At 73.3% G+C, this 56,378-nt stretch carries 49 protein-coding genes (2 of these 49 running past the window's edge); 29 read left to right on the plus strand and 20 right to left on the minus strand.

Annotated elements, in window-relative coordinates; genetic code table 11:
* The 9 genes from ACH4SI_RS14910 to ACH4SI_RS14950 form a co-directional block, all read left to right on the plus strand.
* Window positions 1-469: the final stretch of an FAD/NAD(P)-binding protein gene (locus ACH4SI_RS14910; RefSeq protein WP_398296109.1), read on the plus strand. The gene continues 1,433 nt to the left of window position 1, outside the view; only the last 469 of its 1,902 coding nucleotides appear in the window; its start codon lies off the left edge, out of view; it ends in the stop codon at window positions 467-469.
* Window positions 470-509: 40 nt separating this feature from the next.
* Window positions 510-1,400 carry an amino acid ABC transporter permease gene (locus ACH4SI_RS14915; RefSeq protein ID WP_398296110.1) on the plus strand — a complete coding sequence of 297 codons (891 nt, stop codon included), beginning with the start codon at window positions 510-512 and terminating at the stop codon, window positions 1,398-1,400.
* A 5-nt stretch (window positions 1,401-1,405) separates the two neighbouring features.
* Window positions 1,406-2,158 carry an amino acid ABC transporter ATP-binding protein gene (locus ACH4SI_RS14920; protein ID WP_398296543.1) on the plus strand — a complete coding sequence of 251 codons (753 nt, stop codon included), beginning with the start codon at window positions 1,406-1,408 and terminating at the stop codon, window positions 2,156-2,158.
* Between the two features lie 29 nt (window positions 2,159-2,187).
* Entirely contained in the window at window positions 2,188-3,150 is a 963-nt protein-coding gene (locus ACH4SI_RS14925; protein ID WP_398296111.1) for an ABC transporter substrate-binding protein, read from the plus strand.
* A 29-nt stretch (window positions 3,151-3,179) separates the two neighbouring features.
* Window positions 3,180-4,268 carry an LLM class flavin-dependent oxidoreductase gene (locus tag ACH4SI_RS14930; protein ID WP_398296112.1) on the plus strand — a complete coding sequence of 363 codons (1,089 nt, stop codon included), beginning with the start codon at window positions 3,180-3,182 and terminating at the stop codon, window positions 4,266-4,268.
* Window positions 4,265-5,581 carry an NtaA/DmoA family FMN-dependent monooxygenase gene (locus tag ACH4SI_RS14935; protein WP_398296113.1) on the plus strand — a complete coding sequence of 439 codons (1,317 nt, stop codon included), beginning with the start codon at window positions 4,265-4,267 and terminating at the stop codon, window positions 5,579-5,581. The genes ACH4SI_RS14930 and ACH4SI_RS14935 overlap by 4 nt, the downstream gene beginning before the upstream one ends.
* A gap of 190 nt (window positions 5,582-5,771) precedes the next feature.
* Window positions 5,772-6,677, plus strand: coding sequence for a S1 family peptidase (locus ACH4SI_RS14940; RefSeq protein WP_398296114.1), 906 nt, complete (start codon window positions 5,772-5,774; stop codon window positions 6,675-6,677).
* Window positions 6,678-6,870: 193 nt separating this feature from the next.
* Window positions 6,871-7,806: a slipin family protein gene (locus ACH4SI_RS14945; RefSeq protein WP_398296115.1), complete on the plus strand. Its 936-nt coding sequence runs from the start codon at window positions 6,871-6,873 to the stop codon at window positions 7,804-7,806.
* A 263-nt stretch (window positions 7,807-8,069) separates the two neighbouring features.
* Window positions 8,070-9,146, plus strand: a complete 1,077-nt coding sequence (locus ACH4SI_RS14950; RefSeq protein ID WP_398296116.1) for a S1 family peptidase — start codon at window positions 8,070-8,072, stop codon at window positions 9,144-9,146.
* Window positions 9,147-9,261: 115 nt separating this feature from the next.
* Here ACH4SI_RS14950 and ACH4SI_RS14955 read toward each other — a convergent pair whose 3' ends face one another.
* On the minus strand, window positions 9,262-9,708 hold the full coding sequence (locus tag ACH4SI_RS14955) for a subtilase-type protease inhibitor (RefSeq protein ID WP_398296118.1): 447 nt from the start codon (window positions 9,706-9,708) through the stop codon (window positions 9,262-9,264).
* Between the two features lie 418 nt (window positions 9,709-10,126).
* Window positions 10,127-10,588 carry a PPOX class F420-dependent oxidoreductase gene (locus tag ACH4SI_RS14960; RefSeq protein ID WP_398296119.1) on the minus strand — a complete coding sequence of 154 codons (462 nt, stop codon included), beginning with the start codon at window positions 10,586-10,588 and terminating at the stop codon, window positions 10,127-10,129.
* Between the two features lie 219 nt (window positions 10,589-10,807).
* Here ACH4SI_RS14960 and ACH4SI_RS14965 point away from each other — a divergent pair, with 219 nt between their 5' ends.
* From ACH4SI_RS14965 to ACH4SI_RS14975, 3 genes are all read left to right on the plus strand, one after another.
* Window positions 10,808-14,314: a DNA polymerase III subunit alpha gene (locus ACH4SI_RS14965; protein ID WP_398296120.1), complete on the plus strand. Its 3,507-nt coding sequence runs from the start codon at window positions 10,808-10,810 to the stop codon at window positions 14,312-14,314.
* Window positions 14,315-14,643: 329 nt separating this feature from the next.
* Window positions 14,644-15,630 carry a helix-hairpin-helix domain-containing protein gene (locus ACH4SI_RS14970; RefSeq protein ID WP_398296544.1) on the plus strand — a complete coding sequence of 329 codons (987 nt, stop codon included), beginning with the start codon at window positions 14,644-14,646 and terminating at the stop codon, window positions 15,628-15,630.
* A gap of 147 nt (window positions 15,631-15,777) precedes the next feature.
* Window positions 15,778-16,650 carry an esterase/lipase family protein gene (locus ACH4SI_RS14975; protein WP_398296121.1) on the plus strand — a complete coding sequence of 291 codons (873 nt, stop codon included), beginning with the start codon at window positions 15,778-15,780 and terminating at the stop codon, window positions 16,648-16,650.
* 31 nt (window positions 16,651-16,681) lie between these two features.
* Here ACH4SI_RS14975 and ACH4SI_RS14980 read toward each other — a convergent pair whose 3' ends face one another.
* Window positions 16,682-17,098, minus strand: a complete 417-nt coding sequence (locus tag ACH4SI_RS14980) for an organic hydroperoxide resistance protein (protein WP_398296122.1) — start codon at window positions 17,096-17,098, stop codon at window positions 16,682-16,684.
* Between the two features lie 113 nt (window positions 17,099-17,211).
* Between ACH4SI_RS14980 and ACH4SI_RS14985 the strand changes: the two genes are divergently transcribed.
* From ACH4SI_RS14985 to ACH4SI_RS15010, 6 genes are all read left to right on the plus strand, one after another.
* Entirely contained in the window at window positions 17,212-17,709 is a 498-nt protein-coding gene (locus ACH4SI_RS14985) for a MarR family winged helix-turn-helix transcriptional regulator (RefSeq protein WP_398296123.1), read from the plus strand.
* 75 nt (window positions 17,710-17,784) lie between these two features.
* Window positions 17,785-19,809 (plus strand): carboxyl transferase domain-containing protein, encoded by a 2,025-nt coding sequence (locus ACH4SI_RS14990; protein WP_398296124.1) that lies wholly within the window; start codon window positions 17,785-17,787, stop codon window positions 19,807-19,809.
* Window positions 19,810-19,980: 171 nt separating this feature from the next.
* Complete coding sequence (locus ACH4SI_RS14995) at window positions 19,981-21,213, plus strand: acetyl-CoA carboxylase biotin carboxylase subunit family protein (protein WP_398296545.1); 1,233 nt, start codon at window positions 19,981-19,983, stop codon at window positions 21,211-21,213.
* Window positions 21,210-23,054, plus strand: a complete 1,845-nt coding sequence (locus ACH4SI_RS15000; protein WP_398296126.1) for an IucA/IucC family protein — start codon at window positions 21,210-21,212, stop codon at window positions 23,052-23,054. The genes ACH4SI_RS14995 and ACH4SI_RS15000 overlap by 4 nt, the downstream gene beginning before the upstream one ends.
* Before the next feature lie 59 nt (window positions 23,055-23,113).
* Window positions 23,114-24,820, plus strand: coding sequence for an IucA/IucC family protein (locus ACH4SI_RS15005; RefSeq protein WP_398296127.1), 1,707 nt, complete (start codon window positions 23,114-23,116; stop codon window positions 24,818-24,820).
* Entirely contained in the window at window positions 24,817-26,010 is a 1,194-nt protein-coding gene (locus ACH4SI_RS15010; protein ID WP_398296128.1) for a type III PLP-dependent enzyme, read from the plus strand. Before ACH4SI_RS15005 ends, ACH4SI_RS15010 begins: the two co-directional genes overlap by 4 nt.
* On the opposite strand, the gene ACH4SI_RS15015 is transcribed toward ACH4SI_RS15010, so the two are convergent.
* From ACH4SI_RS15015 to ACH4SI_RS15030, 4 genes are all read right to left on the minus strand, one after another.
* Window positions 25,995-27,056, minus strand: a complete 1,062-nt coding sequence (locus tag ACH4SI_RS15015) for a LacI family DNA-binding transcriptional regulator (protein ID WP_398296129.1) — start codon at window positions 27,054-27,056, stop codon at window positions 25,995-25,997. The two genes, ACH4SI_RS15010 and ACH4SI_RS15015, sit on opposite strands and share 16 nt — an antisense overlap.
* 76 nt (window positions 27,057-27,132) lie before the next feature.
* Window positions 27,133-28,896, minus strand: a complete 1,764-nt coding sequence (locus ACH4SI_RS15020; protein ID WP_398296130.1) for a glycoside hydrolase family 35 protein — start codon at window positions 28,894-28,896, stop codon at window positions 27,133-27,135.
* Window positions 28,871-30,157 (minus strand): MFS transporter, encoded by a 1,287-nt coding sequence (locus ACH4SI_RS15025; protein WP_398296131.1) that lies wholly within the window; start codon window positions 30,155-30,157, stop codon window positions 28,871-28,873. Before ACH4SI_RS15025 ends, ACH4SI_RS15020 begins: the two co-directional genes overlap by 26 nt.
* 64 nt (window positions 30,158-30,221) lie before the next feature.
* Window positions 30,222-30,992 carry a class I SAM-dependent methyltransferase gene (locus tag ACH4SI_RS15030; protein WP_398296132.1) on the minus strand — a complete coding sequence of 257 codons (771 nt, stop codon included), beginning with the start codon at window positions 30,990-30,992 and terminating at the stop codon, window positions 30,222-30,224.
* A gap of 107 nt (window positions 30,993-31,099) precedes the next feature.
* Here ACH4SI_RS15030 and ACH4SI_RS15035 point away from each other — a divergent pair, with 107 nt between their 5' ends.
* Window positions 31,100-32,245, plus strand: coding sequence for a methyltransferase domain-containing protein (locus ACH4SI_RS15035; protein ID WP_398296133.1), 1,146 nt, complete (start codon window positions 31,100-31,102; stop codon window positions 32,243-32,245).
* Between the two features lie 245 nt (window positions 32,246-32,490).
* On the opposite strand, the gene ACH4SI_RS15040 is transcribed toward ACH4SI_RS15035, so the two are convergent.
* Window positions 32,491-33,441: a GNAT family N-acetyltransferase gene (locus ACH4SI_RS15040; RefSeq protein WP_398296135.1), complete on the minus strand. Its 951-nt coding sequence runs from the start codon at window positions 33,439-33,441 to the stop codon at window positions 32,491-32,493.
* Window positions 33,442-33,565: 124 nt separating this feature from the next.
* On the opposite strand from ACH4SI_RS15040, the gene ACH4SI_RS15045 reads away from it, so the two are divergent.
* Window positions 33,566-33,940 carry a GntR family transcriptional regulator gene (locus ACH4SI_RS15045; protein ID WP_009719087.1) on the plus strand — a complete coding sequence of 125 codons (375 nt, stop codon included), beginning with the start codon at window positions 33,566-33,568 and terminating at the stop codon, window positions 33,938-33,940.
* Between the two features lie 36 nt (window positions 33,941-33,976).
* Window positions 33,977-34,756, plus strand: coding sequence for a dimethylargininase (gene ddaH, locus ACH4SI_RS15050; protein ID WP_398296136.1), 780 nt, complete (start codon window positions 33,977-33,979; stop codon window positions 34,754-34,756).
* A 24-nt stretch (window positions 34,757-34,780) separates the two neighbouring features.
* Here the strand turns inward: ddaH and ACH4SI_RS15055 are convergent, their stop codons facing one another.
* Window positions 34,781-35,932 (minus strand): DUF5925 domain-containing protein, encoded by a 1,152-nt coding sequence (locus tag ACH4SI_RS15055; RefSeq protein WP_398296137.1) that lies wholly within the window; start codon window positions 35,930-35,932, stop codon window positions 34,781-34,783.
* Window positions 35,933-36,299: 367 nt separating this feature from the next.
* Here ACH4SI_RS15055 and ACH4SI_RS15060 point away from each other — a divergent pair, with 367 nt between their 5' ends.
* A complete protein-coding gene (locus ACH4SI_RS15060) occupies window positions 36,300-37,106 on the plus strand; it encodes an SGNH/GDSL hydrolase family protein (protein ID WP_398296138.1) in 807 nt (268 codons plus the stop codon).
* Here the strand turns inward: ACH4SI_RS15060 and ACH4SI_RS15065 are convergent.
* The 4 genes from ACH4SI_RS15065 to ACH4SI_RS15080 form a co-directional block, all read right to left on the minus strand.
* Window positions 37,076-38,680 (minus strand): serine/threonine-protein kinase, encoded by a 1,605-nt coding sequence (locus ACH4SI_RS15065; RefSeq protein WP_398296140.1) that lies wholly within the window; start codon window positions 38,678-38,680, stop codon window positions 37,076-37,078. The genes ACH4SI_RS15060 and ACH4SI_RS15065 overlap by 31 nt on opposite strands.
* A 44-nt stretch (window positions 38,681-38,724) precedes the next feature.
* Window positions 38,725-40,242 carry a sulfite exporter TauE/SafE family protein gene (locus tag ACH4SI_RS15070; RefSeq protein WP_398296141.1) on the minus strand — a complete coding sequence of 506 codons (1,518 nt, stop codon included), beginning with the start codon at window positions 40,240-40,242 and terminating at the stop codon, window positions 38,725-38,727.
* Window positions 40,243-40,739: 497 nt separating this feature from the next.
* Window positions 40,740-42,104, minus strand: a complete 1,365-nt coding sequence (locus ACH4SI_RS15075) for a tetratricopeptide repeat protein (protein WP_398296142.1) — start codon at window positions 42,102-42,104, stop codon at window positions 40,740-40,742.
* 137 nt (window positions 42,105-42,241) lie between these two features.
* On the minus strand, window positions 42,242-43,756 hold the full coding sequence (locus ACH4SI_RS15080; RefSeq protein WP_398296143.1) for a DUF4331 domain-containing protein: 1,515 nt from the start codon (window positions 43,754-43,756) through the stop codon (window positions 42,242-42,244).
* Window positions 43,757-44,007: 251 nt separating this feature from the next.
* On the opposite strand from ACH4SI_RS15080, the gene ACH4SI_RS15085 reads away from it, so the two are divergent.
* On the plus strand, window positions 44,008-44,271 hold the full coding sequence (locus tag ACH4SI_RS15085; RefSeq protein WP_398296144.1) for a hypothetical protein: 264 nt from the start codon (window positions 44,008-44,010) through the stop codon (window positions 44,269-44,271).
* Window positions 44,272-44,457: 186 nt separating this feature from the next.
* Here ACH4SI_RS15085 and ACH4SI_RS15090 read toward each other — a convergent pair whose 3' ends face one another.
* From ACH4SI_RS15090 to hmgA, 3 genes are all read right to left on the minus strand, one after another.
* A complete protein-coding gene (locus ACH4SI_RS15090) occupies window positions 44,458-45,624 on the minus strand; it encodes a type ISP restriction/modification enzyme (RefSeq protein WP_398296546.1) in 1,167 nt (388 codons plus the stop codon).
* Window positions 45,625-45,730: 106 nt separating this feature from the next.
* Window positions 45,731-46,480, minus strand: a complete 750-nt coding sequence (locus ACH4SI_RS15095) for a GntR family transcriptional regulator (protein ID WP_398296145.1) — start codon at window positions 46,478-46,480, stop codon at window positions 45,731-45,733.
* A gap of 62 nt (window positions 46,481-46,542) precedes the next feature.
* Complete coding sequence (gene hmgA / locus ACH4SI_RS15100) at window positions 46,543-47,889, minus strand: homogentisate 1,2-dioxygenase (RefSeq protein WP_398296146.1); 1,347 nt, start codon at window positions 47,887-47,889, stop codon at window positions 46,543-46,545.
* Window positions 47,890-47,954: 65 nt separating this feature from the next.
* Here hmgA and ACH4SI_RS15105 point away from each other — a divergent pair, with 65 nt between their 5' ends.
* Window positions 47,955-48,599 carry a TetR family transcriptional regulator gene (locus ACH4SI_RS15105; RefSeq protein WP_398296147.1) on the plus strand — a complete coding sequence of 215 codons (645 nt, stop codon included), beginning with the start codon at window positions 47,955-47,957 and terminating at the stop codon, window positions 48,597-48,599.
* A gap of 30 nt (window positions 48,600-48,629) precedes the next feature.
* On the opposite strand, the gene ACH4SI_RS15110 is transcribed toward ACH4SI_RS15105, so the two are convergent.
* Entirely contained in the window at window positions 48,630-49,319 is a 690-nt protein-coding gene (locus tag ACH4SI_RS15110; protein WP_398296148.1) for a ribonuclease H, read from the minus strand.
* Between the two features lie 180 nt (window positions 49,320-49,499).
* Between ACH4SI_RS15110 and ACH4SI_RS15115 the strand changes: the two genes are divergently transcribed.
* From ACH4SI_RS15115 to ACH4SI_RS15125, 3 genes are all read left to right on the plus strand, one after another.
* Complete coding sequence (locus ACH4SI_RS15115; protein WP_398296149.1) at window positions 49,500-50,945, plus strand: CitMHS family transporter; 1,446 nt, start codon at window positions 49,500-49,502, stop codon at window positions 50,943-50,945.
* An 81-nt stretch (window positions 50,946-51,026) separates the two neighbouring features.
* The gene (locus ACH4SI_RS15120; protein WP_398296547.1) at window positions 51,027-52,277 is read left to right on the plus strand and encodes an MFS transporter; all 1,251 of its coding nucleotides are present in this window, start codon (window positions 51,027-51,029) and stop codon (window positions 52,275-52,277) included.
* The gene (locus ACH4SI_RS15125; RefSeq protein WP_398296150.1) at window positions 52,274-53,368 is read left to right on the plus strand and encodes a Zn-dependent alcohol dehydrogenase; all 1,095 of its coding nucleotides are present in this window, start codon (window positions 52,274-52,276) and stop codon (window positions 53,366-53,368) included. Before ACH4SI_RS15120 ends, ACH4SI_RS15125 begins: the two co-directional genes overlap by 4 nt.
* Window positions 53,369-53,431: 63 nt before the next feature.
* Here ACH4SI_RS15125 and ACH4SI_RS15130 read toward each other — a convergent pair whose 3' ends face one another.
* On the minus strand, window positions 53,432-53,950 hold the full coding sequence (locus ACH4SI_RS15130; RefSeq protein ID WP_398296151.1) for a DUF402 domain-containing protein: 519 nt from the start codon (window positions 53,948-53,950) through the stop codon (window positions 53,432-53,434).
* 72 nt (window positions 53,951-54,022) lie between these two features.
* On the opposite strand from ACH4SI_RS15130, the gene ACH4SI_RS15135 reads away from it, so the two are divergent.
* Window positions 54,023-54,652, plus strand: a complete 630-nt coding sequence (locus tag ACH4SI_RS15135; RefSeq protein WP_398296152.1) for a TetR/AcrR family transcriptional regulator — start codon at window positions 54,023-54,025, stop codon at window positions 54,650-54,652.
* Window positions 54,653-54,799: 147 nt separating this feature from the next.
* Here the strand turns inward: ACH4SI_RS15135 and ACH4SI_RS15140 are convergent, their stop codons facing one another.
* Together ACH4SI_RS15140 and ACH4SI_RS15145 are read right to left on the minus strand one after the other, a co-directional pair.
* Complete coding sequence (locus ACH4SI_RS15140) at window positions 54,800-55,261, minus strand: MaoC family dehydratase (RefSeq protein WP_398296153.1); 462 nt, start codon at window positions 55,259-55,261, stop codon at window positions 54,800-54,802.
* Window positions 55,262-55,461: 200 nt separating this feature from the next.
* A complete protein-coding gene (locus ACH4SI_RS15145) occupies window positions 55,462-56,073 on the minus strand; it encodes a hypothetical protein (protein ID WP_398296154.1) in 612 nt (203 codons plus the stop codon).
* A 187-nt stretch (window positions 56,074-56,260) separates the two neighbouring features.
* Here ACH4SI_RS15145 and ACH4SI_RS15150 point away from each other — a divergent pair, with 187 nt between their 5' ends.
* On the plus strand, window positions 56,261-56,378 hold the beginning of the coding sequence (locus ACH4SI_RS15150; protein WP_398296155.1) for a penicillin acylase family protein. 2,708 nt of this gene lie beyond the right edge of the window; the window shows 118 of its 2,826 coding nt (coding positions 1-118); its start codon is at window positions 56,261-56,263; its stop codon lies beyond the right edge, outside the window.

The raw sequence follows: 56,378 nt of genomic DNA on the forward strand, positions 1-56,378 counted from the left end.
CGGCCCGCGCCTTCAGCAGCTCCTCGCGCTCTCCCGCGCCGGGGTCGTCCGGTTCCTCGGCGCCGGGACGACCGTGAGCGCCGATCCGGAGCGCGGGGTGTTCCGGGCGGGCGGCGCGAGCGTCCCCGGGAGCCAGGTCGAGGCCCGCGCCCTGGTCGAGGCCCGGCTGCCGGAGCCGACCGTGCACCGCTCCCGCGGTCCGCTGCTGCGCGCCCTCCACCGGGACGGCGCGGCCGCCACCCCCGCGGGACTGCTCGACGTCAGCCCGGACGACGCCCGGATCCTGGACCGGGCCGGCCACCCCCATCCGCGCCGCTTCGCGCTCGGCCCGTACACCGGCGGCCGCTCCTCCGGCGCCTTCGCCCGGCCCCGTACCAACGCCCCCGCGTTCCGGCAGAACGACGCGACCGCGCGCGCCCTGCTGCTCTGTCTGCGCGACCTGTCCTGTCGCGCCGCGCTCACCGCCTGAGCCCGCTCCCCCTGAAGAACCGCTTCCCCAAGGACCGCCCATGTCTCTGACCTCCGATCCACCCCGCGACAAGGCGCCCGGACGCGCCGCGCCACCCGAGGACTACTCCTCGCTCAAGGTCGTGCCCGTACGCAACCCCTGGCGCTGGGTCGCCGTCGCCGTGACGGCCGTCCTGGTCGCCCAGTTCGCGCACGGCCTGACCACCAACCCCGGCTGGGAATGGGACGTCTTCGCCGACTTCTTCGCCACCGAGACGATCCTCAAGGCCGTCTGGATCACCCTCCAGCTGACGTTCTACGGCACCGCGATCGGCTTCGCCCTCGGCATCGTGCTCGCCTTCATGCGGCTGTCCCGGAGCCCGTTCCTGAAGTCGGTCGCCTTCACCTACATCTGGGCGTTCCGCTCCATCCCGCTCATCGTCCAGCTGCTCTTCTGGTTCAACCTCACCTATCTCTACAAGCGGCTCGACTTCGGCATCCCCTTCGGGCCCGGCTTCTTCTCCTTCGACACCGCCGGACTCGTCGGCGCGATGAGCGCGGCCGTCCTCGGACTCGCCCTGCACCAGGCGGCGTACGCGGCCGAGATCGTGCGCGGCGGCGTCCTCGCCGTCGACACCGGGCAGTTGGAGGCGGCCGCCGCCCTCGGCATCCCCCGGCTGCGGCAGTTGCGCCGCATCGTGCTGCCGCAGGCGATGCGCTCGATCCTGCCGAACGCCGCCAACGAGGTCATCTCCCTCTTCAAGGGCACCTCGATCGTCTCCGTCATGGCGATCGGCGAACTCTTCTACCAGGTGCAGGTCGTCTACGGGCGCAACGGCCGCGTCGTGCCGCTCCTGATGGTCGCGACCGTCTGGTACATCATCCTGACCACGCTGCTCTCGATCGCCCAGTACTACGTAGAGCGCCACTTCTCGCGGGGAGCCACCCGATGACCGCCATGGTCGACATCCGTTCCGTCCACAAGAGCTTCGGGCCGCTGGAGGTGCTGCGCGGCATCGATCTGACGGTGCGCACCGGAGAGGTGGCCGTCGTCCTCGGCCCGTCCGGCTCCGGCAAGTCCACGCTGCTGCGCGCCATCAACCACCTGGAGAAGGTCGACAGCGGCTGGATCAGCGTCGCCGGTTCGCTGGTCGGCTACCGCAGGCGCCACGACAAGCTGTACGAGCTGCGCGAGCGCGACATCCTCAAGCAGCGCACCCGGATCGGCTTCGTCTTCCAGAACTTCAACCTCTTCCCGCATCTGACCGTGCTGGAAAACATCATCGAGGCCCCGGTGTCGGCCCTGCGCCGCCCCAGGAAGCGGGCGGTGGAGAGCGCGGAGACGCTGCTCGCCCGGGTCGGGCTCGCGGACAAGGCGTCCGCGTACCCCCGGCAGCTCTCCGGCGGGCAGCAGCAGCGGGTGGCCATCGCCCGCGCGCTCGCCCTGGAGCCGGAGCTGCTGCTGTTCGACGAGCCGACCTCCGCCCTCGACCCCGAGCTGGTCGGCGAGGTCCTCGACGTCATCAAGGACCTGGCGGGCCAGGGCACCACGATGATCGTCGTCACCCATGAGATCGGCTTCGCCCGCGAGGTCGCCGACACCGTCGTCTTCATGGACGACGGCCGGATCGTCGAGCAGGGACCGCCCTCCGAGGTGCTCGACCACCCCGAACAGACACGCACCAAGGCGTTCCTCTCCAAGGTCCTGTGAACCGTCCCCTGCACACAAGGAGCACCCCCGTGACCACCCGCCGCACCCTCCTCGCCGCCCTGGCCGCCGTTCCCGCCACCGCCCTGCTCAGCGCCTGCGGCGACGGCGACGCCCAGCAGACGGTGGGCGCCAAGGGCAAGGGCACCGGGTTCAACGTCAGCCCGCAGCAGCACCGGATCAGAGGCAAGAAGGTCGACGCCATCGCGGCCAAGGTGCCCGAGGCGATCCGCCGCCGCGGCACGCTGCGCGTCGGCGGCAGCGCCGACGCCTCGCCGCCGCTCGGCTTCTACGCGACCGACGACAAGACCCGGATCGGCGTCGAGATCGACCTCGCCACCCTGGTCGCCGACACCCTCGGGCTCAAGGTCGCGTTCGACGCGGTCTCCTGGGAGAACCTCTTCGTCGGCCTGGACAGCTCCAAGTTCGACGCCGTCTTCTCCAACGTCACCGTCACCGAGGAGCGCAAGCAGAAGTACGACTTCGCGACCTACCGGCTGGACAACCTCGCCTTCGAGGCCAAGAAGGGCACCTCGTGGCGGATCAAGGGCCCGAGGGACGTGGCGGGCAAGACCATCTCCGTCTCCTCCGGCACCAACCAGGAGAAGATCCTCGTCGACTGGAGCAAGGAGAACCAGAAGGCGGGCCGCAAGCCCGTGGACATCAAGTACTTCCAGAAGGACACCGACTACTACCTCGCCCTCCAGTCCGGGCGCATCGACGCCTATCTCGGCCCCCACCCCACCGCCGCCTACCACGTCGCCTCGGCCGGCCAGACCCAGATCATCGGCACGCTCTCCGGCGGCGGCGATCTGGTGCAGGGCAAGATCGCGGCCACCACCAAGAAGGGCAGCGGGCTGGTCGACGCGTACGCCGCCGCCATCGACCACATCATCCAGGACGGCTCGTACGCCCGGGTCCTGAAGCGGTGGGGGCTCTCCAGTGAGGCCGTGAAGAAGTCCGAGATCAACCCGCGCGGCCTGCCCACCAGCTGACCGGCTCCGAGACCGAGGAAGGCCCGACCATGGCCGTACCGACCGGCCCCCTGCATCTGGCCGCCGCCATCGACGGCGCAGGCCAGTACGCGGCGCCGTACTACATCGAGCTGGCGCGGCTCGCCGAGCGCGGCACGCTCGACTTCGTCACCCTGGACGACACGTTCGGCCCGCCGGGGGACGGGCGGGGCAGGCTCGACGCGCTCGCCGTCCTCGCGCGCGTCGCGCCCGCCACCGAGCGGATCGGCCTGGTGCCGACCGTCACCACCACCCACACCGAGCCGTTCCACGTCTCGTCCGCCGTGGCCACCCTGGACTGGGTGAGCCGCGGCCGGGCGGGCTGGACCGTCGAGGTGTCGGCCACGGTGGCGGAGGCGCGGCTGGTGGGCCGCCGCCCCGCCGCCCCCGCCCCCGAACTGTGGGCGGAGGCGGGCGAGGTGGCCGACGTCTCCGCCCGGCTGTGGGACAGCTGGGAGGACGACGCGGAGATCCGCGACACCGCCACCGGCCGCTTCATCGACCGCGACAAGCTGCACTACGTCGACTACGAGGGCACCGGCTTCCGGGTGCGCGGCCCCGCCATCGTGCCCCGGCCGCCGCAAGGCCACCCGGTGGTCGCCGTCGCCGCCACCGACCCGGTGACCTGGGACACCGCGGCCCGCCACGCCGACGTCGCCTGGATACGGGCCACCCGCCCGGAGGAGGCGGGCCGGGCCCGGGACGCACTGCGGCGCCGCGCGGCGGCGTACGGCCGGGACCCGGGCGCGCTCACCGTGCTCGCCGCCCTCGCGGTGGACCTGGGCGACGGCGAAGGCGGCCCCGAATCCCCCCGGGGCCCGCTGACCGCCCGGGACGGTGCTCCGCCGCTGTACCGCGGGGGACCGGCCGACCTCGCGGACCTGATCGCCGGCTGGCACGACGCCGGTGCCGTGGACGGCTTCCACATCGCCCCCGTCGTCCCGCGCCGCGACCTGGAGCGCTTCGTCAACGGCACGGTCGCGCTGCTCCAGCACCGCGGACTGTTCCGCACCTTCTATCCCGGTACGACGCTCCGCGAGCACCTGGGGCGACCGCGCCCGGCCAACCGCTACGCCCTCGCGAGGGAGACCGCCCCGTGAACGACCGACAGCAGCCCCGGCAGATCCATCTGGGCGCGCACTTCCCCGGCGTCAACAACACCACGGTATGGACGGATCCGAGGTCCGGGAGCCAGATCGACTTCGGCTCCTTCGAGCATCTGGCGCGCACCGCCGAGCGCGGTCTGTTCGACTTCTTCTTCCTCGCCGAGGGGCTGCGGCTGCGCGAGCACGGCGGCCGCGTCCACGACCTCGACGTGGTCGGCAGGCCCGAGTCGATCACCGTGCTGAACGCCCTCGCCGCCGTCACCGACCGCCTCGGCCTGGCCGCCACCGTCAACGCGACCTTCAACGAGCCGTACGAACTCGCCCGCCGCCTCGCCTCGCTCGACCACCTCAGCGGGGGCCGCGCGGCCTGGAACGTCGTCACCTCCTCCGACGCGTTCACCGGCGAGAACTTCCGGCGCGGCGGCTATCTCGACCGGGCCGACCGCTACACCCGGGCCGCCGAGTTCGTCGCCACCGCGCGCGAGCTGTGGGACTCCTGGCCGGAGGGCGGTCCGCCGCGGCCGTTCGCACACCGGGGCGAGCAGTTCGACATCGAGGGGCGGTTCGGCGTGCCGCGCTCCCCGCAGGGCCATCCGGTGGTGATCCAGGCCGGGGACTCCGACGAGGGCCGGGAGTTCGCGGCCTCCGCCGCCGACATCATCTTCACCCGGCACGGCAGCCTGGAGGCGGGCCGCGCCTTCTACGCGGACGTGAAGAGGCGGCTGGCGGCGTACGGCCGGGCGCCCGGCGATCTGAAGATCATGCCCGGGGTGACCTTCGTCCTCGGAGACACCGCCGCCGAGGCCCGGGAGAAGGCCGCCGAGATCCGGCGGCAGCAGGTCTCGCCGCAGAACGCGATCCTCGCCCTGGAGCAGGTCTGGGGCGTGGACCTGTCCGGATACGACCCGGACGGGCCCCTTCCGGACATCGACCCGGACCCCGGCTCCCACCTCGTCCAGGGCCGGGTGCGGCACGCCGATCCGCTGGCGCTGGCCGCCAAGTGGCGGGCGCTGTCGGAGGAGAAGGGGCTCTCCATCCGGGAGACCGTCATCGAGACGACCGGGCGGCAGTCGTTCATCGGCACCCCGGAGGCGGTCGCCGGGGAGATGGCGCGTTTCGTGCGGGACGAGGCCGCCGACGGCTTCATCCTGGTGCCGCATCTGACCCCCGGCGGGCTCGACGAGTTCGTGGACCGGGTGGTTCCGCTGCTTCAGGAACGGGGCGTCTTCCGCACCGCGTACACCGGCCGCACCCTCCGCGACCATCTGGGACTTTCCCGCCCGGCCGCCCCGGCCGTCCCGGAATAGGCGGTACCGAAGCCGGTCGGCGCCCGGGGGCTTTCCGAATTGTCCTCTTGCCCTTTGCGGTCGTGGCCGCAAATACTTCCGGAACAGCGCTTGTCAGGGGCACGTCGGAAATTCCCGTCCGGCGTGCCCGCTGACTGCGCCTCACGGGCCTGCCCACCCAAGCAGACCCCCGATTCCCTCGGAGGAAGAGTTGAGGATCAAGCGCACTACCCCCCACGGCACCCGGGCGAGACGTATCGCACTCCTCGCCGCCACCTCGGCCCTCGTGGCCGGGACGGCGCTCGCCGCCCCCGCCGCCTACGCCGGGAACGACGCCACCCGCACCTTCACCGCGGCCGAGTCCAAGGCGGCGAGCGCGGCCGTTCTGGACGCCGACGTCGCGGGCACCGCCTGGTACGTCGACAAGGCGACCAACGAGCTGGTCGTCACCGCTGACAGCACCGTCTCCCAGAGCGAGATAGCCAAGATCAAGGACGCGGCCGGCAGCAACGCCGACGCGATCGAGATCAAGCGCACCCCCGGCAAGATCCAGAAGCTGATCGCCGGCGGAGACGCGATCTACGCGAGTAGCTGGCGCTGCTCGCTCGGCTTCAACGTACGCAACAGCAGCGGGGCCAACTACTTCGTCACCGCCGGCCACTGCACCGATGGCGCGGGCACCTGGTGGTCGAACTCCGGCCACTCCACCACCATCGGCCCGACGTCCGGCTCCAGCTTCCCGACCAACGACTACGGTCTGGTCCGGTACAGCGGCTCCGTCACGCCCCAGGGCACCGTCGGCAGCCAGGACATCACCACCGCCGCCAACCCGACCGTGGGCCAGACGGTCACCCGGCGCGGCAGCACCACCGGCGTCCACAGCGGCCGGGTCACCGCGCTGAACGCCACCGTCAACTACGGCAGCGGCGACATCGTGTACGGCATGATCCAGACCACCGTCTGCGCCGAGCCCGGCGACAGCGGCGGCCCCCTGTACGCCGGTTCCACCGCCCTCGGCCTCACCTCCGGCGGCAGCGGCAACTGCTCCTCCGGTGGCACCACATTCTTCCAGCCGGTCGTCGAGGCGCTGAACGCGTACGGCGTGAGCGTCTACTAAGGACATACGAGACGTACGAGACGGCTGGCGCACGGACCGACGCGCACCGACCGACGCACGCCCCCGCCCGGGCCCTCCGGGCGGGGGTTCTCCGGTTTTCCACAGGGCTCCCGGGCCGGGCGGGGCGGGACTATCGTGGACATTGGTACCCCGGGTGGGGCATCGCTCGCGATACGGACGGCAGGTGGCCGTGATGCTCGATGCATTCGTGACAGTGGTGGTGATCCTGGCCTGTGCCGGTGTCGTCTGCGCCCTGGCGGCGGCCCGCGTGGTCAAGCAGTACGAGCGAGGGGTGGTCTTCCGGCTCGGAAGGCTCCGTTCGGATGTCCGGGGGCCCGGCTTCACCATGATCGCTCCGGTCTTCGACCGGCTCCGCAAGGTGAACATGCAGATCGTGACGATGCCCGTGCCCGCCCAGGAGGGCATCACCCGCGACAACGTGACCGTGCGGGTCGACGCGGTCGTCTACTTCAAGGTCGTGGACCCGGCCGAGGCGATCGTCGCGGTCGAGGACTACCGCTTCGCGGTCTCCCAGATGGCCCAGACCTCGCTGCGTTCGATCATCGGCAAGAGCGATCTGGACGATCTGCTCTCCAACAGGGAGAAGCTCAACCAGGGGCTGGAGCTGATGATCGACAGCCCGGCCGTCGGCTGGGGCGTCCACATCGATCGTGTCGAGATCAAGGACGTGTCGCTGCCGGAGACCATGAAGCGGTCGATGGCCCGCCAGGCGGAGGCCGACCGGGAGCGCCGGGCCCGGGTGATCAACGCGGACGCGGAGCTTCAGGCGTCGAAGAAGCTCGCCGAGGCCGCCGCGCAGATGTCCGAGACCCCCTCCGCCCTCCAGTTGCGGCTGCTGCAGACGGTGATGGCGGTCGCCGCCGAGAAGAACTCGACGCTGGTCCTGCCCATACCGGTGGAGCTGCTGCGCTTCCTGGAGCGGGGCCAGCAGCCCCCGGCGGAGGCCCGGGTGGACGGCGGCGCCAAGGAGCCGGTGCCCGCCGGGCGGGAGGCCCCGCGCGCCGCGGAGGAGAAGGCGGGGGAGAAGGCCGTGGAGGGGAAGGCCGCGCCCGCTGCGGCCGTCCCCACGCTGACGGAGCGCGAACCGGAGCGTGCCGTGGAGCGGTGACCCGCGCATAAGCCCCGTGCCCGCGTGCCCGTTTGGGGCGCGCGGGCACCGTCATGTCCGGAAATGGGGATCGACGCTCCATAAATTTCACGCGGATGACGTGAGCGCGGTCTTGTGCGCCCCCGGCGGCGCTGGGAATACTCGGCGGCGCAATTTGGCATGGACGCGCTCCCGCAGGGGCAGGCGCGCCCCGTGCCGTACGACCTCCGGGCCGGGCACCCCACTGCCGCCGGCGGCCCAACCCCCCACTGGAGGACCGAGAGTTGAAGCACCGCCGCATATCCAAGCGCCGTGCCGCCATCGCCGGGACCGGAGCCGTGGCCCTGGTCGCCGCCGCCCTCACCCTGCAGAACGCCAACGCCGCCCCCGCCGAGCCGCAGGCCGACACGCTCTCGGTGAACTCCGCGGGCAAGCTCGCGCACACCCTCACCTCGGCGCTCAAGACCGACGCCGCCGGGTCGTACTACGACGCCAAGGCCAAGAAGCTCGTGGTCAACGTGGTGAACAAGGCCGCCGCCGAGCGGGTCCGCGACGCGGGCGCCGAGGCCAAGGTGGTCGAGAACACGCTGGCCCAGCTGGCGCGGGCGCGTACCACCCTGAAGGACAAGGCGACCATTCCCGGCACCTCGTGGTCGGTCGACCCCAGAGCCAACAAGGTCGTCGTCACCGCGGACAGCAGCGTCAAGGGCAGCCGGATGGCCGCGCTCGACAAGGTGGCCAAGAGCCTGGGCGACAAGGTCGAGGTGAAGCGCTCGGCCGGCAAGTTCTCCACCTTCCTCGCGGGCGGCGACGCCATCTATGGCGGCAGCGGGCGCTGCTCGCTCGGGTTCAACGTGGTCAAGGACGGCCAGCCGTACTTCCTGACCGCAGGTCACTGCACCGAGGCCATCAAGAGCTGGTCCGACTCGCAGGGCGGCGGCGAGATCGGCTCCAACGAGGCCAGCGACTTCCCCGGCAACGACTACGGCCTGGTCAAGTACACCAAGGACGTCGCGCACCCGAGTGCGGTGAACCTCTACAACGGCGACACCCAGGCCATCTCCAAGGCCGGTGACGCCACCGTCGGCCAGAAGGTGTCCCGCAGCGGCTCCACCACCCAGGTGCATGACGGCGAGGTCACCGGCCTCGACGCGACCGTCAACTACCAGGAGGGCTCGGTCAGCGGGCTGATCAAGACCAACGTCTGCGCCGAGCCCGGCGACAGCGGCGGCGCGCTCTTCGCGGGCGGCACGGCGCTCGGCCTGACCTCCGGTGGCAGCGGTGACTGCTCCTCGGGCGGCGAGACGTTCTTCCAGCCGGTGCCGGAGGCGCTGGAGGCGTACGGCGCCAAGATCGGCTGACGGCCCGACGGCTCTCGCGCCGCGGCGCGCCCGCTTAAGGCGAAGGCCCCCGGACACCCGTGGACGGTGTCCGGGGGTCTTCGCCTTGCTCGGCCCGCTCGGCCTGTGCGATCGCTCAGAAGTCGAAGACCTGGCTCACGGCCGCGTTCTTGAGGCAGTTGTTGGCGAAGGTGTGCTCGTACGACACCCGCTGACCGTCCCAGATCCCCTCCGCGGTGACGGTCACCGGCCGCCACTCCTTGGTGCACATCCGGCCCGGCTCGCTCGTCTCGGCCAGGGTGGAGAATTCGCCGTTCACGGCGCGCAGTTCGGCGCAGGCACTGGCGGGCGCCGGGTGGGTACCCGTGGGGGAGGGCTGACAGCTCAGCGTCACCGCGCGCTGTACGGCCACCGAGGAGTCGTCGGACCCGTAGCCGACGCTGAGGACCAGCGCGGACGGCGGGTACAGGCTCTTCGTCGTCGCGGGCGCGGCATGGGCCGTGCCGCTCGCCCCCAGCCCGAGCGCGGCGCTCATGGCCAGCGCGGCGCCGAGGCCGCCGATCGCCCCTGTCGTCTTCCGCATATCGAACACTCCCTTGCTCGTGCTTGCAGATACCGGACGGATTTCTACGCCCCGCGCATCGGGAACGCACGTTGATCGAGCACTTCCGGTCGCTACAAGTAGCCATTCGGTGGCTCATTGTCGCGTGTGCAAGGTGTGGCCCTGGGGAACGCCGCGTGGCGACCGGGTGCGGGCTGATGTGTGGGGCGGGGAGTGCGATCGGGGCGCCGACCTGTCGAACGACAGTTCAGCGCCGCTCAAATCGATTCAGATGTGCTCAATTGAGTGGCGTGCCGGTGGTGCCGGTGGGGCCTGTGGTGCCGGTGTGTGAGTGACGGCAGAGCGAGAATCTGCCAGGGCAAGGCGACCGTATCGGGGCGAAGCCGGTGGCTTTGCGGAGGTCTCAGGCGTCGCGGGCGTCGCGGGCGTAGCGGGCGTCTCAGGCGCCGAGTTCGCCGAGTTCGCCGCTGAACGGGCCGGTGTGACCCAGGCCGTACGCGCGGTCGGCCCGCAGTCGCATCACCAGCCGGCGGTCGGCCACCATCGCGGCGCGGAACTCCTCCCAGTCCGGGTGGTCGCCCTGGACGGCGCGGTAGAGCTCGACCAGCTCATCGGCGGTGGCGTCGTGGGGGTCGGTCGTCACCGGCGTCAGCTCGGCATCGCCCTCGGCCACCAGATAGGAGAAGCGGTCGCCGCTGGTGACGTAGAAGCTCGCGCGCGGATCGCGGCGCAGGTTGCGGGTCTTGGCGCGGTCGTCGGTGACCGAGACGCGGATGAGGCGCTCGGCCGGGTCGTAGCTGTAGACGACGTTGGACAGCTGGGGGCGGCCGTCGCGCTTGAGGGTGACGAGCGTGCCGGTGTGCTGTTCCAGCAGCAGGTCGAGCGGGGTCGGCTCCGTCATGGTGATCAGCATACGTGCGTCGATGGCCGGTTTCCCGGGATGCGACACGCGGAATGAAGAGGGGATTTGCGGGCTTATGGTGTATATGGAAGCGCCGCGAGGGGCATGCGGTGTCGCTCGAAGTCTCTCGCACACTTGTTCGAGAATGGGGTTAAGGTGGGGGTCGGGGAGGACGAGCAGAGCAGGATCGGCCAGGGGGTGTGACCAGCGGAGGTGTGGATGCCAGGCTTCACGCATCTGCACACCGCCTCCGGGTTCTCCATGCGGTACGGCGCCACGCACCCGGAGCGGCTGGCGGCGCGTGCCGCCGAGCGCGGCATGGACGCCATCGCGCTGACCGACCGCGACAGCCTCGCCGGAGCGGTGCGGTTCGCCCGGGCGAGTGAGGCCGCGGGGGTCAGACCGCTCTTCGGGGTGGATCTGGCCGTCCAGGCGGAACCCCCGGACCCCGGGCGGGCGCCCCGGCGGCGCACGCCGGTGCGCGGTGGGGCGTTCATCGACGAGTCCGCGCCCCGGGCGGTCTTCCTCGCCCGGGACGGCGCCGCAGGCTGGGCCGCGCTGTGCGGGCTGGTCTCCGCCGCCCACGCCGGGCTCGCCCACCCCGGCTCCGCCCGTACGAACGGCGACGGGTCGCCCCTGCTGCACTGGCGCGATCTGGTGAGCGCCCCCGGGGCGCTCGCCCCGGTGACCGCGCTCCTCGGCCCGGACTCCGACGTCGGCCGCGCCCTGGCCGCCGGACGACCCGACCGGGCCGCGCGGCTGATCGCCCCCTGGCGCGAGTTGTTCGGCGACGCGCTGCGTCTTGAGGCCGTATGGCACGGCCGCGCCGGCACCGGGCCCGGCTCGCTGCGGCTGGCCGCCCGTACCGTCGGCTTCGCCGCCGACCAGGGCGTCCGGACCGTCCTCAGCAACGCCGTCCGCTACGCCGATCCCGGCGAGGGCCCGGTCGCCGACGTCCTGGACTCCGCCCGCCGGCTCGTCCCCATCGACCCGCGCACGCCCGGCGCGCTCGACAGCGGCGAGCGCTGGCTCAAGGGCCCGCGCGACATGGCGCGCGCCGCCGAGCGCATCGCGGAGGCGGCCGGGCTGCGGCGGGACGGCGCGCACCGGCTGCTGGAGGAGACGGCGCGCACCGCCGCAGCGTGCCTGGTCGACCCCGAGGACCACATCGGCCTCGGCACCGTCCACTTCCCCGAACCACGCCTGGTCGGGGCGGGGCGGCGGAGCGCGGAGCGGGTTCTGCGGTCGCGCTGCGCCGCCGCCATGGTGCTGCGGGGTTACGACCGCGACCGGGTGCGCTGGGAGCGGCTGGAGGACGAGCTGCGCACCATCGAACGGCTCGGCTACGCCTCGTACTTCCTCACCGTCGCCCGGGTCGTGGACGACACCCGTGCGCTCGGGGTGCGGGTGGCCGCCCGGGGCTCCGGCGCGGGCTCGTTCGTCAACCACCTGCTCGGCGTCGCCCACGCCGACCCCGTGGCCTGCGGTCTGCTGATGGAGCGCTTCCTGTCGGTGCGGCGGGCCGCGCTGCCCGACATCGACATCGACGTGGAGTCGGCGCGCCGCCTCGACGTCTACCGCGCGATCTTCGACCGCTTCGGGGCGGAGCGGGTCGCGACCGTCTCGATGCCCGAGACCTACCGGGTGCGGCACGCCGTACGGGACGTCGGCGCGGCCCTCGCCATGGACCCGGCCGAGGTGGACCGGATCGCCAAGTCCTTCCCGCACATCCGTGCCCGCGACGCGCGTGCGGCGCTTGCCGAACTGCCGGAGCTGCGAGGACTACGAGAGACAACTGCGGAGCAGGAACGTTTCGGCAAGCTCTGGGAACTGGTCGAGGCGCTCGACGGCCTGCCCCGCGGTATCGCCATGCACCCCTGCGGGGTGCTGCTCTCGGACGCCGGGCTGCTCGCCCGTACCCCCATCGTGCCGACCAGCGGCGAGGGCTTCCCCATGTCGCAGTTCGACAAGGACGACGTGGAGGAGCTGGGGCTGCTCAAGCTCGACGTCCTCGGCGTGCGGATGCAGTCCGCGATGGCCCACGCCGTCGCCGAGATCCGGCGGGCCACCGGACGCGTCGTGGACCTCGACGATCCCGGGCAGGTCCGGCCCGGCGACCCGGCGACCTATGACCTGATCCGCTCCACCGAGACGCTCGGCTGCTTCCAGATCGAGTCGCCCGGCCAGCGCGATCTCCTCGGGCGGCTCCAGCCCGACTCCTTCCACGACCTCGTGGTCGACATATCGCTCTTCCGGCCGGGCCCGGTCGCCGCCGACATGGTGCGCCCCTTCATCGAGGCCCGGCACGGCCGCCGCCCCGCCCGCTACCCGCATCCGGACCTGGAGGACGCGCTGCGCGAGACGTACGGGGTCGTCGTCTTCCATGAGCAGATCATCAAGATCCTGTCGATCATGACCGGCTGCGAACGGGACCTCGCAGACGAGGCGCGCCGCGCCCTGTCCGACCCCGAGCGGCAGGGCCGGGTGCGGGCCTGGTTCCACGCGGAGGCGGGACGGCGGGGGTACGCGGCGGAGGTGCTGGGCCGTACGTGGGAGATCGTCGAGGCGTTCGGTTCGTACGGCTTCTGCAAGGCGCACGCGGTCGCCTTCGCGGTCCCCACGTACCAGTCCGCCTGGCTCAAGGCGCACCATCCGGCGGCCTTCTACGCGGGGCTGCTCACGCATGACCCCGGGATGTACCCGAAGCGGCTGCTGCTGGCGGACGCGCGGCGGCGGGGCGTGCCGATCCTCCCGCTCGATGTGAACCGGTCGGGTCCCGACTATCGAATCGAACTGGTGTCTGGGGATTCTGGGGATTCTGGGGGCGGTGACATGGGTGTCCGGCTGGCGCTGAGCGACGTCCATGGCATCAGCGAGGCCGAAACGCGGCGCATCGCCGCCGGACAGCCCTACTCCTCGCTCCAGGACCTGTGGCTGCGCGCCCACCCCGGACGGCCCGTCGCCGAACGACTGGCCCAGGTCGGGGCGTTGGACGCGTTCGGTACGGGCCGCCGCGACCTGCTGCTGCACATCGCCGAACTGCACCGGCAGCGCGGTGGGTCCCACGACGAGGGCCAGCTCCCGCTGGCCGAAACCGGCCCGCCCGCCCCCGCCGGGCTGCCCGATCTCGACGAGGGCGAACGCCTCGGTGCCGAGCTGGGCATCCTCGGTATGGATGTCTCCCGCCATCTGATGGCCGACCACCGGGCCTTCCTCGACGAACTGGGCGCGATGCCCGCCAAGCGGCTGCGGTCGGCCCGGCACGGGGAGACGGTGCTCGTCGCGGGCGCCAAGGCCGCCACCCAGACCCCGCCGATCCGCTCCGGCCGCCGGGTCATCTTCACCACCCTGGACGACGGTACGGGCCTGGTCGACTGCGCCTTCTTCGACGACAGCCACGCCGCCTGCGCGCACACCGTCTTCCACTCCTGGCTGCTGCTGGTGCGCGGCGTCGTCCAGCGCCGCGGCCCGCGCAGCCTCAGCGTCGTCGGCTCGGCCGTCTGGAACCTCGCCGAACTGGCCCGGCTGCGGAGCGAAGGCGGCCTGGAAGCGGTGGCCGCCGAACTGGCGGGCGCGGGCGCGGGCTCGGATGAGGCCGACTCCGGCCGCCGCATCCAGCTGTCCACCGGCTACGCCATGCACCCCTGGGCCGACCTCCAGCCCGCGGGCGACCAATCCGCCACCGGCCGCAAGCTGTGGCACGCGAGCCCGGGGAGCGCGGGATGAAGCCCGAATCCCCCCACGAACCCCTCCGCCCCGGACCGGCGGACGCCACCGGGCCCGGCCGCGAGGCCGACGCGCGTCCGGCCGCGCCCGGCCCCGGGGCGCGTGGCGGTGCGGCTCCCTCGGCCGCCGCCGAGCGCCCCCCGGCGGACGCCACCTCGTCCGACGACTCCCTGGCCGGTCCCGCCTCGCCCGACCGCGAGGCAGGCGCGGGTCCGCCCGGGCCCGGCGCCGCCGCCGGACGCTCGGCGGACGCCACCTCGTCCGACTCCCCGGCCGGTGCCGCCCCGGGCGGTTCGGCGGAGAGGGCGGGCGCCGAGAGCGCCGCGCATGTGTTGTACGTGCGGTTCCAGGGCGATGGCGTGCTCGCCGAGGACGTCTATCAGGGACTGCTCGCGCTGCTCGGTGAGGTGACGCCCGTCGTGGAGGCGTTGCCGCCCGATGCCGCGCTCGCCGATGTCCGGGGGGCGCTGCGGTACTTCGGGCGGGACGCGGCGGGGCTCGCGGAGATCGTGCGGGTACGGGCGCTGGCGCGGTACGGCGTCGACTGCACCGTCGGCGTGGCCGCCAACCCCATGCTCGCCCGCATGGCCGCCCACGACGCCCCGCCGAACACGCCCGGCACGGTCCGCACCGTCCCCGACGACCCCGACGCCGTCGCCGGTTTCCTGGCCCGTAAGCCGCCCATCGCCCTGCCCGGCGTGGGCGCCGCGACCGCCAGGGCCCTGTGCGCGTACGGGCTCGACAGCGCCGAGCGGATCGCCGCCGCGCCGCTGTCCACGCTGCAGCGGATTCTCGGCGCGGCGACCGCGCGCCGGGTGCACGCCTGGGCGCGCGGCATCGATCCCGCGCCCGTCACCCCGAACGCCCCGGCCCGCGCCATCGGTGCCGAACACCGCTTCGACCACGATGAGCTGGACCCGGTCCGGCGGCGCCGGGCGCTGCTGACGCTCGCCGACGGGCTCGGCATCCGGCTGCGGACGAGCGGGCAGATCACGCCGCGGATCAGCCTCACCGTCCGGTACGCCGACCGCTCCTCGACGACCCGTTCCCGGACCCTGGCCGAGCCGACCGCCCACACCCCGGTGCTGACCGCCGCCGCGTACGCGCTGCACGACGCGCTCGGGTTGCAGCGGGCCCGGGTGCGGTCCGTCAGTCTGCGGGCCGAGGGGCTGATGAGCGCCGAACTCGCCTCCCATCAGCTGTCCTTCGACGCCGCGGACGACAAGGCCCGCCGGGCGGAGGCCGCCGCCGACCGGGCGCGGGCCCGCTTCGGGGTGTCCGCGGTCCGGCCCGCCGGATTCCTGGACGTCGCGTAAGGGCTACGTGAACCTTTCTTCACCGGCCGATGGCTGGAAGTCTCCGCTACTCACACGTAATTTGAATCCCCGCGTCCCACGCTTGTGATCCGGGTCACAGGGTGCGCCGTCAGTGCAACTCCACCCCCCTCGCAAGGAGTTCATGTGATGCTGCCCTGGAGGAACATCCGCACCTTACTGCCCGCCCTGGCCCTGGCGGTCGCGGCGGCGACCGCGGCCCCCGCCGCCGCGACCGCCCAGTCGTCGCAGACCTCCGACGCCACCAGCAGCGGCTGGAACGACTACTCCTGCAAGCCCTCCGCCCGGCACCCCCGCCCCGTCGTCCTCGTCCACGGCACCCTCGGCAACTCCGTCGACAACTGGCTCGGCCTCGCCCCGTACCTGGTCGACCGCGGCTACTGCGTCTTCTCCCTCGACTACGGCCAACTCCCCGGCGTGCCCCTCTTCCACGGGCTCGGCCCCGTCGACAAATCCGCCGGGCAGCTGTCGTCGTACGTCGACCGGGTGCTCGCCGCCACCGGGACCTCCAAGGTCGATCTGGTCGGCCACTCCCAGGGCGGGATGATGCCCCGCTACTACCTGAAGTTCCTCGGCGGCGCGGCGAAGGTGAACGCCCTGGTGGGCCTCGCCCCGTCCAATCACGGCACGACCCTGTCCGGGCTGACGAAGCTGCTGGACCTCTTCCCGGGCCTCGACGACGCCGTCGCCAAGGCGGCCCCGGGGCTGATGGACCAGGTGGCCGGGTCGGACTTCCTGAACAGGCTCAACGCGGGTGGCGACACCGTGCCCGGGGTCCGGTACACCGTCATCTCCACCCGGTACGACGAGGTGGTCACGCCGTACCGCAGCCAGTTCCTGGCCGGCCCGGACGTCAAGAACGTCGTGCTCCAGGACCTGTGCGCGTCCGATCTGTCCGAGCACCTGACCATCGGGATGACCGACCGGCTCGCCTTCCACGAGGCCGCCAACGCCCTCGACCCGGAACACGCCACCCCGACGACCTGCGCCTCGGGCGACTGACGACCGAGGCGGGACCGGGACGGGCCGCGGCCTATTCGGCGACCAGTTCGACCTCGATGTTGCCCTGCGTCGCCTTCGAGTACGGGCACACCTGGTGCGCCTGCTCGACCAGCTTGCGGCCGGTCTCGTTCTCCAGGTCGCCCGGCAGCTCGACGCGCAGCGTCACCTTGAGGCCGAAGCCGCCGTCCGACTCGTCCTTGCCGATGCCGACCTCGGCGGTGACGGAGATGTCCTTGGTGTCCACCTTGGCCTGGCGGCCGACGAGGCCGAGCGCGCTCGCGAAGCAGGCGGCGTAGCCCGCGGCGAACAACTGCTCCGGGTTGGTGCCCTGGCCGTCGCCGCCGAGGGCGGGCGGCATGGCGAGGGGCAGGTCGAGCCGGCCGTCGGAGCTGACGGCGCGGCCGTCGCGGCCGTTCGCCGTGGCCACCGCGGTGTAGAGCGCATCCATGAAGACCAATCCCTTTCGAAGTCCCGGTGGCCGGGGGGATCCGGCCGAGTCCGGCGGTGGCCCAAGTAGAGCACACAATTAAATTGCGCACAACTAAGGGGTACGCTGGTCATATGTCATCTCAGCCCGACCCGCGTTCCGCGCAGAGCGGGGCCGTCACGGCGGACGATCCGCTCCGGCTCGATCTGCAGCTCTGCTTCGCCCTGCACGCCGCCTCGCGCGCTTTCGGCGGTATCTACCGACGGGTGCTGCGCGACACGGAGCTGACGTACCCGCAGTACCTGGCGCTGCTGGTGCTGTGGGAGCACGGCGAGATGCCGGTCAAGCAGTTGGGCGAGTTCCTGCGGCTGGATTCGGGCACCCTGTCGCCGCTGCTCAAGCGCATGCAGGCGGCCGGGCTCGTCGAGCGCGAGCGCAGCACGCACGACGAGCGCTCGGTGACGGTCCGGCCGACGGCTGAGGGCCTGGCGCTCAGGGAGCGCGCCCGGGAGGTGCCCCTGAAGGTGGTCCAGTCGACCGGCCTGGACAGGGCGGAGCTGGCCGACCTGCGGTCGCAGGTGCAGCGGCTGACGGCGGCGCTCGACGCGGCGCTGGCCGACGAGGAGACCTGAGCCGGTTGGCATATGCCGCATTCGGCATATGCCAAGAATGGTTGAGCGGTGCTGTGCGCGTGGAAGGTGTCAGGCATGACCGGAACTCACCCCCGCGCGGGCGCCCGTAAGTCCGCAATCGACCTGGTCGAGACCTTCCTCGACCCCGGCAGCCGGCGCGGCTGGGACCAGCCGGTCGAGATCACCACGACCGACCCCGACTACCGGGCCGACCTGGAGCGGGCCCGCGAGCGCACCGGGCTCGACGAGTCGGTGATCACGGGCGAGGGCCGCATCGAGGGGCGCCGGATCGCCTATGTGGCCTGCGAATTCCGCTTCCTGGCGGGCTCGATCGGGGTCGCGGCGGGGGAGCGGCTGGTCCGCGCCGTCGAGCGTGCCACGGCGGAACGGCTCCCGCTGCTGGCCGCCCCGGCGTCGGGCGGGACCCGGATGCAGGAGGGCACCGTCGCCTTCCTCCAGATGGTGAAGGTGGCGGCGGCGATAACCGACCACAAGGCCGCGGGCCTGCCGTACCTGGTGCACGTACGCCACCCCACCACCGGCGGCGTCCTCGCCTCCTGGGGCTCCCTGGGCCACGTCACCGCCGCCGAACCGGGCGCCCTCATCGGCTTCATGGGCCCGCGGGTGCACGAGGCCCTGTACGGCGAGGAGTTCCCGGCGGGCGTGCAGGTCGCCGAGAACCTGATGAACCACGGCCTGATCGACGCGGTGCTCCCGACGAGCCGCCTCGCGGAGGTGGCGGCGCGGGTGCTGCGGGTCCTGTGCGGCGACCAGGCCCCGCCACCCCGCCCCGCCGGGGCCGGTTTTCGGCCGGCCGCCGAGCCGGGTTCCGGGCCGGGCGGTGTGGCGGGTGGGGGCGGCGCGCCGTCCGTGTCCGAGGCGGGGCCGGGTGGGCAGACCTCCGGGGCGGCCGGGCCCCGGCCCGGGGCACGCGCGGCAGTGCAGGGGCGGGGCGCCGGACGGCCCGCGTCGCCGCCCGCGTCCGGCCCGGCCGCCGGCGCCATGACGGGTGAGGGCGGTCCGCCCCCGCCACCCGTGACCGCGCCGGGTTCCGGGGCGGGCGGGGGTGTGGGTGACGGCTGCGGCGCCGGAGGCGGGCTCGTGTCCGACGGAGCCGCGGGCGCCGAGCCTCGCGATGGTGGTCGCGGGATCGGGGGCGGTGTGTCCTCGCCCTCGACCGGGCCGGGGCCGGAGCGTGGCGCATCGGACACATCGGCTGCCGGGCAGGGGTCCGCGGCCCCACCGGGCGCCGGGGCGCGTCCGTCGTCCCACGACACGGCGCCGGGCGACGGCGGCGTGGGGGCCACGGCGGTGGGGCCCTCGGCCGAGGAGTCGATCCGGGCCTCGCGGCGGGGGGATCGGCCCGGGGTGCGGGATCTGTTGCGGGTGGCCGCGGAGGACGTGAGTCCGCTCAGTGGGACGGGCGCCGGGGAGCATGACCCCGGGCTGCTGCTCGCGCTCGCGCGGGTCGGCGGCGTGCCCTGTGTGGTGCTCGGGCACAACCGCCGCGGACGGCGTGGCGGCGAGCGCGCGTCGACCGAGGGGCAGCCGTTGGGGCCCGCCGGGCTGCGTACCGCCCGACGCGGCATGCGCATCGCGGCCGAACTGGAGCTGCCCCTGCTCACCGTCATCGACACCGCCGGCGCGGCGCTCAGCCGCGAGGCCGAGGAGGGCGGGCTGGCGGGGGAGATCGCACGGTGTCTCGCGGACATGGTGACGCTGCCCGCGCCCACCCTCTGCCTGCTGCTCGGCCAGGGCGCGGGCGGGGCCGCGCTCGCCCTGCTGCCCGCCGACCGGGTCGTGGCGGCGCGGCACGCCTGGCTGTCGCCGCTGCCCCCCGAGGGCGCGTCGGCCATCCTCCACCGGACCACGGAACGGGCGTACGAGGTCGCCGACCGGCAGGGGGTGCGCTCCGCCGACCTCCTGGCCAACGGCATCGTCGACCGCGTCGTGGAGGAGACCGAGGGGGAGGGTGAGGGCTTGCTCGGGCGTCTCGGGCACATCCTCGGCGCCGAACTCGCCGACCTCCGCGCCCAGGATCCCGATGAGCGGATGGCCGCCCGCCGGGCCCGCCACCGCCGCATCGGGATGCCGGGTTGATGGCGTGACGGAGCGGCGTGACGGGGCGGCGCAACAGGGCCAAACGGGCGGGCCGGCCAGCCGAATTGGCAGTCTTAGGCATGCCTAACCTAATCTCGGCTCGTGAACGAGAATGATCTCGACACGGCACCCCGGCCGTCCTCCTCCCCTGCCCCCGCCCACCCCGCGCCGATCCACCTGCTCGCCCTCAACCCCACCGACTCCGTCACCGAAGGCTTCCTCCCCGCCGCCGCCCGCCTCGCCCTGCCCGTCACCCTCCTCACGGACCAGCCGGAGGCGCACGAGCGCGCGTACGCCCGCCACGCGGCCGGTGGCGGGCGGCTGCCGGCCACGCTCGACGTCGTCCCTTGCGACGTACGGGACTTCCGCGAGGTCATCAGCCGGATCGCCGCCTCTTCCGCGGACGGCCGGCGGCCCCGGGCCGTCTTCACCAACAGCGACCACCTCCAGACCCAGGCCGCCCTCGCCGCCGCCTACTTCGGTCTCCCCGGCAAGGACTGGCGCGCCGCCCTCCGCACCAAGAACAAGGCCGAGCTGCGCCGCGCCCTCGCCGCGGCCGGGGCCGACACGATCTGGTCCGCCGAACTCGGCACCGGTGACGACCCGTCCACCCTCGCCGGCCTCGACGCGCCCTTCCCCTGCGTCGTCAAACCGCGCGAGGGCGTGGCCAGCGAGGATGTCGTCCTCGTCGCCGACGCGGCCGAACTCGTCCGCAGCTGCCACGACATACGCGCCCACCGGCCCGGCGCGGCGCTGGTGATCGAGGAGTACCTGGACGGCGATCTGCGGACCCTCGAAACCCTCGGCGACGGCCGCACCCTCCACGTCCTCGGCGCCTTCCGCACCGACGTCTCCCCGCCCCCGCACTTCATCGAGGAACGGCTGCACCTCCTGCCCGCCCCGCCCCCTCAGCCCCACACCGGCCACGTGCTGGCCCAGCTCCGGGCGCTGGGAGTAGGATTCGGCGCTTGCCACACCGAATACGTCGTCCAGGGCGACCGGGCCCGCCTCATCGAGGTCAACTACCGTGCCATCGGCGACCAGTGCGACCTGGTGCTCGCCGAACTCCTCGGCATCCCGCTCTTCGAGCACATCCTCCGCACCCACCTCGGCGAACCGCTCCCGCCCGACCTCGGCGCCCGCCGGGACGGCCGGGCCCGCATGGAGTACGTCATGGCCGACCGCCCCGGCCGCCTCGTCGCCGCCCCGGCGGCGAACGTGACCGAACGCGACGGCGTACGGCTCGACTACCGCCCGCTGCGCGAGATCGGCGAGGAACACCCCCTTTACCGCACCAACCGCGACTTCCTCGGCGTCCTGCGCGCGACCGGCACCGACCAGGAGCGCATCGACGCGGCGGTGGCCGGGTTCCTGGCGGCCCACCGGTGGGAGATCGCGTCATGAGCCACGCGGAAGTGGAGGAGGCCGAGGAGGAACTTCTCGGCCGGGTGCTCGACACCCTGCTCCGGGAGGACGCGTACCGGCTGCGCAGCCGCGCCCGCACCGTGCGCCGCCCCGACGGCCCCTGGCTGCGCATCGCGCCGAGGGAGGGCGGAAACGTGCTGCTGCCGGTGGAACCGGAAGGCTTCCAGTGCGAGATCCGCGCCCGCCGGCCGGTGCGGCTGGAGTGCGAGGGCCGGGGCGAGCCCGTGCGGGCGGGGCGGACCGGGGCGCGCTCCGGCGGCGCGGGCACCGGGAACGGCGCCGGGGGCGTTGTCCTCACGGGGCTCGACGCCGTCCTCGGGCGGTTGCGGGGGGCCGTGGGGGGCGAGGACCGGGAGTTGTACGACGCCTTCGTGGGCGAATGCCATCGGGCGCTGGACGCCGTCCGGCTGCACGACCGCATCCGGCCCGGCGTCGTCGCGGGGCTGGTCGCGCGGTACGGGGAGGCCCAGGGGTGGGCCGGGGTCGGTGGTGGCGTCTCGTACGACACGCTGGCCGCCTTCCGGGACCATCCCGTCTACCCCACCAGCCGGGGCAGGTCCGTGTTCGGCGAGGACGCCCTGCGCGCCCACGCGCCCGAGTTCGCGCCCTCCTTCGCGCTGCGCTGGCTCGCGCTCCCGGGCGCCGCGGTCGGCGGTGATCCGGGGCGGCTGCCCGGGTGGTGGCCGAGGCCGCGGGAGCTGGGGCTGCCCGGTCGGCTCGACGCCGACCACCTCGCGTTCCCCGTGCATCCGCTCACCGTCGGCCGCCCCCTCACCGACGCCCTCGACGCGGCCGGGCTGCGGGAGCGGGCGCATCTCGCCGAGCGGCCGTGGCTGGACGTACGGCCCACGCTGTCGATGCGGACCGTCGCCGTCACCGACGATCCGCTGACCCACCTCAAGTTGCCGCTCACCACCGCCACCCTGGGGCTGCGCAACCGGCGGACCGTCAAGCCGGGCACGCTCATCGACGGCGAGGTGGGGCAGCGACTGGTGGAGGCGGTGATCGCGCGCGAGCCCCGGTTCGCGGACACGGTGCTGGCGGCCGACGAGACGACCCATCTCCACGCCGGGCACGAGCTGTTGGCCACGCTCGTCCGCCGCTATCCGCCGGGTCTGGAGAACGCCCAGGTCGTGCCGCTGGCCGGGCTGCTGGCCCGTACCCCCGACGGCACGCTCGTGGCGGACGCGCTCGCCGAGCGCCACTACGGCGGGGACCTGCTCGCCCTGCTCGACGCGTACCTCACCCTCCTCTTCGACTTCCACACCACCCTCTTCGCCTATGGCATCGCCCTGGAGTCGCATCAGCAGAACACCTCCCTCGTCTTCGACGACACCGGTGGCCCGGCCACCCCCCGGCTGCGGCTGCTCATCAAGGACCACGACGGGCCGCGCGTCCACGCCATACGGCTCGCCGCGATGATCGGCGGGGCCGCCGCCGCCGACCTGTGCGGATTCGACGACCGCCGCATCCTGACCGGCGGCGACGGCCCGGTGGCGGACGTGTTCACCACCATCACCGTCCATCTGTGCGCCGCCGCGCCCGCCTTCGAACTGGCCGCCCTCGGCCGCGCACCCCTGGACGTCCTGCTGCGGCAGCTGCGCGACCGGCTCACCGAGGCCGTCGAACGGACCGGCGCGGTGTACCCCGGGGCGGCCGCCGCCGTGCTGCGCGCCCGGGTGCTGGACGCGGACCGGCTGCCGGTCAAGGCGATGGTGACCGCGGGCACGCTGTTCACCAAGGCCCGGTCGGGCGCCGCCGACGTCAACAAGCACTACGTGACCGGGCCCAACTACCTCCTGCGAGGACGCGGCAGATGACGGCCGCGCCCTCCTCAACCCTCCACAACTCCCCTCTCCGCACCCGCTGGAGCCGCTCCATGCCAACGACCTCCTCGCCCGCCACGACGCTGGTCTCCGCCGACCACGCGACCGCCCACACCCTCCTCAACTGTCTGCTGCGCGAGGTGTCGGGCCCGGAACACCAGACCGTCGTGGCCGACGGCCGGCTGCGGCTGCGGCTGCCCCGCAGCGGGGTCCTGCTGCGGGTGGGGCTGCGCCGTACGTCGCTGATCGGCGCGCACCGGTTCACCGGACCGGTCAGCGAACAGCGCGACGGCGGCTGGGCGGAGGTCTCCTGGCAGGGTCTGGCCGAGCGCATCCACCGCGAACTCCAGCTGCGCACGGGGGTACGGAACGACGAGTTCCTGACCCAGGTCGCCTCCAGCCACGCGGGCATGACGGCCGCGCTGGAGGAGCGGGAGAAGGCCGCGGGGGACCCCGCCCCCGACGCGTATCTGGCCTCCGAGCAGTCCCTCTTCTTCGGCCACCGCTTCCACCCCACCCCCAAGGCCCGTACCGGAAGCCCCGCCTCCTGGTCGCTGTTCGCGCCCGAGGCCGGTGCTCGCTTCCCGCTGCACCACCTCGCCGTGCGCCGGGAGTGCGTACGCGAGGAGGGCGCGTACGCCGGGGCGCTGGCGCCGCTGGACCGGCAGCGGCCGGTCCCCGACGGCTACCGGCTGCTGCCCGCCCACCCCTGGCAGTACGCCATGCTCCGCGAGCACCGGGTGCTGCGGGCGGCGCTCGACCGCGGCGACGTCCTGGACCTGGGCCCCGGCGGGCCGGACTTCGCGCCGACCGCCTCGGTCCGCACGCTCTACGACGGCCGGGACTTCCTCAAGTTCAGCCTGAACGTGCGCATCACCAACTGCCTCCGCAAGAACGCCGACTACGAGCTGTCCGGCGCCGTCGCCCTCACCCGGCTGCTGGAGCCGGTCGCCGCCGACCTCGCCGCCCGCTTCCCCGGCGCCGACCTGCTGCGCGAACCCGGCTACCGCACGCTCGACCTCGACGACCGCCACCTCTCCGAGGGCTTCGGCGTGATCGTCCGCGAGGGGTTGGACGTCCGGCTGCGGCCGGGGCTGACCGGGCTGCTGGCGGCGGCCGTCGCCGACGAGTACCCGACGAGCCGCGCCCAGCTCTCCCAGCTCCTCGGCGGCGCCGGGCCCGACGACGCCCTCGCCTGGTGGCAGGCGTATCTCGACCTCCTCGTACCGCCCGTCCTGGCCGCGTACTTCGACCACGGCGTGGTCCTCGAACCCCACCTCCAGAACGTGGTCATCGGAGTGGACGCCACCGGCACCCCGCGCCAGGTGCTCTTCCGCGACCTGGAGGGCACCAAGCTGGTGTCCGGCCACCACGCCGCCGCGCTGGCCGCGCTGCCCGAGGCGGTGGCCCGCCCCATGACGTACGGCCGCGAGCGCGGCTGGGACCGGGTGGTGTACTGCCTGCTGGTCAACCACCTCGCCGAGATGGTCGCCGCCCTCGCCGACCGCCACCCCCGCCTGGAGCCCGACCTGTGGTCGGCGGTCCGCCGCGTCCTGTGGACGCGCTCCGCCGCCCACGACGACCCGCCCGAGCTGCGCGCCCTGGTGGCGGGCGGGCCCCTGCCCGCCAAGGCCAACCTGCTGACCCGCTGGGGCCGCAAGGCCGACCGCGACGCCGGTTACGTCCGCATCGCCAGCCCGCTCGCCTCCGACCTGCTGTCCGAGGCGGCCCGCGTCATCGCCCCCGGGAGCGCCCGTTGAACACCCTGCCGACCACCGCCCCCGTCGCCGCCCTCGCCGAGCGCTTGGGCGGGGACGACCTCCCCGCGTACGTCTACGACCTCACCGCCCTCGCCGGCCACGCCCAGGAGATACGGGCCGCCCTCCCGCAGGCCGTCGAGCTGTACTACGCGGCGAAGGCCAACCCGGAACCGCCGGTCCTGCGCGCGCTCGCCCCGTACGTCACCGGCTACGAGGTCGCCTCGGGCGGCGAACTGGCGCACGTCCGCGAGGCCGTCCCCGAAGCGCCGCTCGCCTTCGGCGGACCGGGCAAGACGGAGACGGAGCTGCGGCGCGCGCTGGCGCTGGGGGCGGAACGGTTCCATGTGGAGAGCGAGCACGAGCTTCGCCTCCTGGCGTCCCTCGCGGGCAGCCGCCCCGTGGACGTCCTGCTCCGCGTCAACCTCTCCCTGACCGACGAGGCGCTGGGCGGCGCGGCGCTCGCCATGGGCGGCCGTCCCAGCCCCTTCGGCCTCGACCCGGACCGGGTGGAGGGCTGCCTGCCGCTCTTCACCCCGCATGGCCCGCTCCGGTTGCGCGGCATCCACGCCCACCTCGCCAGTGGCCTCGACGCCCCCGCCCAGATCGCCGTGGCCGGGCGGATCGCCGGGTGGACAAGCGAGCTGTCCGCCCGTCACGGCCTGGGCCTGACCGAGGTCAACGTGGGCGGCGGCATGGGCGTGGACTACGCCCGCCCCGACGCCCGCTTCGACTGGAAGGCGTACGGCGAGGGCCTGGCCGACGTAGCCGACCGCAACCCCGGCCTGACCCTGCGGATCGAGCCGGGCCGGGCCCTGACGGCGTACTGCGGCTGGTACGTCACCGAGGTGCTGGACCTCAAACACAGCCGCGGCGAGGCGTTCGCGGTCCTCCGCGGCGGCACCCACCACCTCCGCACCCCGGCCGCCAAACAGCACGACCACCCCTTCCAGGTGCTCCCCACCACCTCCTGGGACCGGGACTGGCCACGCCCCGCCGCCCGGGAGGAGCCGGTCACCCTGGTCGGCCAGCTGTGCACCCCGAAGGACGTCCTCGCCCGCGGCGTCCCGGTCACGGAGCTGCGCGCCGGGGACCGCGTCGCCTTCGCGCTGGCGGGCGCGTACGCCTGGAACATCTCGCACCACGACTTCCTCATGCACCCGAAGCCGGGCTTCCACTACCTGGGCGGATGACCCGGCCGCGGGCCCGTGCTGCGGCGGACGACCAGCTCGGTGGGGATGGTGACGCGGACACCGGGCTCGGGGGAGCGGTCGAGCTGGTCGAGCATCAGGGTCAGACAGCGGCGGCCGATCTCGGTGAAGTCGGTGCGGATCGTGGTGAGCGGCGGGAGCAGATGGGCGGCTTCGGGGATGTCGTCGTAGCCGACCACGCTGACGTCCTCGGGGACCCGGCGGCCCGCCTCGTGGAGGGCGCGCAGGACGCCGACGGCCATCTGGTCGTTGGAGACGAACAGCGCGGTGAGGCCGGGCTGTCGGGCGATGCGGCGGCCCAGGTCGTAGCCGGAGTCGGGGCTCCAGTCGCCGAGCAGCGGCTCCTGGACCTCGGCGCCCGCGGCCTCGAGGGCGGCGCGCCAGCCGTCGACGCGGGCCTCGGCGGCGATCCAGCCGGTGGGGCCCGCGATGTGGCGGACGGTGCGGTGGCCGAGGCCGAGGAGGTGTTCGGTGGCCTGGCGGGCGCCGGAGGCGGAGTCGCCCGCGACGACCGGGATGTGCGCGCCGAAGCTCTTGTCCAGGGTGACCATGGGAATGCCGTGCTCCGCCTCGACCAGGGCCTGGCCGACCGAGCGCTGCGGCGCGATGGCGATGATGCCGTCGGCGCCCTGGCCGAGCAGGCGGTCCACCGCGCCGGTGACGGCGGCCTGGTCGGCGGCGGTGAGGGCGATCGTGCTGACGAGGTAACCCGCCGCCTGCGCGGCCTCGTTGATCCCGGCGAGCGTGGCGGCCGGGCCGAAGCGGGCCGCGTCGAAGGAGAGCACGCCGAGGGTGCGGCTGCGGCCGCTGGCCAGGGTGCGGGCGCTGGCCGTGGGGCGGTAGCCCAGCTCGCGCATGGCGGCGCGGACGCGTTCGCGGGTCTCGGGGCGGACCCGGGGGTGGTCGTTGAGGACGCGGGAGACGGTCTGGTCGGAGACGCCGGCGCGCCGGGCGACGTCCGCCATGACCACCTTGCCGCCGGTGGTGGGGCGGCGGCGCCTGGTGGGGGCGCGGTGTGGCTCCGCCATGCGGGGGTGGCTCCTTTCTCGGGGTGCGCCCCCGGACGCGGGGGCGCACCAGGGTTTCCGGGTCAGTCCTCCGGGGTCAGTCTTCGGTGGGCCGGCCCAGGTCCGGTTCGTCGACGAGGTGTGCCACCCGGGTCGTCGCCGACTGTAGCTCCAGCAGGGTCAGTTCGTTCTCGCCCGCCTTCAGCACCGGCCACGGCACGTACAGCCGCCGCTGCGGGCCGCGCGCCCAGTAGCGGCCCAGGTTGAAGCCGTTGACCCAGGCCACGCCCTTGGTCCAGCCCGGCAGGGCGAGATACGCGTCGGCGGGGGTGTCCACCGTGAAGGTGCCGCGGTAGAAGCCCGGGCCCGCGACGGGGGTGTCCGTGGTGCGGAAGGGGAGTTCGGGGAGCCGGTCCAGGGGGAGGCGGTGGCAGGTCCAGTCCTCCAGCGGCTCACCGTCCAGGGTGACCGGACCGGTGATGCCCTTGGGGTCGCCGATGCGCGCGCCGTAGTTGGCGCGGCCCATGTTCTCCACCAGGACGTCCAGCCGGGCGCCGTATTCGGGGCTGCGCACATGCAGGCTGTCCTCGTGGCGCTCGCGTTCGATGACACCGGCCGGGGCGCCGTTCACGAACACCTGCGCCCGGTCGCCGACGCCGCCCGTGAAGTGCAGGACGTGGTCGCCGATGGCGGGCAGCTCGGTGCCGTAGAGGACGAAGCCGTAATCCTGGCCCAGCGCCTCCATGGTGGGCGGGTCGGTGAAGTGTTCAGCGGGGGACAGGAATTCGGCGCTGACCAGGGCGTTCGCCGAGGCGGTCAGGCGGACCTCGGTCGGCGGCAGCTTGGGCGACGGCTCCGGAACCGGCCCGTCCGGTACGGCCGCGTGGCGGGCGATGACCTCGCGGAACGCCGCGTACTTGGGGCCCGGATCGCCGCATTCGGTGAGCACCGCGTCGTAGTCGTAGGAGGTGACGGCGGGCGCATAGGCGTGATCGTGGTTCGCGCCGCTGGTGAAGGCGAAGTTGGTGCCGCCGTGGAACATGTAGATGTTCACCGACGCCCCCGCCGACAGCAGCGCGTCCAGATCGGCGGCCGCGTCGTCCGCCGCCCGCACGTGGTGCGGCTCGCCCCAGTGGTCGAACCAGCCGATCCAGAACTCCGCGCACATCAGCGGCCCGCTCTCCCGGTGGGCGCGCAGCACCTCCAGCGCGTCGCCGACCCGGCCGCCGAAGGTGCCGGTGGCGAGTACCCCGGGCAGGCTTCCGGCCGCCAGCTTGGCCGTGTCGGCCTGGTCGCAGGTGAACAGCAGCTCCTCGACGCCGCGCTTGCGCAGGGCGTCCGCCAGATGGGCGAGGTAGGCGGTGTCGTCGCCGTACGCGCCGTACTCGTTCTCCACCTGGACCGCGATCACCGGACCGCCGGACTCCGCCATGTACGGGGCGAGCGGCGGCAGCAGCAGATCGAGGTACGCGTCCACGGCGCCGGTGAACCGCGGATCGCTGCTGCGCTGCCGGATGTTCGGATCCGCGGTCAGCCACGAGGGCAGCCCGCCGCCCTCCCACTCGGCGCAGATGTACGGGCCCGGGCGCAGCAGGACGTACAGGCCCTCGGCCCGGGCGAGTTCCAGGAAGCGGGGGAGGTCCAGCAGGCCGTCGAGGTCGAGCGGGCCGTCCGGCGTGGGCTGGTGCAGATTCCAGGGGACGTACGTCTCGACCGTGTTGAGCCCCAGCAGCCGCGCCTTGCGCAGCCGGTCGGCCCACTGGTCGGGGTGGGTGCGGAAGTAGTGGATGCCGCCGGAGAGGATCCGGAAGGGCTTGCCGTGGAGCAGGAAGCCGTCATTGCTGAGCGTCAGGGCGGGCATGGGCCGAAGTCCTTTCGACCGCACGGGCGGGAGCGGGTGCGGTGGGAGTGGTGTTCGTAGGGGATACGGACGAGGACGTGGCGCGGATCAGCCACAGGGTGGTGATCAGGCAGACAGCCGAGACACCGCCCAGGACGAGCGGTACGGCACGGACGCCCGCCAGCTCGATCGCCTTGCCGAGCACGGGCGCCGCGGCCACCCCGCCGATCATCGAGGCGGCGATCACCAGCGCCCCGGCCCGGCGGACCCGCGGCGCCACCCGGCCCAGCCAGGACAGACCGGTGGGGAAGATCGGCGCGATGAACAGGCCGACACCCGCGTACGCGTACGGGGCCAGGGCGGGGATCGCGGCGAGCAGCAGACAGCCGGTCATGCCCGCGCAGCTGACCACGATGATCGCCGGGGCGGACAGGCGCAGCGCGAGCGGGGCGACCAGGAATCGGCCGACGGTCATCATCAGCCAGTACACGGAGGTCGCGGAGGCGGCGACGGTCGCGCCGTATCCGACGGTCTCCAGATGGGTGGGCTCCGAGCCGCCGACCCCGGCCTCGATACCCACATGGAGGACGTAGAGCAGCACGAACGCGCCCAGTACGGTGGCCAGGCTCCGGTTGCGGGCCCCGCTCCTGCCGGTGACGTCCGCCTCGGTGGCGCCGCGCGCCGGTGCCCGGTCCCGCACCCCGGCCAGACACAGCGCCGGCGCCAGGGTGAGCGCGGCGAAGCCCAGGAACACTGCGGGGTAGCGGTCCGCCCCGACCAGGCCGATGAGGGCCGGGCCGAGGACCGCGCCGATGCCGAAATGGGCGTTGAGGACGTTGAGCATGGCGGCGCCGCGTCGCCCGAAGCCGACCGCGAACAGCTGGTTGAGCCCGTAGCCGACGCCCCCGAAGCCGAGCCCCGCGAGCAGCGCCATGGCCAGGGCGAACGGCCAGCCGGGGGCGAGCGCGAACCCGGCCGCGCCGCCCCCCATCAGCAGATACGAGCAGCCGAGCACGGCACGGTTGCCGACGCGGCCGAAGAGCCGGTCGAAGACGAGCACCCCCGCGACACCGCCGACGAAGTGCGCGCTCAGGGCCAGCCCGGCCGCCGACGGCGACAGCCCGTACGCGGCGCGGAAGGCGGGAATCGCCGGTCCGTAGAGGGCCTGGAGCGCGCCGAAGAGGACGAAGCCGACGCAGGAAGCGACCACCGCGGCGCGGCTGAACAGCGGTCGATCCGGCGTCTGGTCCACGTGCTCGTCCACGGTGTCCACAGTGTCCACGAAGGGAGTGTTACCGCTAACATTTCTGTCGTCAAGACGCCCGCCGGCGACGCCTCCGGCTCTGTCAGCCCGCTTCGGCGCCCCACCCCACGACGAGATCCACGACGTGCGGCTCGGTGAGGGTCCCGTCCGGGAACAGCGCCAGCAGCTCCGCCCGCTCCGCGTCCAGCACCGCCCCGGCCTCCCCGGCGCCCATCACGGCGAGATAGGAGTGGCTGCCCAGGGAGCGCACCTTGTCCTCGACGGTGATGGCGCGCGACCAGCGGACCCTGCGGCCCGTCGTCCGCACCCCGAACGGCGCGACCCGCCCGGCCACGGTGCCCGGGAAACCGGGCGGCCAGTGGGCCGGGCAGCGGGCCGCGAGCCGCTCCTCCTGCCGCGCCACCCAGGGGACATCGGTGTCCGGCTGGTTCCACCACATCGCGAGCGCCCCGCCGGGGCGCAGCACCCGCAGCGCCTCGGGGACGGAGCGCCGCGGATCGGTCCAGTGCCAGGACTGGGCGTACGTGATCAGGTCCGCGATCCCGGCACGGAAGGGCAGGGCGTCGGCGTCGCCCCGGATGAGCCGGAGGCCCGGGGCGGAGGTGCGCAGCTGCGCCGCCATGCCCGCGCCCGGCTCCACGGCGGTGACGCGCGCGCCGTGCTCGGCCAGCAGCCGGGTGGCGATGCCCGTGCCCGCCCCCACGTCCAGTACCTCCGCCCCGGCCAGCGGCCGGCCCGTGACCTCCTCCAGCGCCTCGAACAGCGCGGGCGGGTACCCGGGGCGGGCGGCCGCGTACTGCGCGGCGACGGCGTTGAACGACGAGGCGAGGGCGGAGTGCGGCGGTGAGGACATGGCTTTATGGTCGCCCGCGCGCCGGGCGTTGTCAGCCGCCATGCCGAGGGAGCCGCCGCAGCCGCGGGGAGCGGGCGTTGTCAGTGGCGGGTGCGACGATTCGCCGTATGGGTGATGAGGGATCGACTGCCGGTTACGGGACCGCCGACTACTGGGACACCGCCGCGGCCGGGTTCGACGACGAGCCGGACCACGGGCTGCGCGATCCGGCCGTGCGGGAGGCGTGGGCCCGGCGGTTGCGGGGCTGGCTGCCCGGGCGGCCCTGCGATGTGCTCGACCTCGGCTGCGGCACGGGCAGCCTGGCCCGCCTCGCCGCCGAGCAGGGCCACCGGGTGACGGGCGTCGACCGGTCGCCCCGGATGGCCGAGCGCGCCCGCGCCAAGCTCGCCGGGACGGGCGCCACCGTGCTCGTCGGGGACGCGGCGGCGCCGCCGGTGGGGGAGGGCGGCTTCGATGTCGTCCTGGCGCGCCATCTGCTGTGGCTGCTGCCCGGCCAGGAGGCGGTGCTGCGGCGGTGGGCGCGGCTGCTGCGGCCGGGCGGGGCGCTGGTGCTGATCGAGGGGCGGTGGGGCGAGTCGGACCCGGTCGGGCTGACGGCCGGTGACCTGGTGCGCATGGTCGAGCCGCTGGCGTCCCGTACGTACGTCGAACAGCTGTCGGCGGACGCGGCGCTCTGGGGGCGGCCGGTGCGTGACGAGCGCTATGTGCTGCGCGCGGACCTCGCTCCGCCCCGGCGGCACGCCGAGATCGTCGACGTCCATCTGCTGCTGCGGCGCGGCGGGCAGATCCTGCTCGCGCGCCGCGCGGGCACGGGGTACGCGGACGGGCTGCTGCACGCGCCGTCCGGCCATGTGGAGGACGGCGAGGACGTACGGACCGCGGTGATCCGCGAGGCGGCGGAGGAGATCGGTATCCGGCTCACCCCGGACGAGGTGCGGGTCGCGCTCGTCATGCAGCACAAGTCGCCCACGGGCACGGCCCGTACGGGCTGGTTCTTCGAGGCGGAGCTGGGGGAGAGCGGGCCGGAGCCGGTGAACCGGGAGCCGGACAAGTGCTCGGAGATCGGCTGGTTCGCGCTGGACGCCCTGCCGGAGGACATGGTGGCGTACTGCAGGGCGGGCGTGGAGGCGTACCGGGCCGGGGAGCGGTTCGCCGTGCACTGGCATGAACCGGGCGACACGATCGCGTTCGCCCCGGACGGCCCGGACCGGCTGGTGGCGCTGGAGGCGTCGGGGCGAGCGGTTATGGGGTGACGCCCCGTTCGTCCGGAACGCGGGACGCGGGACGTGTCGGCGGTGCTGCCCGGAGACGGGAGGCCGAAGCGGGCCCGTTGTCTCTCGGCGCGGCGGGGGAGCGGCCCCGGACCAGGAGGCGGCGGCGCAGGTGCCCGGAGCGAGCGGATGCCCCGCCGCCGACAGGACAAGGCCGAGCGCGTGTCGCAGCACCGCGACGTGGACCTCGGATGGTCCAGCGCCGTGGCGCGCCCGTAGGCAGCCGGTCAGCGGCGCAGCTCGCGTACGTAACGCCACTCCAGGGCGGACAAGGCATAGCCGAGCCCGGCGTTGATCGCCAGCATCGGGCCGTTCTCGCCGTCGTTGCCCGTGAACGCCTCGGCGCACCCCGCCGCGCGCGCCCGGCGCAGCGAGTCGGTCTTGGCCAGCTTCGCCAGGCCCCGCCCGCGGTGGGCGCGCAGTGTGCCGGTCATGCCCGACCAGTAGCGGCCGCGGCCGTCCGTATGGGCGAGGCTGAACGACGCTACGCGCCCGTCCACGACGGCCAGCGTGGTCAGTTCGCGGTCCAGGGCCGGATGGTCCCAGGTCCGGGCCAGCCACTCGGCGTAGGGAGGGCGGCCCTCGCGTACGTCGCCGGGCTCGTCCGCCATCGCCTCGACGTCCGCCTCGTACAGCGGGCGCGGATCGTCGGCGAGGTCCGCCGCGGTCCGCAGCTCCACGCCGTCCGGCAGGGCGTCCGTGGCGAGGGGCGGCAGGGCCGCCTTCGCGAGGTCCAGCCGCTGCACGCGGGACGAGCGGCTGCGGCGGTAGCCGCGGCGCTCGGCGAAGGCGACGGAGGCGGGCTCGTCCAGGGTCCACGCGAACACCTTGGCGACGCCCAGCCCCGCCAAATGCTCCTCCGCCGCGCTCACCAGCGCCGAACCGGCTCCCCGGCCCCGCGCGTCGGCGCGTACCGAGGTGTTGGCGCAGGCCACCCCCGGCCCGTCGCCGTCCGCTTCGGGGAAGTCCGCGTCCGGGAAGAGGCCCAGTTCGCAGGAGCCCACCACCCGGCCGTCCGCCTCCGCGACCAGCAGCCGGTACCGGCGGGCCTCCGGCGCGCTCGCCACCTCCCAGGCCACGGTCCGGTCCGTCGTCACGAGGTGGGGGAAGGCGGAGCGGCGTGCCTCCGCGACGGCGGCCGCGTCGGCGGCCCGGAAATCGCGCACGGTCATGGTCATGGGCGCGCAGACTACGGCCCGCCCCGTCGCCCCGCCTCCGAATTTCCGGACGCACCCGAAGCGGCACACAATGGGTGCGACAAAGCCCGCACCCCATGCCGTACGCCCCCCCCAGGAGCCCCACGTGGCCTTGCAGATCACCGTCGACCCCGACGCGGCGACCGCCCCCTTCGAGCAGATCCGCGCGCAGATCGCCGAGCAGGCCCGCTCCGGGCACCTCCCGGTGGGCTACAAGCTGCCCACCGTGCGCGGCTTCGCCGAGGAACTGGGCCTGGCGGCGAACACCGTCGCCAAGGCGTACCGCGCGCTGGAGTCGGACGGGGTGATCGAGACCCGCGGCCGCCACGGCACGTTCGTCGCGGCGGCCGGTGACGCGGCCGGGCGCCAGGCCGCCGAGGCGGCGCAGACGTACGCCCAGCGCGCCCGGCGGCTCGGCCTGGACCGCGCGGCGGCGCTCGCCGCCGTCGAGGACGCGCTGCGGGCGGCATACGGTGAGTGATCCGCGACAGGGAAAACCGATCAAGAGGGGGAATCGATGACAACCAGCCGCATAGCCCTGGTCCGCCGCCCGAGCCCGCGTCTCGCCGAGGGCCTCGTCACGCACATCGACCGCAAGCCGGTCGATGCCGCGCTCGCGCTGCGGCAGTGGGAGGCGTACGTCAACGCCCTCCGGACGCACGGCTGGGAGACGGTGGAGGCGGATCCGGTCGACGGGTGCCCGGACGGGGTCTTCGTCGAGGACACGATGGTCCTCCACCGGAACGTCGCGCTGATCGCGCGCCCCGGCGCCGAGTCCCGCCGCCCCGAGACGGAGGCCGCCGAGGCGGCCGTGACGGCGCTGGGCTGTTCGGTCAACCGGGTACGGGAGCCGGGGACGCTGGAGGGCGGCGACGTACTGAAGATCGGCGACACGGTGTACGTGGGGCGCGGCGGCCGGACGAACGGTGAGGGCGTGCGGCAGGTGCGCGCCGCCTTCGAACCGTTGGGGGCGCGGGTGGTGGCCGTCCCGGTCAGCAAGGTGCTGCACCTGAAGTCGGCGGTCACGGCGCTGCCGGACGGGACCGTGATCGGGTATCCGCCGCTGGTCGACGACCCTGCCGTCTTTCCGCGCTTCCTGCCGGTGCCCGAGGAGTCGGGGGCGCATGTGGTGCTGCTGGGCGGCGGCAGGCTGCTGATGGCGGCGAGCGCGCCGCGCAGCGCGGCGCTCTTCGCCGACCTCGGGTACACGCCGGTGCCGGTGGACATCGGCGAGTTCGAGAAGATGGAGGGCTGCGTGACCTGCCTGTCGGTGCGGCTGCGGGAGCTGTACGTATAGCTGTACGCAGAGGGGCACAGGGCCTTACAGGTACAGCCCCGCGTCCGTCTCGCCCGGCTGGATGGGAACCGAGGCGGGGCGGGTGCCGCGGCGGAGGGCGAACAGCTCCGCCAGCGTCGCGCCGTCCCGGCCGATGCCCTCCTCCGTGCCGAGCCAGCCGACCGCCTCCGCACGGTTCAGCTTGCCGACCTCGATACGGGCCAGGCAGCGGCCGGGGCGGACCACCGCCGGGTGCAGCCGCTCCAGGTCCTCGTTGGTGGTCACCCCGACCAGCACGTTGCGCCCCTGGCCCAGCAGACCGTCCGTCAGGTTGAGCAGCCGGGACAGCGCCTGGCCCGCGGTGTGCTTGGCCTCGCCGCGGATCAGCTCGTCGCAGTCCTCCAGGAGCAGCAGCCGCCAGCGGCCCTTGGCCGAGCCGTCGTCCTCGCCGATGGCGATGTCCATCAGATAGCCGACGTCGGTGAACAGCCGCTCCGGGTCCAGGACGCAGTCCACCTGGCACCAGTCGCGCCAGGAGCGGGCGAGGGTGCGCAGCGCGGAGGTCTTGCCGGTGCCGGGCGGGCCGTGCAGCAGCAGGAGGCGGCCGGCGATGTCGTCCGGGGTGACCTTCATCAGCCCGTCCATGGCCTCGGCGACCGGCGCGGTGTAGTTGTCGCGGATCTCCTCCCATGTCCCGGCCGCGATCTGACGGGTGGTGCGGTGCGGGCCGCGGCGCGGTGAGACGTACCAGAAGCCCATCGACACGTTCTCCGGCTGGGGCTCGGGCTCGTCCTCCGCGCCGTCGACCGCCTGTCGCAGCACCGTTTCGGCAAGGTCGTCCCGGATCGCGGTCACGGTCACGTCCGCGCCGCGGTTCCAGCGGGACACCAGCAGGGTCCAGCCGTCGCCCTCGGCGAGCGTGGCGCTGCGGTCGTCGTCGCGGGCCGTGCGCAGCACGGTCGCGGCGGGTGGCAGCAGAGAGGCGCCCGACTTCACCCGGTCGACGGAGTGGCTGCGGGCATACGGCTGCTCTCCGGTCGCGAAGCGGCCGAGAAAGAGCGCGTCGACAACATCCGACGGCGAATCGCTGTCATCGACGTTCAGCCGGATCGGGAGGGACTGTTCGGCGGGTGTAGCGGGCAGGGTCTGCCTCCTGAGCGAGCGGTCCGGTGCGGCGGTCGGCGCACCCTGCCCCATGATCCAGCACGAGGGGCGTCGGCGCACCGGGGTTTACGGCCGTTTACCGAGCTGTTCCGAAGAAGCCCACCGGAATGGGGGCGTTCACGGACACTCTTCGTCCCCTCACGCCATCGTCACGAACCGCTGCGCCGGCGACGCCGGGCGCGCGCCGGGGATTACGTGCAGGATTCACCGCTTTGAGTGATCGAAAGATTTTGGACACTTCCGCGCATAGATCATGATTTTCGGCGGCATGACAGAGCCATGTCACGTCGCCAAAATGTGCACACGGTGGCGTGATTGACGGTTTCGAACGCGCTTGCCCCGCCTTGGGGTGATCGCGCCTCGCATCGGCACAGGAGTGATCCTGCTAGGGAGATTTCGCATGAAACTGTCCAGACTCACGGCGGCCTTAGGCTCGCTCGTCGTCGGCGCGGTCCTCACCCTCACCGGGGCCGGCGCCGCCCACGCCACCGGTCAGAGCGCCGGCCCCGCCTATGTGGCGCTCGGCGACTCGTACTCATCCGGGGTCGGTGCGGGCAGCTACGACAGCGCCAGCGGTGCCTGCAAGCGCAGCACCAAGGCGTACCCCGCGCTCTGGGCCGCCGCCCACTCCCCCTCCAGCTTCGCCTTCACCGCCTGCTCGGGCGCCAAGACCGGTGACGTGCTCAGCGGTCAGCTCGGACCGCTCAACTCGGGCACCGGTCTCGTCAGCATCAGCATCGGCGGCAACGACGCCGGGTTCGCGAGCGTGATGACCACCTGTGCGCTGCAGGGCGAGAGCGCCTGCCTCACCGCCGTGGCCAACGCCCGTACGTACGCCGAGAGCGCCCTGCCCGGCAAGCTCGACCAGGTGTACGACGCCATCAAGTCCAAGGCCCCGTCCGCCCATGTCGTGGTCCTCGGCTACCCGCGCTTCTACAAGCTGAACGGCGTCTGCTGGCTGGGCCTCAGCGAGGCCTCGCGCGCCGCCATCAACAACGCCGCCGACCTCCTCAACTCCGTCACCAACAAGCGCGCCGCCGACCACGGCTTCTCCTTCGGCGACGTCACCACGACCTTCACCGGACACGAGCTCTGCTCCGGTAGCCCCTGGCTGAACAGCGTCACCCTCCCCATCGAGGAGTCCTACCACCCGACCGCCGCCGGCCAGTCCGGCGGCTACCTCCCCGTGTTCACCTCGGCTGCCTGATCCGACGCATCGGAGGAGGCCCCGTCCGTCGGGGCCTCCTCGCACGTCGTGGCGAAGTCGACGTGCGAGGACGTCACGCCCTTGGGGCCCCTCGTCTCCACGGCGATCCAGTCCTTGTGGCGGCCGCCCGCCTGGTACGACGGCTCGGTGTGGCGCACTGTTCGTGCGGTGCTGCCGCTGCTGAAGTGGGCCGACTTCCAGCCGCCGTCCGACACCCGGCCGCTGCCGGTGATCCAGCGGTATTCGACCGTCGCGGGCGCGTGGTCGACGGAGAGGGTCGCGGTGAAGGACGGCGCCTTGTCGGACGGGGGCGGGCAGGCGCCTTCGTAGCCGTCGCGCTCGGCCTTGATGACGACCGTGACGGTGAGGGCGGGGGCGGTGGTCGCGGGGCGGCCGCCGGCCTTGGTGGTGTCCGTACGGTGCGTGGCGGTGGCGGTCGTGGCGGTCGTGCTTCCGCCGATGCCGCCGTTGTCGTCGTCCTGGTCGCCTTCGTTCAGCAGCGCCCAGGTCAGTCCGCCCAGGGCCAGCCCGCCCAGCAGCGCGCCGACCACGAGCGCGGCCACCGCGCGGCGGGGATGCTGTGGCGGCGGCTGGTCGTCCGCGGGGCCGAGGGGTGGCGGCGCGGCCGCCACCAGGGGGCGCGTGGGCGCCGTGGAAGTGGCGGGGGTCGTTGGGGCGGTCGGTGTCGTCGGTGTCGTTGGTGTCGCCTCCGGCCGAGGCCGTACGCCCCCGGGCGTGCCGCCCGCGGCCACCAGCCGCAGCAGCCGCTCGGCCTCCGGTGCCGTGGTGCGCCGCCGCGGATCCTTGTGCAGCAGCCCCTCCAGTACGGGCCTCAGCGGCCCGGCCCAGCGGGGCGGCGGTAACGCCGCGTCCACCACGGCCCGCAGCGTCGACAGCGGCGTGTCCTGCCGGAACGGCGAGAAGCCCTCCACCGCCGCGTACAGCATCACGCCCAGCGACCACAGATCCGCCTCCGGGCCCGGCGGCTGCCCGAGCGCCCGTTCGGGGGCGAGGAACTCCGGCGAGCCGATCAGCTCCCCGGTCAGCGTCAGCGCCGCGTCGCCCTCCACCAGGGCGATCCCGAAGTCCGAGAGCACCACACGGCCGTCGTGTCCGATCAGTACGTTCCCGGGCTTGACGTCCCGGTGCAGCACGCCCACCGCGTGCGCGGCCCGGAGCGCCGCCAGCACCCCGGCGCCGACGGACGCGGCGCGCGCGGGCGGCACCGAACCCTCCGCCTCCAGCACATCCGCGAACGACAGCCCGCGCACCAGCTCCATGACGATCCACGGGCGGCCGCCCTCCATGGCCACGTCGTACACCGTGACCACGTTGCGGTGCGAGACCCGGGCCGCCGCCCGGCCCTCCCGCTCCAGCCGGGCGTACAGCCGACCGATGTCGCGGTCGCCGAGCCCGGCCGGGGCCCGCACCTCCTTGATGGCGACCTCGCGGCCCAGCGCCTCGTCGTACGCCCGCCACACCACGCCCATGCCGCCGCGGCCCAGTTCGCCGAGGAGGCGGTAACGCCCCCCGGCCACCTGTTCACCCCGTCGGCCGAAGCCCTCTTCGCTCATGGCCGAGCCCTCCCCCTAACCGAGCAATTCGGGCTGAATGTACCTCAACCGAGCGTTGTTGCCGCCCCCCTGAGCACCAATCCGCAGCCGAGCACGAGGACGATGGCGGCCGTCCCGAACGGCGACGCGCGGTGCAGCGCGCCCAGGAGCTTGTGCCCCCGGCCCGCCCGCTCGCGGCGGGCCATGAGCCGCTCGGCGGCCTCCTGGCCCACACGTACCGCCGTGAACCCGGCCGCAGTGAGGGTCAGCGCCAGTCCGAGGCCGTACGCCACCACCAGCACGACCCCGAACCACGCCTGGCCGAGCGCGGCGGCGCCGACGAGCACGACGACGGCGGAGGGGCTGGGGACCATGCCGCCCGCGAAGCCCATCAGGAGGGTGCCGCGGAGGGTGGGGCGCAGCTCGTGGGTGTGGGTGTGGCCGTCCCCGTGGTCGTGGGTGTGCGTGTGCGTGTGCGAGTGCCCGTGGTCGTGGTCGTGGCCATGCTCATGGTCATGACCGTGGTGGTGGTGATGGTGATGGGCCTTCACATGGCGGTGTCTGCGTACCGCCTTGCGCAGCAGTCCCGCGCCGGTCAGCGCGACCAGCACCCCGCTGGCGATGCCCAGCCAGGAGATCACCGAGGGCGCTGCCGCCGATCCCGCCGTGACCAGCAGTCCCAGGGCGAACACGCCCATCGTGTGGGTGACCGTCACCGACGCGCCCAGCGTCAGCACATCGCGCAGCGCGCTGCGCCCGCCCGCCGCGGCGGCCGCCGCCATCATCGTCTTCCCGTGGCCCGGGGCGAGCGCGTGCATCGCGCCCAGCATGACCGCGATGCCGAAGGCGGTGAGCGCGAAACCGAAGGTGATGTCGTGCCGCGCCACCATCGAGGTGAGCGCCTGCGTCCAGCGGTCCGCGCCGCGCGGCAGCACCGACGAACCCACCGCGTCGTCCCGGTCGGACGCCGGGGTGGCCGCGGCGAGCGCGGGGCCGCCCGGCTCGACCCGGAGGGTGGCGGTGCGCTGGTCGAGCGGCGAGGAGAGCTGGCCCTTGGGGTAGCTGGTCAGCCGGTGGGAGACCGAGCGGGTGGGGGCGGTCGAGTCGGTGAGCGTCATCCGGTCGCCCTGGGCCGTCAGTTCGCGCCAGCCGGGGCCGCTGCCGACGTCATGGGGGCGGTAGGTGATGGCCGCCTTCCGCGCGTGCGGCAGGGCGGCCGTCAGCCGGCAGTTCACGCGCACGGTCGGCAGCCCGGCCTGTCCGGGACGGTTGCGCGCCGCGCTGCGCTGGACGCGTACGGCCGTCTTGTCGCCGTCCACGGTCAGGCGGGCCTTGTCCGCGGCGGTCGCACAACGGGTTTCGGCCCAGGTGGACAGCTCGCTCCGGGAGAGCGTGTCGTCGCCGTTCTTGTCGATCTGCGCCTTCGCCTGCGCGGACGGGATCTCGGCCAGGTCCTCGACGTGGTCGACGCGGAGGGCGTCCTGCGTGATGACGAGGCCGTCGTAGCGGTTGACGGTGAAGTTGCCGAGGGGATGGGCCTCGGCGCTCCCGGCAGGAACCAGCACCGCGCCCACGGCCCCCACCAACACTCCCACCACGGCCAGCCGCCGCCGAAGGCGCCCGCGACGGGGCGTGTCCCCCCACCTCGCCCCGGACCCCACCGGGCGCGTCCCTCCGGGCCGCGCGGGGAGCTTTGCCTCGGGCTGCGCCGGGTGCTGCGCCTCGGGCCTCGGCGGGTATTCGGCCTTGGCCCGCAGGTGCTGTGCCCCGGCACATGCGGGGTGCTCCGTGCCGGGCCGTGCCGGGTGCTTCGCCTCGGGAGCGGGGTGCGTTGCTCCGGGGTCTGCCGACTCTGCCGGTAGCTCCGTCCCGGGCCCCGGCGTGGGCCGCGCTTCGGAGCCCGCCGGGAGCTGCGCCCTTGGGCCCGTCGGGCGCTTCGCCTCGGGCTCGGCATTCGGGGCGGTGGCCGTCCAGGCCATCCAGCCCGTCCGGCGTGTGAGGACCGGGGTCCGGGGGCGGAGCCCCTGGTGGGGGGACGGGGGCCGGCCCCCGGTGCGGGAAGGGGCGGGGTGGGGGAAAGTCATCGGGCACCGCCCAGCCGCTTCAGCGCCGCCTTCGCGTCGCGCGCGCCCGTCGGCGAGAAGCCCGGGTTGAGGTCGAGGGCCGCGGCGAGGTGGTCCCGGGCGGCCTTCTCCTCGCCGAGGGATTTCTCGATCATGCCCCGGTGGTAGAGGAACGCCGCGTTGCGGTAGCCCGGTTCGGCGGCCCGCTCGGCGGCGGTGAGGGCCTCGCGGTCCTTGCCGTTGCGGTGCAGGGCCCAGGCCAGGGCGTCGGCGGTGTGCACGGTCTGCCGCCGGTCCCATTCGGCGCGGGCCGCCTTCAGGGCCTCCTTGACGTCGCCGTGGTCGGCCGCGACGAGGGCGCTGTCAAGGTCGGTCGCCACCCCGTTCGCGCGGGCCAGCGTGATCCAGGTGTCGACCACCGCGTACTGCTGCTTCGCCTTCTTGGCGTCGCCGGCGTCGCCACGCGCCTCGTACGCCTCGCCCAGCGCGGCCAGCTGGGCGGGGAGCGGGGAGCGCCGTACGACCTTCTCCAGGTCGCGCACGGCGGCCCCCGCGTGGCCCTCCGCGGCTGCCGTGCGGCCGCGGTACTCCAGGGCCGGGAGATAGCCGGGTACGGCGCGCAGGGCGGTGCCCAGGGCGCGCCGCGCGGTGTCGTACCGGCCCTGGCCGAAGGCGAGTTGGCCGAGCGAGGTGGAGACGTAGGCGATGTCGCTGGGCGAGGTCGCGGACTCCCGCGCGCGCTCCAGGACCTCGCGCGCCCCCTTGGGGTCGCCGCGCAGCTCCATCACGTAGGCGAGCCGGGTGAAGACGGGGATGCCGGGCCGCACCGAGTCGGCGTGGTCGGCGGCGGCGGTCGCGTCCTTGTAGCGGCCCAGCTCCACCAGGGCGTCGATGCGGACGGCCATCGCCGCCTGGCTGTAGGAGTTCACCTTCAGCGCCTTGTCGGCGTCCCGCAGCGCGCTCGTGAAGTCGTGGCGGGCGGCGGCGAGGGAGGCGCGCCCGGCGAGCGCCTCGTCGTTGTCGCGCGGCTGGACGGCGAGCGAGTGGGCGAAGGTCTTCTCCGCCTGCGGATAGCGGGTGGGGTCGCCGGTGCTGCGGGCCTGTTCGATGTAGGCGGCCCCCAGCCCGGACCAGCCGGAGGCGTCCTTGGGCTGGGCGCGCAGATGCTTCTGCAGGGCGCTGATCCGGTCGGCGAGGCCGTCGGCCGAGACCTGCTGGAGCGCGGCCGGCGCCCCGGCGGCACGCAGCGACACCGGGGCACCGTCGGCCCGGTCGGCGGGCGGTCCGCTGAGCACGGACGAGGCGGCGGTCAGACCCACCGCGAGGGTGCAGACGACGGCCGCCGTGCGGACCGTGCGGGGGAGGGGTGGCCGGAGAGCCATGGGTGACAGCTGCCTTTCGCCGGGACGGTGGAGATGCGCCGGGACAGTGGAGAGGGGGCGCGGTCCCGCAGGGCCGGAGCCTGCGAGGCGGAGCGGGACCGCGCCCGCGAGGTGGTGCGAGAGGGGATGGGCGCCGGTCAGTGCCTGCGCGCGCGGGCGGGACGGCGCGACTTGCGCATCCACAGGAGGCCGAGGCCCAGCAGCAGGACGGCGCCGCCGCCGGCCGCCGCGGACCCGGCGAGCACCATCGTGTCCTGGGAGGAGCCACCGATACCGGAGCCGCCCTCCAGCAGACCCGAACCGGCGCTCTTCGAGACGGCCTTGGCGTCCGAACCGGAGCTGGGCAGCGCGAGGAACGGGAAGGCGCCGTAGAACTCCTGGTCGTTCTTGTCGACCGCGTCGCCCAGGTCGTTCTTCTTGCCGAGGAGTTCGCCCTCCACGGCCTGCAGCGAGATGTCCAGGACGTCGTCGAGCGGCCGCCGCCCGTTGGGGAACCCGGCGTTGTCACCGTCGAGCACGCCCAGTCGCTTGGGGTCCTTGGCGGGCTTGATGGAGGTGTTGAGCCGCAGCATCTCGGAGGGGCGGACGTGCGGCGGCTGGTTGAGCTTCGGCACACCGGTCAGGAAGACCTGCACGAGGTCGTCGCGCGGGGTGTCCGGGGCCTTGATCTTGTAGATCTGCTCGATCAGCTTGGGCAGCTCCGGGTCCTTCACGGAACCCGCGAACTGCGCGTCGTCCCACGGGGCCGAGGCGTTGAACTTGTCCTTGTCCTTGCGCGGGATGACGACCTCGTTGACCAGCGGGTTGCCGAGCCGGGAGACCTGGGCCCAGTCGCCGCGCGCGGTCTTGCGGTGGACGGTGGACCACACGCCGATCACCGGCTGGTCGGCGGACTCGGTCAGCGCCTTGGTCGGCACCTCGAGGGCGAGGGACTGGACGTTGTAGCCCTTGAGGGTGTCGTTGCCGACCTCGGACATGTCGCCGCCGTAGAGCAGGTCGAAGACCCGCAGATCGGCGAAGAAGGGGTCGTCGGCCTGACCGGCGAAGCTGGTCGAGCCGCCGCTGTAGCCGATGTCCTGGACCGCCTGGTCGCGGAGCTTCTTGTAGTCGGGCATCGACGCCTTGCCGACGTTCGACGGGGCGACCGGCAGGTCGTCGGCGAGCTTGGCCCGGGCGACGGCCCGCTGGTTCTTCAGCTTGATGACCTCGAGGTCGTAGCTCTGCGTGAAGTTGAGGTCCGGATCGTCGAGCGAGTCGACGGGGCCGGTGTTGTAGAGGAACGTGTCCCCGTTCTTCACGTGGTCCTTGAACGTCCAGCGGAAGAGCAGATCGCCCTGGCCGTCGCCGTCGTTGTCGACGTGCAGGTCGTATCGGGCGTCCGTGCCGAACTTGTAGAAGTTCGGGCCGCCTGCCGGGTCCTGGAACGGCAGGAAGTTCGTGATCAGGGTGGTCTTGTCCGGCTTGTCGGGGCTTTGGAACGCGTACACGTCCGTCGCGTCGTACTGCGGCTGCCCCGAGATCAGTGGCGCCTCGCGGTGGCTGGAGGCTTCGGCCGTCTGCGGCTGCAGCGCCGCCACGCCGGCGGCCGTGAGCGCGCCCGCGGCCAGCGAGCTGCAGACGAGCCCGGCCAAGCTCCTGGTGATTGCGGTCATCGTGTCGGTCCTTCGCACCTTGCCGGATGTTCCTTCATGCGGCTATTCGGGGCGGAGGGCCGAAAGGCTTGGCGCGTTCCGTAATTTGTCACGAATGGCAAAGGCGCTCCCACCGGGGCCGATCTCCACGGTATGGGCGTCAACACCCTTGACGTGGTGGTGAATCAGCGACCTGGGATACGCGGGTGACGGCTCGGGGAGGTAGGGTTACTCTGCCCGGGGCGGGTGCCCTCGTACGGGTGGGGAGTGACATGGAGCAGATAACGGTACGCAGCAGGCCTCGAGTGCCTGCCATTCATTGCGGGAGCGGAGCGTCCAGCGCGCGGCTCGACCGCCACCTCTCGGTGCTGGGCGGCCCGGCCGTCCCCGAGCGGGAGGCCGAGGGCGCGACGTCGCTGATGCAGGAGCTGATCGCGCGCGATCACGCACGCGCGAAGAACAACCGGGGCGCCCGGGTGTCGCTGTTCGCGCCGCTGCGGCGGCTGCGGCGCTCGCTGTTCGGCAACCACGCCTGACCCCACCGCGCCCGACCGCCCCTGCCAGGCGCGTCACGCCCGCGCGCGACCGCATCCGCATCCCGGACAGGCACCGGACGCACCGGCCAGCTCCAGCCGGTGCGTCCTGCTGTGTGGCCACCTTGTGAGGCACGGCACACCGCTCTGGCCTCCCGGGATGCGCGGGCCCCGCGTCGCAGCAGTGGGTCACAACAGCGCGAACTGCCCCTCCGGCCCCTCCTCCTGGTGGTCCAGCACCGACGCCGGTCGGCGGGCCGCGGTGGTCACCGGCAGCACCCCGGCGGCGCGCAGCTCCTCCGGGCCGACCACCGGCCCTCCGGCCACCCGGTCGGCCAGCGCCTCCCGCGCCGGGCGCAGCTCGGCGAGCAGCGCCAGCACGGTGATCAGCTCCAGCAGCTCGGATGTCCAGCCCCGTGGCCATCCGGCCGGAGCGCCGACCGCCTCCAGCGTGCCCGGCTCGGCCCGCTCCGTACGCCGCTCGAACCACGCCTCCAGCACCCGCACCCCGCCCGCCCGGGCCTCCCACGCGGCCCGTGGTACGGGGGAGATGCGCCCCGCGCCGAGATGCAGGGCCGCCTCGTCCGGGTCGTAACCGATCGTGTCCGGCAGCCCGCGCTCGGGGAGCGCGGCGCGTACGTACGGGCGCTGGCCGCCCGGCATGCGCGGGCGCTCACCACTGTGCGCCCCGCGCGTGTGCAGCCACAGCGCACGGCGGCCCAGCTCCACGCCCGTCTCCCAGATCTCGGGGTCGGCGGTCAGCGGTACGGCGCACGGCGCGCCCCGGTGCGCGGCGGCGGCCCAGGCGAGGAAGTCCTCGGCGGTGACCGGGTGACCGAGCCGCTCCCCGAGGTGGTCGAGCAGCCCCGGCGCGAGATTGGGTTCGCGTCCGCCGGGGCGGCGGTAGAGGGGGCGGATCAGCCCGGGGCGCCCGGCGGGGGAGTGGCCGTCCGGCACCAGCGCCGAGAAGGTGAGCACCGGGTCGGGGTCGGGCCCGCCCGCCTCCACCACATGGATCTGCCGGTCGTCCGCGACCCGCCACAGCTCCGGGCGGGCGGCGTCGAGCAAGCGGTGATCCGGTATCAGCCACTGCTGGTCGAACGGCCCGTGCGCGACCCGCACCGGCTCCGGGCACGGCCCGTCCTCGCGGGCCAGCCGCGCGGTCGAGGTGGCCTGGCCGGGCAGCTGCGGTACGGAGGTGTGCAGCGTACGGGCGCGGCTCGGCCGGAACAGCGCGGCCCGCTCGGCCTCGTCCCCGGCGCCCACCAGCCGCGCCCAGCGGGCCCGCAGCGCCCCCTCGTCCGGCCCCACGACCCAGCCCCGCCCGAACCGTGGCGGCCGCACGGACCAGGGCATGAGATCCGCCAGCAGCGATGCGTCTCGGGTTGCCGTCACCCTGCCGCCTTTCACCCGGCATGTACGTTGGTCAGCCAACGCATCGTAGCCGTGTCGGATGCCACGGTCAGTCGGCGTCCACCGTCACCGAGAACGAGAAGCGGTCGCCGCGGTAGTGGATGCGGGCCACGTCGACCACGCGGCCGAGGTCGTCGTACGTCACGCCCGTGTAGTGGAGGATCGGGCTGAGCAGCGGTATCTGGAGGAGGCGGGCGGTTTCCGGGTCGGCCAGGCGCGCTTCCACGGTGTCGGTGATGCGGCTGATCCGTACCCCCACCGCGTCCCGCAGCACCTTCGTCATCGGCCAGCGCGCCAGATCGGCGAGGTCGATGCGGGCGGCGAGTTCGGGGCGGACCAGGTTCTCGGCCCAGTTGGTGGGCTCGTCGCCGCGCTCGTCCCGGCGCAGCCGACGGTAGGAGGCGGCCTCCTCCAGGCCGGGGAAGTACCCGGCGAGCTCCGCCGGGACCGGCGCCGGGCCGTGCTCCAGCACCGTGGTCCGCTCGCCGGACTGCTGGGCCACGATCGCGTCCACCGAGCCCAGCAGCCGCACCGGTGTGCCGCGCCGCGCGCTCGGTTCGATGAAGGTGCCGCGCCGCCGGTGGCGGCTGATCAGGCCCTCCGACTCCAGCTCCTTCAGCGCCTGCCGCATGGTGAGGACGCTGACGCCGTAGTGCTCGGCGAGCCGGTCCTCGGTCGGCAGCCGCAGCGGCTCATCGGGCCCGCGGCCGAGTATCGAGGCGCGCAGCGACTGCGAGACCTGGTACCAGAGCGGCAGCTTGCGGTTGAGGGCGAGGGAATCGGGGGCGAAGGTGGTCACAACGCGGCTCTCCGGTCAGGGTCACGGCGGCCTCGGGCCAGGCCGACAAGGCCATCCAGGCATCACGCGCGGAAGTGGCGCTCCAGACCCTGCCACACCGCGTCGTAGGCCCCCTGGAGCCGGTCCGACTCCAGCGCCTGCCGGGTCGCCGTGACCGGCCAGCGCGTCTCGAACATGAACGCCAGCCCGTCGTCCAGCTTCCGGGGCGTCAGCTCGGCCGCGCTCGCCGCCTCGAAGGTGTCGTGGTCGGGGCCGTGCGCCGACATCATGTTGTGCAGCGAGCCGCCGCCCGGTACGAAGCCGCCCGGACCGGCCGTCTTGGCGTCGTACGCGCCCTCGATCAGGCCCATGTACTCGCTCATCACATTGCGGTGGAAGTACGGCGGCCGGAAGGTGTCCTCGCCGACCAGCCAGCGCGGCGCGAAGACCACGAAGTCGACGCCCGCGAGCCCGGGGGTGTCGGACGGCGAGGTGAGCACCGTGAAGATGGACGGGTCGGGGTGGTCGTAGCTGATGGTGCCCATGACGTTGAAACGCCGCAGGTCGTATACGTACGGCACGTGGTTGCCGTGCCAGGCGACGACGTCCAGCGGGGAGTGGTCGTACGTCGCGGCCCACAGGTTGCCGCAGAACTTGTTGACCACCTCCACCGGGCGCTCCACGTCCTCGTACGCGGCGACGGGGGCCAGGAAGTCGCGGGCGTTGGCCAGCCCGTTGGCGCCGATCGGGCCGAGCTCGGGGAGGACGAAGGGGCGGCCGTAGTTCTCGCAGACATAGCCGCGGACGCAAGCGTCCAGCGGCTCGACCCGGAAGCGCACCCCGCGCGGGATGAGTGCGACATGGCCCGGCTCCGCGCGCAGCAGCCCCAGCTCGGTGTGGAGCAGCAGCCCGCCGCGCTCGGGGACGATCAGCAGCTCGCCGTCCGCGTCGCTGAAGACCCGGTCGGTCATGGGCGCGTTGGCGACGTAGAGGTGGATCGCCATGCCGGTGCGCCGGCCGGCGTCCCCGTTGCCGCCCAGCGTCCAAAGGCCGGACAGGAAGTCGGTGGGCCCGGCGGGCTCCGGCAGCGGGTCCCAGCGCAGCCGGTTGGGGTCCGGGGCGGAGTCGGCGAAGGGGGCGCCGCCCAGGGTGCCGTTGTCGACGCGGACGAACGGGGGGTGCGCGGCCGACGGGCGGATGCGGTAGAGCCAGGAGCGGCGGTTGTGGGCGCGCGGCTCGGTGAAGGCGCTGCCGCTCAGCTGCTCCGCGTACAGCCCGAGCGGGGCGCGCTGGGGCGAATTGCGGCCGACGGGCAGCGCGCCGGGGACCGCCTCGCTGCTGTGCTCGTTGCCGAAACCGGAAGACCATGAAGAAGGGTCCAGCCCCGCGGCCGTCTTGCGCGCTCGCTCGATCCCCGTGCCCTCGCCCATGGTGTGCTCCCGACGCTCCGTCGAATCCTCTGTCCGACGATAGGAATCGAAGAGGTCTTACGTCAATGATCGGGCAGGATGGTGGCGTGCCCATACCGCCTCTCCGCCGCCCACCGGTCCAGCGCCGCAGCGCCGAGCGCCTCGGCCGGATCCTCGACGCCTGCGCCGAGCTGCTCGACGAGATGAGCTATGAGCAGCTGAGCACCCGCGCGGTGGCCGACCGCGCCCAGGTGCCCATCGGCTCCGTCTACCGCTTCTTCTCCAACAAACGGGCGATGGCCGAGGCCCTCGCCCACCGCAACCTCGACGAGTACGCCGCGCGCATCACCCGGCGGCTGGCCGGGGCCGGGCCGGGTCAGGGCGACTGGCGCGCGGCGATGGACGTCGTCGTGGACGAATACCTGGAGATGAAGCGCGGCGCGCCGGGCTTCGCGCTCGTCGAGTTCGGCATGCCGGTCCCGGCGACCGGCCTGCCCGACCAGCCCAACCACCTGGTGGCCGACCGGCTGCGCGCCATCCTCGCCGAGCCGCTCGGCATCGACGGCACCGCAGAGGCCGACGAGCGCCTGCGGGTCGCCTTCCTGCTCGCGGTCGAGACGGCGGACGCGCTGCTGCGGCTCGCCTTCCGGGTGGACCCGGAGGGGGACCCGGCGGTCGTGGCCGAGACGAAGGAGCTGCTGCGGGCGTATCTGGCGCGCGTGCTGGACTGAGCCCGCCCCCGGCGGGCGGGCCCCTGCTCCCTATCCGGCCGCCGTGGCCTCGGTCACGCAGGCGGGGTGGCCCCAGCCTTCCGGGTTCTTCGCGATCAGCTCGCCCTTCCCGTACGGCCGGCCGCAGCGGCACCGGCCGGGGAACTTCGCCTTGATCGAACCACCGCCCGAGCGGGCGGCCTTCGGACGCGACGGGCGGCTGCGGCCTGCCGAGCGCGTAGCCGTCTGCGGCTCCGGCGGCGGCAGGGCGGAGCCGAGCGAGGTTCCCGCGGGCGCTTGCGTGCGGGCCGTGTGGCTGGCGGCCGCGTCCGCGGCGGCGTTGAAGGGGTCGCCGTCGACCTGGTGTGCGGGAACGTAGACGAAGTCGACGCTGCGGCCGCCCAGCAGCTCGTCGATACGGACCACGAGGTCCCGGTTGGCCACCGGTGAGCCGGAGGCGGTCTTCCACCCCTTCTTCCGCCAACCCGGCAGCCAGGTGGTGACGGCTTTCATCGCGTACTGCGAGTCCATCCGCACCTGCAGCGGCAGGGCCGGGTCGGTGGCCTCCAGCAGCTTCTGCAGAGCGGTCAGTTCGGCCACGTTGTTGGTGGCGGTGCCCAGGGGCCCGGCTTCCCAGCGCTCCACCTCGCTCTCGTTCCCGCCGATGACCCATGCCCAGGCCGCGGGCCCGGGGTTCCCCTTCGACGCCCCGTCACACGCGGCGATGATCTGCTCAGCCATGCCCCGATACTGCCATCGCTTCCCTTGTGCTCATCGCCGCGTCGGCCGCCCAACCGACTGACCTGGGGTTTTGCGCTTATTGCTCACACGTCAAGACCTTGTTAACGCCAAGTTGCGCCACCTAACGTCGCCCCGACCGCCAAATCTGGGGGAGTTCAAAGGCGAACGTGAGGTAGCCACATGCTGACAATCCTCGGTTTCGTCATGATCGCAACATTCCTTGTTTTGATCATGATGAAAAAGATGTCCCCGATGGGTGCGCTGGTGCTCATCCCGGCGCTCTTCTGCGTCCTTGTCGGGAAGGGGGCGCACCTCGGTGATTACGTCATCGATGGCATCGGGGAGCTGGCACCCACCGCCGCGATGCTGTTCTTCGCGATCATCTACTTCGGGGTGATGATCGACGTCGGTCTCTTCGACCCGGTCGTCCGCGTCATCCTGCGGTTCTGCAAGGCGGACCCGATGCGGGTCGTGGTCGGCACCGCGGTGCTCGCGGCGATCGTCTCGCTCGACGGTGACGGTTCCACCACCTTCATGATCACGGTGTCGGCCATGGTGCCGCTCTACCGGAAGCTGAAGATGAGCCTGGTCGTGATGACCGGTGTCGCCGCCATGGCCAACGGTGTCATGAACACGCTCCCCTGGGGCGGCCCCACCGCCCGCGCCGCCGCCGCCCTCAAGGTCGACGCCAGCGACATCTTCGTCCCGATGATCCCCGCCCTCGCGGTCGGTCTGCTCTTCGTCTTCGCCCTCTCGTACGGCCTCGGGCTGCGTGAGCGCAAGCGCCTCGGCGTGCTGACCCTCGACGAGGTCACCGAGGGCGACTCGGAGACGGTGCTCGTCGGCGCGGGTGCCGGAGCCGAGGGCGGCAAGGGCAAGGGCATCGGCCTGGGCAAGCGCACCGGCGGCGCCGGTGGCGGTACGGACGCCGAGGCCCCCGCGGGCGGCCCGGCGGCGAGCGGTGCGGACGAGGGCGACGACGAGTTCAAGGGCCTCGACCCGAACCGCGCCACCCTGCGCCCCAAGCTCTACTGGTTCAACGCGGCGCTCACCGTCGCCCTGCTGACCCTCATGATCACCGAGACGCTGGACATCCCCGTCCTCTTCCTGCTGGCCGCCGCCATCGCGCTCACGGTCAACTTCCCGCGCATGGTCGATCAGAAGGCCCGGGTCGCCGCCCACGCCGAGAACGTCGTCAACGTCTCCGGCATGGTCTTCGCCGCCGCCGTCTTCACCGGTGTCCTGACCGGCACCGGCATGGTCGAGCACATGGCCCGCTGGGTCGTCGACGGCGTCCCCGACGCCATGGGTCCGCAGATGGGTCTGGTCACAGGTCTGCTGTCCATCCCGTTCACCTACTTCATGTCCAACGACGGCTTCTACTTCGGCATCGTGCCGATCCTCGCCGAGGCGGGCCACACCCACGGCGTCTCCGCGCTGGAGATCGCCCGCGCCTCGCTCGTCGGACAGGCCCTGCACATGTCGAGCCCGCTGGTTCCCGCGGTCTACGTGCTCGTCGGCATGGCCAAGGTCGAATTCGGCGACCACACCCGGTTCACGGTGAAATGGGCAGTGCTCACCTCCCTGGTGGTGCTGGCCGCCGGAATCGCGTTCGGCATCATCTGACCCGTGACGACTTCGGAGCCCGGTAGGGGCTGGCTGCTGCGCCTGGTCATCGCCTTCTCCTTCGCGCAGGGGGCGGTGAGCATGGCCAGACCGGCCGTCTCCTACCGGGCTCTCGCACTGGGCGCCGACGCCCGCGCGGTCGGCGTGATCGCGGGCGTCTACGCGCTGCTGCCGCTGTTCGCCGCCGTACCGCTCGGGCGGCGCACCGACCACGGCCGGTGCGCTCCGCTGCTGCCCGTCGGCGTCGTGCTCATCGCCGCCGGATGCGGCCTCAGCGGCACGGCGGGCTCCCTGCCCGAGATGGCCGCCTGGAGCGGGGTGATGGGACTGGGGCATCTGTCATTCGTCATCGGTGCCCAGTCACTCGTCGCCCGGCAGAGCGCCCCGGCCGACCAGGACCGCAACTTCGGCCACTTCACCGTCGGCGCCTCGCTCGGCCAGCTCATCGGACCGATCGCCGCCGGGCAGCTCGTCTCCGGCCACGACAGCGCACTCGCCCGCACCAGCGCCGCCGCGCTCTTCGTCGCCGCCGCCGTCGCGGCCTGTTCGGTCACCTCGCTGTGGCGCATCGAGCACCGATCGGCTGAGGCGCCGTTGAAGAAGCCCGCCGGGGAAGCCCCCTCCCGGCGGGTGCCGGTGTTCCGGATCCTGCGCACCCGCGGGGTCGCCTCCGGCATCTTCCTCAGCCTCGCCGTGCTCTCCGCCACCGACATCCTCACCGCCTATCTGCCCGTCGTCGGTGAACAGCGCGCCATCTCTCCCGCCGTCGTCGGCCTGCTGCTCAGCCTGCGCGCCGCCGCGACCGTCGCCTGCCGCCTGGTGATGACCCCGATGATCCGGCTGATGGGCCGTACCGTGCTGATGGCCGTCAGCTGCCTGGGCGCCGGGCTGCTGTGCGCGGCCGTCGCCCTGCCGCTGCCCGCCTGGGCCCTCGGCGTGCTGCTCGCCGCGCTCGGCTTCTGCCTCGGCGTCGGCCAGCCGCTGTCCATGACCACCGTCGTCCAGGCCGCGCCCGACGACGCGCGCAGCACCGCCCTCGCGCTGCGGCTCACCGGCAACCGTCTCGGCCAGGTCGCCGCGCCCGCCTCGGCCGGGCTGCTCGCCGGGCTCGCGGGCACCGCCGCCCCCTTCGTCATGCTCGGCGTGCTGCTGCTCGCCTCGGCGGCGATCGCCGTACGGCCCCTGAGGCGAGCCGCTGATACGGTGGCCGGCCTCCCGGCGCAGAGAAACCACCGGGGCGCACCCGAGGCGGAGCGGAGCGCGGTTTCGGGGAGGTGCGGGCCGGGGGAGGAAACATCGGCCCGCACCGACCCCGAGGAGCCCACACCATGACCCGCGCCGCCGTCCTTCCCGCCCTCGGCACGCCGCTCCGCGTCCAGGACATCGAGATCCCCGCCCCCGGACCGGCACAGGTGCGGGTGCGGCTCGCCGCGGCCGGGGTGTGCCACTCGGACCTGTCCCTGTCCGACGGAACGCTCCGCCAGCCCGTCCCCGCCGTCCTCGGCCACGAGGGCTCGGGCACCGTGACGGCGGTCGGCGACGGCGTGACCGGGATCGCCCCGGGCGACGCCGTCGTCCTCAACTGGGCCCCGTCCTGCGGGGGATGCCACTACTGCGGGCTCGGCGAGCCGTGGCTGTGCGCCAAGTCCGGGGACGCCGCGGCCCTGCCGTACGCCACGCTCGCCGACGGCGGCGAGCTGTACCCGGGTCTTGGCACGGCCGCGTTCGCCGAGGAGACCGTCGTACCGGCACACGCGGCGCTCCCGCTGCCGGACGGCGTGCCGCTCACCGACGGCGCCCTGCTGGGGTGCGCGGTGCTCACCGGCTACGGCGCCGTCCACCACAGCGCCCGGGTACGCCCCGGCGAGTCCGTCGCCGTCTTCGGCATCGGCGGCGTCGGCCTCGCCGTGCTCCAGGCGGCGCGCCTCGCGGGCGCCGGGACGATCGTCGCGGTGGACGTGTCACCGGCGAAGGAGGAACTGGCCCGCGCGGCGGGCGCGACCGACTTCGTCCTCAGCGGTGACGGCACCGGCGACGGCGGCCCGGCCAAGCGGATCCGCGCCCTCACCGGCGGCCACGGCGCCGACGTCGCCATCGAATGCGTCGGCCGTGCCGACACCATCCGCACCGCCTGGTCCACCACCCGCCGGGGTGGCCGGACGACCGTCGTCGGCATCGGCGGCAAGGACCAGCAGGTCACCTTCTCGGCGCTGGAGCTGTTCTACTTCGGCCGCACCCTCTCCGGCTGCGTCTACGGCAACAGCGACCCCGCCCGCGACCTCCCCGTCCTCGCCGAACACATCCGCGCCGGACGGCTCGACCCGTCAGCCCTGGTGACCGAGCGGATCGGCCTGGACGACATCCCGGCGGCCTTCGACGCGATGCTCGCGGGCCGCGGAGGCCGCGCGCTCGTCGTCTTCTAGTCGCCACCTATGGGGAACCGGCCGGGGGCGCCGCCGTCGGCAAGACGCCGAACGGCGTTGCTGCTAGCCGTTCTCCCCGGACACCATGGCCAGCCACGGACGGTACGCCTTCCCGAACGGTTCGGCGCCGCCCCCGACCGCCTCCATCAGCCACTGCCCCGCCGCCTCCGCCTGCGCGATGACGTCCGCCGGATACCCGTACCGCACCTGGTGCTCCGCGAACTCGTCCTCGTCCACCAGCAGGGTCGCCCCGTCCGCCCGCTTCCGGAGCACGTCCAGATCCAGGTCGACCATGGTGACCTCGTCCGGGGAGACCCACTCCACCGGAGTGGTGATGTCGCAGTACACCTCGGTCGAGCGCGGCGCGTCGTTGAAGACCGCCGTCCACCACGTCCCGCGCGGGAAGAGGATCACATGCGCGGACTCGATGGGCACCTCGGGGCCGTACCCCTTGCGCGACACCGAGTGGGCGGGCAGCCCCAGCCAGACCCCGTGCTCGTCCTCGCCCAGTCTGCGCATGCGCATGTTCCAGTGCAGAGTGCCGTCGTACTTCCGGTAGTTGACCTGGACCAAGGACGTCATGCGGGCGATCCTAGTACCCGCCCGGAAGGCGCGTCCTAAGCGCTTGCTCACCCTCCGTGTAGGGTGTCCGCCATGGACGTGGAGCGGAAGAATGCCGGGGGCCGGGCCGAGGCGTGGGCGGACATTACGCCGGACGCGGCCCGGCGGCTGGTGAGCGCCGCCGTGCACGCCTTCGCCGAGCGTGGCTATCACGCCACCACCACGCGGGACATCGCCGGGCGCGCCGGGATGAGTCCGGCCGCCCTCTACATCCACTACAAGACCAAGGAAGAGCTGCTCTACCAGATCAGCAAGGTCGGCCACCGGCTCGCGCTGGACATCCTGGAGGAGGCGCGGGACGGGGGCGGCGGGCCCGTCGAGCGGCTGGCCACCGCGGTGCGGGGCTTCGTGCGATGGCACGCCGAGCACCATACGACCGCGCGCGTGGTGCAGTACGAGCTGGGGGCGCTCGGGGAGGAGCACCACGCCGAGGTCATCGCCATGCGCCGGGCCACGGACGCGACGGTGCGCTCGATCATCGAGGACGGGGTGCGGGCGGGCGACTTCGACGTGCCGGACGTGCGGGGCACCACGGTCGCGGTGCTGTCGCTGTGCATCGATGTCGCCCGCTGGTTCAACGCGCGGGGGCGCAGCACCCCCGACGAGGTCGGTGACCTCTACGCCGGGCTGGTGCTGCGCATGGTCGGCGCGTCGGCCGCCTGAGCCGATCAGGGGGCGTTCGGGCACCGCTACGGCTGCGGCCCTCGTCCTGGTCCCCGCGCAGGGCGGCGGCGAGGAAGGCGACGACCTGCTCGTACCGGTTCCCTCAACCGCTACTACGGCTGGTACTTCGGCCCGAACGACGGCGGATCAGAGGTAGAAGCGGGACACCGATTCCGCCACGCAGGCCGGTTTGGCGCTGCCCTCGCGCTCCACGGTGACCGTCAGCGTCAGCTGGATGCCGTCCTTCACCTCGGCCACCTCGGCGATCCGGCCCGTGGCGCGCAGCCGGGAGCCGACCGGGACGGGGGAGGGGAAGCGGACCTTGTTGCTGCCGTAGTTGACACCCATCCGCACGCCCTCGACGCGCAGCAGCTGCGGGCTGAAGTGCGGAAGCAGCGACAGGGTCAGATAGCCGTGGGCGATGGTCGTGCCGAAGGGTCCTGCGGCGGCCTTCTCGGCGTCGACGTGGATCCACTGGTGGTCGCCGGTCGCCTCGGCGAACAGGTCGATCCGCTTCTGGTCGATCTCCAGCCAGTCGGTGGGGCCGAGGTCCTCGCCGACCGCGGCGCGCAGTTCCTCGGGCGAGGTGAAGATCCTGGGCTCTGCCATGTGTGCTGCCTCCCGGGCGACTCGCGACGCGGCTGGCGATCCAGCTCACGATACGGCTAAGCGACTGCTCAGCATGCTCGGGTGACCCGGTCCCTGTCAACGCGCCGTGCGCGCCCCTTGGTGTCGTGGGGCGCGGTGTTCGGGGCGCGGTGTTCGGGGCGCGCCCGCCTGGCCCGGCGGGCGCGCCCTCGGCCCGGGCCTCAGGCCGCCGCGTACCGCGTCGCGCAGCCGGCGCGGCGGGAGGCCGCCAGGGCCTCGGTGGTCAGCAGCGGGACCGGCACCACGATGCCGCAGTCCTCGCAGACCGGACCGGCCACGGGGTAGCGGTCCAGGTCCTCGCGCCAGACCAGCCGGTCCTGGGCGCAGACCGGGCAGGCGGAGCCCGGACCTGCTTCCATGGCCACGATCAGCCGCCGCAGGACGTCGGCGAGGCGGCCGTCAGGATGGGTCGAGGGGGATTCGCACGGCATGATGTCGCAACCGCCCCAGGTGCGCAGGTGCCAGTCGTCGACGGCGCTGGGCTGCCGGATGCCGTGGTGTTTCTCCAGCCTGCGCCGGGCGGCGAAGTCCGCCTCGTACGCGAGCCACAGGGTGCGGGCCTCCTCGAGTTCTTCGAGTGCCGTGATCAAACGTGTGGGTTCAGGCTGACGGTCCTCCGGGATGATCCCGGTCCTGGCGCACAGATGGTGCCAGGTCGCCCGGTGCCCGTACGGCGCGAACCGTTCCAGGCATTTGCGCAGCGAGGTGCGCCGGGCGGTGACGTGTCTGCGTGGATTACGAACCTCTCGTGCGAGTGCTCTGAAACCGGCCACTTCTTACCACCTCCGCGAGTGCGGACCCGACTCGTTGTCGAATGGACGTAACGCAGCGCGATCCGGATCCATCGTGTTTCCAGAAAGTCGCGGAGCAATCCGCGGAAGAAAGTTGACGGCCGCTCATCTTCCGGCGTTGTTGTACCGCCGGTAACCTCGCCCTCAACTGCATCCGGGAGGAGCGGATATGCGTTTCAGAACCGGCAAGCTCACCCGTGTCGCGGTCGCCGCGGCCGCGGTGTTGGCGCTCGGCGCCACGTTCGCGGCCCCGCTGCCGCAAGAGGCCCACGCGGCGCCCGCCGCAC

The organism is Streptomyces sp. NPDC021212 (genome assembly GCF_044332925.1).
Classification (GTDB): Bacteria; Actinomycetota; Actinomycetes; order Streptomycetales; family Streptomycetaceae; genus Streptomyces.

Bases quoted from the DNA above. Each gene is read 5' to 3' on its own strand.
- ACH4SI_RS14915 (WP_398296110.1), top strand. From the start codon at position 510: ATGTCTCTGACCTCCGATCCACCCCGCGACAAGGCGCCCGGACGCGCC.
- ACH4SI_RS14920 (WP_398296543.1), top strand. From the start codon at position 1,406: ATGGTCGACATCCGTTCCGTCCACAAGAGCTTCGGGCCGCTGGAGGTG.
- ACH4SI_RS14930 (WP_398296112.1), top strand. From the start codon at position 3,180: ATGGCCGTACCGACCGGCCCCCTGCATCTGGCCGCCGCCATCGACGGC.
- ACH4SI_RS14945 (WP_398296115.1), top strand. From the start codon at position 6,871: ATGCTCGATGCATTCGTGACAGTGGTGGTGATCCTGGCCTGTGCCGGT.
- ACH4SI_RS14955 (WP_398296118.1), bottom strand. From the start codon at position 9,708: ATGCGGAAGACGACAGGGGCGATCGGCGGCCTCGGCGCCGCGCTGGCC.
- ACH4SI_RS14960 (WP_398296119.1), bottom strand. From the start codon at position 10,588: ATGACGGAGCCGACCCCGCTCGACCTGCTGCTGGAACAGCACACCGGC.
- ACH4SI_RS14965 (WP_398296120.1), top strand. From the start codon at position 10,808: ATGCCAGGCTTCACGCATCTGCACACCGCCTCCGGGTTCTCCATGCGG.
- ACH4SI_RS14975 (WP_398296121.1), top strand. From the start codon at position 15,778: ATGCTGCCCTGGAGGAACATCCGCACCTTACTGCCCGCCCTGGCCCTG.
- ACH4SI_RS14980 (WP_398296122.1), bottom strand. From the start codon at position 17,098: ATGGATGCGCTCTACACCGCGGTGGCCACGGCGAACGGCCGCGACGGC.
- ACH4SI_RS14985 (WP_398296123.1), top strand. From the start codon at position 17,212: ATGTCATCTCAGCCCGACCCGCGTTCCGCGCAGAGCGGGGCCGTCACG.
- ACH4SI_RS14990 (WP_398296124.1), top strand. From the start codon at position 17,785: ATGACCGGAACTCACCCCCGCGCGGGCGCCCGTAAGTCCGCAATCGAC.
- ACH4SI_RS15000 (WP_398296126.1), top strand. From the start codon at position 21,210: ATGAGCCACGCGGAAGTGGAGGAGGCCGAGGAGGAACTTCTCGGCCGG.
- ACH4SI_RS15005 (WP_398296127.1), top strand. From the start codon at position 23,114: ATGCCAACGACCTCCTCGCCCGCCACGACGCTGGTCTCCGCCGACCAC.
- ACH4SI_RS15015 (WP_398296129.1), bottom strand. From the start codon at position 27,056: ATGGCGGAGCCACACCGCGCCCCCACCAGGCGCCGCCGCCCCACCACC.
- ACH4SI_RS15020 (WP_398296130.1), bottom strand. From the start codon at position 28,896: ATGCCCGCCCTGACGCTCAGCAATGACGGCTTCCTGCTCCACGGCAAG.
- ACH4SI_RS15030 (WP_398296132.1), bottom strand. From the start codon at position 30,992: ATGTCCTCACCGCCGCACTCCGCCCTCGCCTCGTCGTTCAACGCCGTC.
- ACH4SI_RS15035 (WP_398296133.1), top strand. From the start codon at position 31,100: ATGGGTGATGAGGGATCGACTGCCGGTTACGGGACCGCCGACTACTGG.
- ACH4SI_RS15040 (WP_398296135.1), bottom strand. From the start codon at position 33,441: ATGACCATGACCGTGCGCGATTTCCGGGCCGCCGACGCGGCCGCCGTC.
- ddaH (WP_398296136.1), top strand. From the start codon at position 33,977: ATGACAACCAGCCGCATAGCCCTGGTCCGCCGCCCGAGCCCGCGTCTC.
- ACH4SI_RS15055 (WP_398296137.1), bottom strand. From the start codon at position 35,932: ATGGGGCAGGGTGCGCCGACCGCCGCACCGGACCGCTCGCTCAGGAGG.
- ACH4SI_RS15060 (WP_398296138.1), top strand. From the start codon at position 36,300: ATGAAACTGTCCAGACTCACGGCGGCCTTAGGCTCGCTCGTCGTCGGC.
- ACH4SI_RS15065 (WP_398296140.1), bottom strand. From the start codon at position 38,680: ATGAGCGAAGAGGGCTTCGGCCGACGGGGTGAACAGGTGGCCGGGGGG.
- ACH4SI_RS15075 (WP_398296142.1), bottom strand. From the start codon at position 42,104: ATGGCTCTCCGGCCACCCCTCCCCCGCACGGTCCGCACGGCGGCCGTC.
- ACH4SI_RS15080 (WP_398296143.1), bottom strand. From the start codon at position 43,756: ATGACCGCAATCACCAGGAGCTTGGCCGGGCTCGTCTGCAGCTCGCTG.
- ACH4SI_RS15085 (WP_398296144.1), top strand. From the start codon at position 44,008: ATGGAGCAGATAACGGTACGCAGCAGGCCTCGAGTGCCTGCCATTCAT.
- ACH4SI_RS15090 (WP_398296546.1), bottom strand. From the start codon at position 45,624: ATGCCCTGGTCCGTGCGGCCGCCACGGTTCGGGCGGGGCTGGGTCGTG.
- hmgA (WP_398296146.1), bottom strand. From the start codon at position 47,889: ATGGGCGAGGGCACGGGGATCGAGCGAGCGCGCAAGACGGCCGCGGGG.
- ACH4SI_RS15105 (WP_398296147.1), top strand. From the start codon at position 47,955: ATGATCGGGCAGGATGGTGGCGTGCCCATACCGCCTCTCCGCCGCCCA.
- ACH4SI_RS15110 (WP_398296148.1), bottom strand. From the start codon at position 49,319: ATGGCTGAGCAGATCATCGCCGCGTGTGACGGGGCGTCGAAGGGGAAC.
- ACH4SI_RS15115 (WP_398296149.1), top strand. From the start codon at position 49,500: ATGCTGACAATCCTCGGTTTCGTCATGATCGCAACATTCCTTGTTTTG.
- ACH4SI_RS15120 (WP_398296547.1), top strand. From the start codon at position 51,027: ATGGCCAGACCGGCCGTCTCCTACCGGGCTCTCGCACTGGGCGCCGAC.
- ACH4SI_RS15125 (WP_398296150.1), top strand. From the start codon at position 52,274: ATGACCCGCGCCGCCGTCCTTCCCGCCCTCGGCACGCCGCTCCGCGTC.
- ACH4SI_RS15130 (WP_398296151.1), bottom strand. From the start codon at position 53,950: ATGACGTCCTTGGTCCAGGTCAACTACCGGAAGTACGACGGCACTCTG.
- ACH4SI_RS15135 (WP_398296152.1), top strand. From the start codon at position 54,023: ATGGACGTGGAGCGGAAGAATGCCGGGGGCCGGGCCGAGGCGTGGGCG.
- ACH4SI_RS15140 (WP_398296153.1), bottom strand. From the start codon at position 55,261: ATGGCAGAGCCCAGGATCTTCACCTCGCCCGAGGAACTGCGCGCCGCG.